Below are 55903 nucleotides of genomic sequence, written 5' to 3' on the forward strand. Positions count from 1 at the left end.
GATGGCCAGCGGCGCGCCGAAGACGTTGCCGACGTACTTCGACAGGCCGCTCCAGTTCAGCCCGAACTGGAACTCCATCACCACCCCGGCGGCGATGCCGAGGACGTAGTTGATCACGTACAGGGTGCCCCAGAACCGGGTCAGTCGTTCGTAGACCGGTTTCTTCGTGATCATCCACGCCGTCTGGAGATAGACGAGTAACGTGATCAAGCCGAGTGTCACCAGGACGAACAGGAAGTGGATCGAGGTCGTGGTGGCGAACTGCAGACGGGCTAACAGCAGGGGGTCCATGGGCCGGCTCTCCAAGGTCGGGAGTCGCTTTTTGCCGGCAGCCTACAGGTAGCCACCCTACTCATCCAGTGAGCTACTACGTGTCGTAGTAAATTCTCGCGTTCGACCCCGACCGGTGACCATCGGATACCCGGCTCAGCTCAGGAACAGCGAGATCGGCAGCGCCGCCAGCGTGGTCGACAGGGCCAGCGCGGCGGCCCCGAGCAGCCGGGGCGGACGCTCCACGACCAGCAGCCGCTGCACCCGTACGTCCAGCTCACGGTCACCCAACCCGAGCGTGCCGGCCGGGGTCACCCGGTTTCCGGCGGCGGCGAACCGGCGCAGCGCGCCGGCCAGCGGACCCTCGGCGTGCACCGCGCGGGCCTTGTCGTCGGCGCGCATCTCCACCAGCAGCGCCACCCGCTCGTGCGCCGCCCGCACCCAGTCGAACCACGGCAGCGCCCGGCACAGCGCGGTGAACGGCAGCAGCACCAGATCGTGCCGCTCGGTCGCGTGCGCCCGCTCGTGGGTCAGCACCGCCGCCAGTTCCGCCCGGTCCAGCAGGTCGAGCGTGCCGGCGCTGACCACCACCCGGGGACGCATCCCCGGCAGGCAGTACGCCGCCGCGCACGGATGGTCCAACACCAGCGCGCCGGGCACCGCCGGGTCGTCCCGGGCGACCAGAGCGAGCAGGTCCCGGTGCCGACGCTGGGCGCGTACCGCGCCGAGCAGGCTGCGCGCCGTGGTGGTCAACAGCACCGCGCCGATCCCGAACCCGACCCCCACCGACGCCAGGTGCGCCACCCCCAGGCCCGGCGGAAGTGCGTCGTGGGCCAGATCGTCGGCCAGCGCCAGCAGCGCGCTGCCCGTCGGCCGGTCGTACGGGGCCAGGCCGAGCGCGATCGGCACCCCCATCGCGGAGAGGCCGAGCGCCAGCCCGACGCCCTGCCAGCAGAGGATCGCCACCCGGGGGCTGCGCCCCGGCCAGGCGGCGACGGTGAGGACCTGCGCGGTCAGCCAGCAGGCCAGCACCGCTGCGGCGAAGTGCACGGCGTACGCCATGACCCGGGCCCTACCGCTCCGCGCCCTCGTCCACCGGCCCGGCCTGTGGCCCTGGCGTCGCCGGCCGCCCCGGCTCGGTGGCCCGTCCCGGGGCTGACGACCTGCCGGCCGACGGACCCGCCGGCTGCTGGCCGGCCTCCGCGTTCGCCCTCCGGCCGGTCTCCGCCGGCCCCCGGCCGGCCTCCGCGCTCAGCGCGGCGCGGAGCACGTCGGCCTCCGTCCCGGTCACCGAGCGGGCGAACCGGACCAGCGCCGCGTCCCGGCTGCCGCCCAGGTCGAGCGCGTCGAGCATGAGCTGGGCGATGTGCGCCTCCCGGCTGGCCGCGGCACGGTACCGCCAGGCCCGGCCCTCCCGCTCGCGCTCCACCATGCCCTTGCCGGCGAGCCGGTCCAGCACGGTCATCACCGTGGTGTACGCCAGCTCGCGTCCGGCCAGCGCGTCGGCCACCTCACGTACGGTCACTCCGCCGGGGCCGGACGTCCCGTCCCACAGCACGTCCATCACCGCACGCTCAAGGTCCCCCAGCCGAGTCACGCCACCAATCCTACCCTCGGTAGTAGATCCGTCCCGTACCCCGGTGCCGGTGCCGGCCCGAGGCCAAAGGTCAAGTGAACCTTCTGAACATCCTTGCGGATGTTGCACATGGGCCCCAGGATGGTGGGGTCAAGTAAGACCTACTTGACGGGGCGGACTGGGCAGGAGACGCGATGGGGCACACCGATGTGACGGTCACCTCGGTCATGCCGGCCGAAGGTGTCGAACGGCGGCAGGTGGTCGCGGTCGACAAGTTCCTGGACCGGTTCTCCGGCGAAGGTTCGAGCGGCAGCGCACGCCTCGTCTCCGCCGACGGCACGGAAGTGGTCGTTCCGGGCCAGATCTTCGACGTCCTGCGGCAGGTGGCGGCAATGCTGAGCCGTGGGGACGGCGTTGCGGTCAGCGCGATCGCCAGCGAGCTGTCCACCACGGAAGCGGCGCGACTTCTCGGCATGTCCCGCCCGACCTTGATTCGCCTGGTCGACGCTGGTGAGCTGCCGTCGCATCGGGTAGGCACCCATCGCCGGCTGGTGCTGAGGGACGTTCTCGACTTCCGCCGCAGGCAGTTACGCGAACGGCGGGAAGCGTACGAGGCGTTGATGCTGGAATCCGATGCACTCGGCTTGAACGACGACGAGTGAGTCGAGGCTCCAAAATGGACCAGGATCAGTAGGGTGTGCCGGTGGTTCCGGCCCCTCTGCTCGTTTTTCTCGACGCCAACGTGCTCTTTTCCCGGACTCTCCGGGACTGGATCAGTCTGTCGGCCATCGCGAGCGGATGCCTCGCCTACGACCTTCGGTGCAGCGAGGACGTGCTTGCGGAATGGATGTACCGCATGCGCCGCAAACGTCCGGAGCTTTCCGAGCAGGCCGTGGGAGGGCAGCGCCGAAGGTTTGTGGAGGCGTTCCCGCACGGCCTGGTGACGGGCTATTCGCCCGAGGCGGTGCCCTGTCCGCCGGATCCCGACGATCGCCACGTGCTCGCCGCTGCGGTGCACGGCCAGGTGGACGTGCTGGTCACCAACGACGGACGGGGAACCGGCGCGTTCCCGGCGCACTGCCTCCCCGACGGGCTGGAGGTCTGGACCGCCGACGAACTGTTGAACTGGGTGGCCGACGGGTCGATGGAACTCGTACGGCGGGTGCTGGGCATTCAGCTCGCCTACTACCGCCGAACGATCGTGGCAGCGGATCGCGACGAGGCTGGGATGATCGCCCACCTGCGGAAGGCGGGTGCGTCTCGCTTCGCGAGCCGCCTCGAAAAGGCTGTCGATCAGGAAGGTGACGGCGGAATCGGTGCTCCTCCGCCACCACCTCCCTGATCAGATCCAAGCGCTTTCAGACGCCCTTGGGGTGCCAGACGGTCTTGGTTTCCAGCAGGGTGGTCATCCGGGTGACGCCGGGGTCGACGGTCCAGTCGTGGTCGGCGGGGGCCGGGCGGAGCACCCGCTTGAGGTTCTCCGCCGCCTTCACCTCCAGCTCGACGGCCAGCTCGGGGTCGGTCACGCCGGTCAGGTCGAGGGCGTTGACGTCCATGTGGGCGGCCAGCGTCGGGGCGGTCTCGGTGATCCGACCGGTGAGCAGGTTGACCACACCGCCGGGGAGGTCGCTGGTGGCGAGCACCTCGGCCAGGGTGACCGCGGCCAGCGGCGCGGTCGGCGAGGCGAGCGTGACCACCGTGTTGCCGGTGACGATCGCCGGGGCGATCACGCTGACCAGCCCGAGCAGGGCCGGCTGCTCCGGGGCCACCACGCCGACCACGCCGGTCGGCTCGGGCGCGGAGAGGTTGAAGTACGGCCCGGCCACCGGGTTCGCGCCCCCGTACACCTGGGGGAGCTTGTCGGCCCAGCCGGCGTACCAGACCCAGCGGTCGGTGGCCGCGTCCACCTCGTCGCCGGGTACGCCGAGCGCGACGAACTGCTCGCGCCGGCCCTCCAGCATCTCGGCGACCCGGTAGAGGATCTGCCCCCGGTTGTAGGCGGTCGCCCCGGACCAGCCCTTCACGGCGGCGCGGGCGGCGACCACGGCGTCCCGGACGTCCTTCCGGGAGGCAAGAGACACGTTCGCGGATTGCACCAGATACGACCGTCCCGACTCGCTGCGGGGGAACTTCCCGCCGATGAAGAGCTTGTACGTCTTGCGTACCGCGACCCGCTCAGACATTGAGGTACGCCTCCAGCCCGTGCCGACCACCCTCGCGGCCGTAGCCCGACTCCTTGTACCCGCCGAACGGCGAGGTCGGGTCGAACTTGTTGAACGTGTTGGCCCACACCACCCCGGCGCGCAGCCGGTCGGCCATCCACAGGATCCGGGAGCCCTTGTCGGTCCAGATGCCGGCGGACAGCCCGTACGGCGTGTTGTTGGCCTTCTCGACGGCCTCGGCCGGGGTGCGGAAGGTCAGTACGGACAGCACCGGGCCGAAGATCTCCTCGCGGGCGATCCGGTGCGCCTGGGTGACCCCGGTGAAGACGGTCGGGGCGAACCAGAAGCCGCGTTCGGGCAGTTCGCACGGCGGCGACCAGCGTTCCGCGCCCTCGGCCGCGCCGACCTCGGACAGCTCGCGGATCTTGGCGAGCTGGGCGGCCGAGTTGATCGCGCCGATGTCGGTGTTCTTGTCCAGCGGGTCACCGACCCGGAGCCGGGCCATCCGGCGCTTGAGCGAGTCGAGCACCACGTCCGCGACCGATTCCTGGACCAGCAGGCGGGAGCCGGCGCAGCAGACGTGTCCCTGGTTGAAGAAGATGCCGTTGACGATCCCCTCGACCGCCTGGTCGACCGGGGCGTCGTCGAAGACGATGTTGGCGGCCTTGCCGCCCAGCTCCAGGGTGAGCTTCTTGCGGGTGCCGGCGACCGCGCGGGCGATGGCCTTGCCGACCTCGGTGGAGCCGGTGAAGGCGACCTTGTCGACGCCGGGGTGCTCGACCAGGGCACGGCCGGTGTCGCCGGCCCCGGTGACGATGTTGACCACGCCCGGCGGCAGGTCGGCCTGCTGGCAGATCTCGGCGAACAGCAGCGCGGTCAGCGGGGTGGTCTCGGCCGGCTTCAGCACCACCGTGTTGCCGGCCGCGAGGGCCGGGGCGATCTTCCAGGCCAGCATCAGCAGCGGGAAGTTCCACGGGATGACCTGCGCGGCCACGCCCAGAGGCTGCGGAGCGGCCCCGCTGTGCTGGCTGGTCGGCCTCCGGCCGAACCCGGCGTGCTCCAGCTTGTCGGCCCAGCCGGCGTAGTAGAAGAAGTGCGCGGCGACCAGCGGCAGGTCGACGTCCCGGGACTCCTTGATCGGCTTGCCGTTGTCCAGCGACTCCAGCACCGCCAGCTCACGGGAGCGTTCCTGGATGATCCGGGCGATCCGGAACAGGTACTTGGCCCGGTCCCGGCCCGGCATCGGACCCCACACCCGCTCGTACGCCGTCCGGGCGGCCCGGACCGCGCGGTCCACGTCGGCGCTGCCGGCCTCGGCGACCTCGGCCAGCACCTCCTCCGAGGCCGGGTTGATCGACTTGAAGCTGCCGCCGTCGGACGGGTCGACGAAGTCCCCGTCGACGAACAGCCCGTACGACGGTTTGAGGTCCACCACCGAGCGGGACTCGGGGGCGGGTGCGTATTCGAACATCGCGTTCAGTCCAGGGTGAAGTAGTCGGGGCCGGCGTAGACGCCGGTCGTCAGCTTGGTGCGCTGCATGAGCAGGTCGTTGAGGAGGCTGGACGCGCCGAAGCGGAACCAGTCCGGGTCGAGCCAGTCCGGGCCGACCGTCTCGTTCACCATCACCAGGTACTTGATCGCGTCCTTGGTGGTCTTGATGCCGCCGGCCGGCTTCACGCCGACCTGCCGCCCGGTGGCGGCCCGGAAGTCGCGGACCGCCTCCAGCATCACCAGCGTCACCGGCAGCGTGGCCGCCACCGGGACCTTGCCGGTGGACGTCTTGATGAAGTCCCCGCCGGCCAGCATCGCCAGCCAGGAGGCCCGGCGCACGTTGTCGTACGTGGCCAGCTCGCCGGTCTCCAGGATGACCTTCAGGTGGGCGTCCCCGCAGGCCTCCTTGACCGCCACGATCTCGTCGTAGACCGCCTGGTAGCGGCCGGAGAGGAAGTCACCCCGGCTGATCACCATGTCGATCTCGTCCGCGCCGGCCGCCACCGCGGCCCGGGTGTCGGCCAGCTTGACCTCCAGGGGGGCCTGCCCGGACGGGAAGGCGGTCGCCACGCTGGCCAGGTGCACGCCGGAACCGCGCAGCACCTCGGCCACGTACGGGACCATCGCCGGGTAGACGCAGACCGCGCCGACGTGCGGGCAGGACGGATCGGCCGGGTCCGGGCGCAGCGCCTTGGCGGCCAGCGCCCGCACCTTGCCGGGGGTGTCCGCCCCCTCCAGGGTGGTCAGGTCGACCATCCGGATGGCCAGGTCGATGGCCTGCGCCTTGGCGGTGGTCTTGATGCTGCGGGTGCCGAGTTGGGCCGCCCGCTGCTCCGCGCCGACCTGGTCCACGCCCGGTAGGCCGTGCAGGAAGGTCCGCAGAGCGGTCTCGGATCGTCCCAGCTCGGAGAGGTCCGACCGGGCCGACGTCGCTGTCGCCGTCATGCCGGGAAGTCTACGCACCGGCCCACCCGGTGATCCTGATCACGCGAACAGGGTCGGCCGGGCCACATCCGCCGTCCGGGACCGGCCCCGACCCGGCCACCGTTCGGTAGGTTGACGACCGTGGACGTACACGTGATCGACCATCCGCTCGCCCAGTCGCGGCTCACCGCCATGCGGGACGCCCGCACCGACTCCTCCACCTTCCGGGCGGCGCTGCACGAACTCACCACCATGCTGGTGTACGAGGCCGCCCGCTCCTTCCCGGTGGAGAAGTACCCGGTGAGCACCCCGGTCACCGACACCGAGGGCACCCGGCTGGCGAACCCGCCGCTGCTGGTGCCGGTGCTGCGGGCCGGTCTCGGGATGGCCGACGCCGCCCTCGGCCTGCTGCCGGAGTCCTCGATGGGGTTCGTCGGCCTGGCCCGCGACGAGGAGACGTACGAGCCGCGCGCGTACATGGAGTCACTGCCCCGTGACCTGAGCGGCCTGCCGGTGCTGGTGCTCGACCCGATGCTCGCCACCGGCGGTTCGCTGGAGCACTGCTGCCGGCTGCTCGCCGACCGGGGCTGCACCGACATCACCGTGCTCTGCGTGCTGGCCGCGCCGGTCGGCATCGAGCGGCTGGAGCGGTCCGGCCTGCCGCTGCGGCTGGTCACCGCCTCGATCGACGAGGGCCTCAACGACCGGAAGTTCATCGTGCCCGGCCTCGGCGACGCCGGCGACCGGCAGTTCGGTGGAATGCCCCGCTTCTGACCAGCGGTTTTTCCGCGCCTGTCGACAATGGCCGGGAGACGGGTGCGCGGGGCTGCGCGCACCCGCTACCGTCTCCGGCCATGACTGGTGTTGCGCTTGCCGAAGAGCTGCTGCTCCTCGCGTACGACGACGAAACCGGCAAGGCGACGATGCCGCGGATCAGCCTGGACCTCGGCATGGCCGCCGCGGTCCTGGTGGAGCTCGCCCTCGCCGGCCGGGTCGCCTACTCCGACGGCTCGCTGGTGGTGGCCGACCCCACCCCGACCGGTGAGCCGATCGTCGACGAGGTGCTGGCCCGGATCGCCGCCACCGAGACCCCCGGTACCCCGTCCTCCTGGGTGCAGCGGCTGCGGCACGGCCTGCGCGACAAGATCCTCGGCGACCTGTGCCGGCGGGGCGTGGTACGCGACGTGGAGGAGACCGAGCTGGGCTTCATCCACGTGCACCGGTACCCGACCGTGGACGCCACGGTCGAGGAGGACACCCGGCGGCGGCTCGCCGAGGCGCTCACCGGCGGACCGGTGCCCGACGAGCGGACCGCCGCGCTGGCGACCCTGGTCTCGGCGGTCCGGATGGAGCCGGCGCTCGGCCTGACCGGTGCCGGCGTCGCCGAAGCCCACCAGCGGCTGGAGGAGATCGCCGGCGGCGCCGGGTTCAGCGGGACCGTCAACCTGGAGGACTCGGTGGTGCGTCCCTCCGTGGCGCTGGTGGTGGCCGCGCTCGGCCGGGCCGTCGACCAGGCCCTCGGTAAGCGCGCCTGACCCCCGCCCCCGCCGGCCCTCCTCCCGGACGCCGACGGCGGCGAGCCACCGGGGGAGGGCGGCGGTGACCTACCGGGTGTGGCCGGCGGCGATCGGGCCGCGCAGGGCGGTCACCTACAGGGCGAGGGCGGTGGCGACCTCGGCGCGCAGGGCGGCGACCGAGGTGACGGCCCGCCCCCGGGCCGCGGCGACGTCGCCGTCCACCACCGGCTCCACCACCTCCAGGTACGCCTTGAGCTTCGGTTCGGTGCCGGACGGGCGGATCACCACCCGGGCGGTGGCGGTACGCAGGATCACCACGTCCGCCCCGGGGAGCAGGTCCTGTGCCGAGGTGACCGGCGCACCGAGCAGCGCGGTCGGGGTGGCGGCCCGGATCCGGGCCATCGCGTCGGCGATCAGGCCCAGGTCGGTGACCCGGACGGCGTACTGGTCGGTGTGGTGCACGCCGAACTCGGCGGCCAGCTCGTCCAGCCGGTCGGTGAGGGTACGGCCCTCGGCCTTCAGCCCGGCGGCCAGCTCGGCGACGGTCAGCGCGGCGGTGATGCCGTCCTTGTCCCGGACGTGGTCCGGCGCGACGCAGTAGCCGAGCGCCTCCTCGTACCCGAACACCAGCGGATCGGTGCCGTCGCCGGCCCGGACGATCCACTTGAACCCGGTCAGCGTCTCGTCGTACGGCAGGTCCCGGGCCGCGCACATGGCCCGCAGCAGCGACGACGACACGATGGTGGTGGCGTACAGGCCCCGGACGCCCCGGCGCATCAGGTGGTCGGCGAGCAGGGCGCCCACCTCGTCCCCGCGCAGCATCCGCCACGCCCCGGTGCCGGGGTCACGGACGGCCACCGCACAGCGGTCGGCGTCCGGGTCGTTGGCGATCGCCAGGTCCGCCCCGGTCGACTCGGCGAGCGCGACCAGCCGGTCCACCGCGCCCGGCTCCTCCGGGTTGGGGAAGGACACGGTCGGGAAGGTGCCGTCCGGTTCGGCCTGGTCGGGCACCACGCCGGGGACCCCGAAGCCGGCCCGGGTGAACGCGGCGGTGAGCACGGCCGCGCCCACCCCGTGCAGTGGCGTGTACGCCACCTTCAGCCGCCGGGGACCGTCCGGCCCGATCACCTCGGCCGCCTGCCGGACGTACGCCACCGTCAGGTCGTCGCCGAGCACCTGCCCGGCCGGGCCGAGCGGCACCTCGGCCAGCGGGCCGACCGCCCGGATGGCCGCCTCGATGCCCCGGTCGGCGGGCGGCACGATCTGTGCCCCGGCTCCGGTCGCCCCGCCGAGTTGCGCGCCCAGGTAGACCTTGTAGCCGTTGTCCTCGGGCGGGTTGTGGCTGGCGGTGACCATGACGCCGGCCGCCGCGTCGAGGTGACGGACCGCGTACGCGAGCACCGGGGTGGGCAGCGGGCGGGGCAGCAGCAGCGCGGGGCGGCCCGCCCCGGTGGCGACCTCGGCGGTCCGTTCGGCGAACTCCTTCGAGCCGCGCCGCGCGTCGTACCCGATGACCAGCGGGCCGGTCGCGCCCTCGGCGGCGAGCCAGCCGACCAGCCCGGCCGCGGCCTGGGTGACCACCGCCAGGTTCATCCCGTTCGGCCCGGCCCGCAGCGGCCCACGTAGCCCGGCGGTGCCGAAGGTCAGCGGCCCGGCGAACCGGTCGGCCAGGTCGGGCGCGCTGTCCGGCAGCCGGTCGAGGACGGCCCGGAGTTCGTCCCGGCTGGCCGGGTCGGGGTCGTCGTCGAGCCACCGCTGGGCGCGGGCGCGAAGGTCGTCGAGGTCAGTGGGTTCCGCCGCCATGCCCCTTGATAGCACGGCGGCGGATCACCACGTTCCGCCGGCTCGGCGTGAGTCGACGCCGGCCGACCCGGTCGATGCCGGCCGACCTCGGTCTCAGCCGGCGTCGGTCAGCCGGAAGGACTCGACCATCTGGTCGAAGATCGGCTTGCTCTCGGCGAACCGGGAGTCGTTGGCGGTCAGGTAGAAGGAGTACGCCTTGCCGTCGTGCACGACGCCCCGCCACACCCCGTGCCGCTTGGTGTCGCCCTCGCCGCAGGTGTACTCGATCTGGGCCGCCGCCTTCCCGGCCAACTGCTGCTCGTCCAGGGCCAGCTGCTCGTACGGCTTGGCGCAGGAGGTGCGGGTACGCAGACCGTCCGCCGCCACCTCCGCCCAGCGCATCGAGGTGGTGCTGAAGGGCTCGGTGATGATGCGGACCCGGCGACCGCTGTCCTCCGGGTCGGTGTAGTCGGTGTAGCTGCCGCCGCTGGCCCGCTTCCAGCCCTTCGGCACCAGCACGGCGACCCCGCGCGCCGAGTGCTCCTCCATCTCCAGCGCGGCGGGCGCCGGCTCCGGACTGGCGGTGGGCTGGGCCTGCGGCGGCGCGGACGGCTCCTCGTCGCCACCGCCGCCGAGCACGGCGAACAGGCCGATCAGCAGCACCACGGCCAGGCCACCGGCGGCGGCGAGCTGGATCTTGCGCGGCCAGCGCCGGACCTGCCCGAGCAGCCCGCCGCCCGGCTTGCCGGCGTTCGGCCCACCGGTGGCGGGCGGCACCGCCCACGGCTGGCCGGTGCCCGGCACCGACCACTGTCCGCCGGCGGGTGCGCCGTAGGTGCCGCCGAGCCGCTGGGTGGCCTCCGGCGCGCCACCGGGCGGCACCGGCTGGGTGGCGTCGGGAGTGCGGCCGAACGCCACCGGCTGGGTGGCGTCCGGGGCGCGACCGAACGGTACCGGCTGGGTGGCGTCCGGCGTCCGGCCGTAGGTGACGGGTTGGGTCGCGTCCGGGGTCCGGCCGTAGGTGACCGGGCGGGTGGTCTCCGCCGGACGGCCGAAGCCGGCCGTCGGCAGGCCGCCCTTGACCGTGGCGTCGGCGTCGTCCTTCGCCCCGGACGCCCGGCCGAGGTTGACCGTGGGCGCGGTGTCCTGCTTGACCGGCCCGGCGGCGTCGGCCGCGGGCTTGGCGCCGTACGTGGTGCCCGCCCGCTCGGCGCGGGCGCTGGGTGCCGGCATCGCGCCGGTCGGGGTGTGCAGCGGGCCGGCGAGCGCGTCCGCGCTGGTGTCCTCCAGCGCGGAGGTGGAGGCCACCGGAGTGGCGGTCTTCGGCTGCTCGCCGCGCCGCAGCGCGGCCAGCCGGTCGGTCAGCGACTCGCCGGGGGCGAGCATCGCCGGCCCACCGATCTGACCGGTCGGTTTGGGCTCCGGGGTCGTCGCCTTCGCCGGGGTCGTCGGCGCGGGCCGGGGCACCGGCACCACCGCGTACGGGTCGGTGACCGAGTTGACCGCCGCCGCGTTGCTGGCCAGCGGGCCGGCGAGCAGCTCGCGGAGCATGGCCCGGGAGGTGTGCACGTCGAACCGGCGGGCCGGGTCCTTCTCCAGCAGACCCATCAGCACCCGGGTCAGCGGGCCGCTGCGCACCGGAGTGGCGGGCTCGTCCTCGACCACGGAGTGCATCGTCTCGATCGGGTCGCCCTTGTCGAAGGGGGGTCGCCCCTCGACCGCGGTGTAGAGGGTCACGCCCAGCGAGAACAGGTCGCTCGGCGGGCCGAAGTCCTGCCCCATCGCCCGCTCGGGGGAGATGAAGTGTGGTGAGCCGAGCACCATGCCCGGCGTGGTGAGCTGCACGTCGGTGGGCATCCGGGCGACGCCGAAGTCGGTCAGCACGCAGCGACCGTCGGTGCAGATCAGCACGTTCGCCGGTTTCACGTCCCGGTGCAGCACGCTGATCGCGTGCGCCACCTCCAGCGCCCCGAGCAGCGCAATGCCGATCTTGGCGACCGCGCGGGGCGGGAGCGGGCCGTCCTCGATGACCATGTCGGCGAGGCTGCGCGCGTCCAGCAGCTCCATCACGATCCACGGCCGGCCACCCTCGGTGACCACGTCGTAGACCTGCACCACGGCCGGGTGCTGGATGGCCGCGGCGGCGCGGGCCTCGCGGAGGGTGCGTTCGTACATCGCGTCGCGGTCGCTGGGCGCCAGGCCCGGCGGGAGGACGACCTCCTTCACCGCGACGTCACGTCGGAGAAGTGTGTCTGTGGCCCGCCAGACCGTGCCCATGCCGCCGTTGCCCACCGGGGTGCGCAGCTCGTAGCGACCACCGATGGTGGTGCCGGGGGCTGCACGCCCGTTGGGGGGACTGGCCGGTCCACCGCTCCACGTCGGGATCTGAGTCACAGAAAAGCCACCGGAGAGAATCGAGGGGGCTGGGACACAACCCCCCTATCTTGCGGGTTCCGACACCCGATGCGAAAGCCGACGCGGCGGGCGTTCTTTCATGCACGACCATACGTGCTGCTCCTGGAGCTGGCCGTCCGGCCTCGTCCAGCGAGGTGTGCGCTATCCCTCACCTGCCGTTCGAGCTGGGCGTCCTACCATCCGAGGATGAGCGAACGGCGGTCAAGCGAGTCCGGTTTCCCGATCAAGGACGTGTACACGGCGACCGACCTGCCGGAGGATCTCGACGCCCGGCTCGGCGGTCCCGGCGAGTACCCGTACACCCGGGGGGTCTACCCCACCATGTACACCTCCCGGCCGTGGACCATGCGGCAGTACGCCGGGTTCGGCACCGCCGCGGAGTCCAACGCCCGCTACCACCAGCTCCTGCGGGCCGGCACGATGGGTCTCTCCGTCGCCTTCGACCTGCCCACCCAGATGGGGTACGACTCGGACGACCCGATCGCGCACGGCGAGGTCGGCAAGGTCGGGGTGGCGATCGACTCGATCGAGGACATGCGGACGCTGTTCGACGGCATCCCGCTGGACAAGGTCTCCACCTCGATGACCATCAACGCGCCCGGCTCGGTGCTGCTGCTGCTCTACCAGCTGGTGGCCGAGGAGAACGGGGTGGCCGGGTCGGCGCTCAACGGCACCATCCAGAACGACATCCTGAAGGAGTACATCGCCCGCGGCACGTACATCTTCCCGCCGAAGCCGTCGCTGCGGCTGGTCGCCGACACCTTCGCGTACTGCCGCAAGGAGGTGCCGAAGTGGAACACCATCTCCATCTCCGGCTACCACATGGCCGAGGCCGGCGCGACGCCCGTGCAGGAGATCGCTTTCACGCTGGCCAACGGGGTGGAGTACGTGCGCGCGGCGATCGCCGCCGGGCTGGCCGTGGACGACTTCGCGCCCCGGCTGTCGTTCTTCTTCGTGGCCCGGACGACCCTGCTGGAGGAGGTCGCCAAGTTCCGGGCGGCCCGGCGGATCTGGGCCCGGCTGATGCGCGACGAGTTCGGGGCGAAGAACCCGAAGTCGCTGATGCTGCGGTTCCACACCCAGACCGCCGGGGTGCAGCTGACCGCCCAGCAGCCCGAGGTGAACCTGGTCCGGGTGGCGATCCAGGGGCTCGGCGCGGTGCTCGGCGGCACCCAGTCGCTGCACACCAACAGCTTCGACGAGGCGATCGCGCTGCCCACCGAGAAGGCGGCCCGGTTGGCGCTGCGGACCCAGCAGGTGCTCGCGTACGAGACGGACCTGACCGCCACCGTCGACCCGTTCGCCGGCTCGTACGTGGTGGAGGCGATGACCGCCGAGATCGAGGCGGCGGTGGACGCGCTGATGACCCGGGTCGCCGACCACGGTTCGGTGGTGGACGCGATCGAGGCCGGCTTCCAGAAGCGGGAGATCGAGCAGTCCGCGTACGTGATGGCGCAGGAGATCGACTCGGGTGAGCGGGTGGTGGTCGGCCTGAACCGGTTCCAGGTCGACGAGGAGGAGCCGTACGAGCCGCTGCGGGTGGACCCGACGATCGAGGCGGCCCAGGGGCAGCGGTTGGCCCGGCTGCGCGCCGAGCGGGACGGCGGGGCCGTCGAGCGGACGCTGGCCGAGCTGCGTGCCGCCGCCTCCGGTACGGAGAACGTGCTCTTCCCGATGCGGGAGGCGCTGCGGGCGCGGGCCACCGTGGGCGAGGTGTGCGGGACGCTGCGTGCGGTGTGGGGCACCTACCGGCCCAGCGACCGCTTCTGAGCGGGACCGGCCGTCGGCGCGGGGCGTGCGCCGGGTGGTCGACGGGTACTTCCTCCCGGGCGTCGGGGCCCGCGCCCGGTGCTCCTCCGCGTCGGCCGGGCCCGGCCAACGCGGAGGTCCGACCGGGACGGACAGGGTGTGCGGGGCGGGTTCGCCGGGGCGTGGCACCGTCGGGATCCCTCGGCGGTTGGAGTGATCCGGAACTGTCGGGTCCTTGTCGAAGCCGATCCGTAACCGGATCGACTAATGCGACAATTCGCCATGAAAGTCTCAGGTTCCGTCGGCAGTGCGAGTCGCCGGAGGGTGATTACACGGTGTAGGAGGTGTGCGGCAGATGACCGGGTCCGATCGCGATCTACCTGCTGTCTCGCCCGTCGTGGAGCGCTCCAACCAGGGCTTTCGTGACGCTGCGCGGTCTGATGATCACCGTAACGAAGTTGCGCAGCGTCACCGTCGAAGGTCTAGGCTGTCCGAGTCCCATCCCATCCACAGTGATCGAGAAATCGACGTGACGAGTGCGTTGACGCTGCCCAACGGCAGCCATCCGGTGTCGTCCTGGCCCGAGGCGACGCCCGGTTCCCAGCCCCTGCCGTTCGAGCTCGACCATCTGCTCGCGCTCCGGACACCCGGCCTCATCGCCACCCGTCGGCACCTCCACTCGCATCCGGAGCTCTCCGGCGAGGAGTTCGAGACGGCCGCGCTGATCGCCCGGGAACTCTCCCTGGCCGGGCTGCACCCCCGGATGCTGCCCAAGGGCAACGGCGTGATCTGCGACATCGACGGCCGTTCCGACGGGCCGGTGATCGCGCTGCGCGCCGACATCGACGCGCTGCCGCTGACCGACGCCAAGGACGTGCCGTACCGCTCCACGGTCGACGGGGTCTGCCACGCCTGCGGGCACGACGTGCACACCACCGTGCTGCTCGGCGTCGGCATGCTGCTGGCCCAACTCGCCGACCTCGGCGAGCTGCCCGGCCGGGTCCGGCTGATCTTCCAGCCGGCCGAGGAGATCCTGCCCTGCGGCTCGCTGGAGGTCATCGAGGCCGGCGGGCTGGACGACGTCGCCCAGATCTTCGCCCTGCACTGCGACCCCAACCAGCCGGTCGGCAAGATCGGCCTGCGGGTCGGCCCGATCACCGCCGCCGCCGACAACGTGACGGTCCGGTTGACCGGGCCGGGCGGCCACACCGCCCGGCCGCACCTCACCGTCGACCTGGTCGACGCGCTGGGCCGGCTGGTCACCGAGGTCCCCGCCCTGGTCAGCCGCCGGGTGCCGGCCAACAGCGGACTGCTGCTGGTGTTCGGCCAGGCGTCGGCCGGCACCCGGTACAACGTCATCCCCTCCGAGGCGGTCGCCTCCGGCACCCTGCGGGCGATGGACCGGGACGCCTGGGAGGAAGCCCCCAAGATCGTGGCTCAGGTGGTGCGGGACGTCCTCGCGCCCACCGGGGCCACCGTCGACCTGGAGTACCTGCGCGGCCGACCGCCGGTCAGCAACGACGCCCGGGCCATCCAGGTGCTCACCGCCGCCACCGTGGACACGCTCGGCGCGGACGGGGTCGCCGAGACCCCGCAGAGCATGGGCGGCGAGGACTTCTCCTGGTACCTGGAGTACGTCCCCGGCGCGCTGGCCCGGCTCGGCGTCGGCCGTTCCGGGCCCAGCCTCGACCTGCACCGCCCGTCCTTCGACGTGGACGAGCGGTGCATCGCGGTCGGCGTCCGACTCATGGTGCAGACCGCGCTCCGGGCACTGGCGGCGGTCCGCTGACCCCCGGCGCTCCCGCCGCGCCCCCCGGCGTCGTCGGCGCGCCCCCCGGCACTCCGGTCGAGCCACCCGGCGCTCCCGCCGGCTCGCCCGGCCGCGCCGCCGGGACGCGCGGGCCCGCCGGTGGGCCGCCCGGCGGGCCGCCCACCCCGGTCATCGCCGGAGCGGGCACGAACGGCCCGGGGCGACCCGGTGCCGGTCGCCGCTGACGGCGACGGCGCAGCAGCCGCCAGAGCAGCCACCCCGGTACGCCCAGCACGACCAGCCACGGCAGCAGCGCGCCGAGCAGCGTGACCAGCACGGTCACCGAGTCCAGGAAGACCCGCCAGCTGTCGGTCAGCCCGGCCAGGAAACCGGACCCGTCGTCGTCCTCGTCGACCGGCCGGGCACCCGCCCCGACCAGCGACACGTCGAGGGTGGACAGTGCGGTCAGGTCGGCCAGCCGGCGCTTCTTCGCCTCCAGCGAGGCCAGGTCGGCCTCCCGGCGACCCAGCTCGTTCTCCAGCGACACCAGGTCACCGATCGAGGAGGCCCGGGCCAGCAGCCGGCGGGCGTTCTCCACCCGGGCCCGCTGGGTGACGATCCGGGCGTCCAGGTCGATGGTCTCCTCGGTGACGTCCTCGGTCTGGATCTCGCGGCGCTGCTGCTCGCCCAGCTTCGCGATCTCGTCGACGGTGCCGGTGAACTTCGCCGCCGGTACCCGCAGCCGCAGGTCGGCGCGGGCGGCGTCGTGGACGGTGCGCCGCTGGTCCCCACCGACGAACCCGCCCGCCGTGGTGACCAGCGTGATCGCGTCCCGGGCCGCCTGGTCGACGTCCTTGACCTGCACCGTGATGGATCCGTTGTAGATGATCGACCGCTGGTCCACCCGCAGGTCCGCGCCACCGGCCCCACCGGGGGCCGCGGCGTCCCCACCGCCCGACTCCCCGGCGTCCGCCGGGGCCTCGCCCTTGCCCGGCGCGGCCGGTGCCGGCGCCCCGGCGGCCGGCGCCCGGTCCGCGTTCTCCGCGGTCGAGTCGCTGCCGCTACGGGAATCCGCGCTGCACCCCCCGACGGCCAGTACCGCGACCAGCCCCCCGGCCAGCAGCGCCGCACCCCACCGGCGTCGTCCGATTTCGACCATTCCCCCTCCGATCTCCTGGCCCCGTCGGCGTCGGGCCCCCGGCCCGCCCCACGGGGCGATCGATCAGACGAGGCGCGGTGCCGCGTCCGTTCCGGCAGACTGCGACGAGGACATCACGATTCGGTTGTCGAGGAGTCACGAATGCGCCTGACCAAGTACGGCCACTCCTGCGTACGCGTCGAGCACGACGGCGGGGTGCTGGTCGTCGACCCGGGTACGTTCAGCGAGACGGCGGAGGCGCTCGACGGCGCGGACGCCGTACTGATCACCCACCAGCACCCGGACCACGTGGACGCCGGTGCCCTGGCCCGGCAGCTCGACCGTCGCCCGTTCACCCTGTACGGGCCGGCCTCGCTGGCCGGCTCGGTGGAGGGACTGCCCGAGGTGCTCCAGCCGGTCGAGGTGGGACGGTCGTTCACCGCCGCCGGCATCCCGGTGCGCGCGTACGGCGGCCGGCACGCGCTGATCCACCCCGACATCCCGGTGGTCGACAACCTCGGGTACCTGATCGCCGACCGGATCTACCACCCGGGTGACGCGTTCGTCGCCCCGGAGGACGTCGAGATCGACACCCTGTTCCTGCCGATCCACGCCCCGTGGGCCAAGTTCGCCGAGTCCCTGGACTTCCTCCGGGCGGTCGCCCCCCGGCGCGCGTACGCCCTGCACGACGGGCTGCTCAACGCCAACGGACTCGGGGTGCTGGACGGCAACTTCCGTCGCCTGAGCACCGTCGACTACCGGCGGCTGGAGCCGGGCACCCGGATCGACGTCTGAGGCGATGGCCGCTCCCTCCCGAGACCTGATCCACCGGCTGTACGGCGCGCCACCGGACGGGTTCGTCGCCGTCCGGGACGCGGCGGCGGCCCAGGCCCGCCAGGACGGCGACCCGGCGACCGCCCGGGAGATCGCCAAGCTGCGCCGGCCGACGGTGGCGGCCTGGCTGGTCAACCTGCTCGCCATCCGTCGTCCCGAACTGGTCGCCGACCTGGCCCAGCTCGCCGAGGCGCTCCGCGCGGCCCAACGTGACCTGCGCGGACCGAAGCTGCGGGAACTCTCCGCGCAGCGGCGCGCGGTGGTCGCCGCCCTGGTCGCCGAGGCCCGTACGCTGGCCGCCGAGACCGAGGGCGCGCCGCCGGCCGGCCGGCTGCCGCTGGCCGAGGTCGAGGCGACCCTCAACGCCGCGCTCTCCGACACCGAGGTGGCCGCCCAGGTCCGCTCCGGGCGGCTGCTGCGGGCCGCCAGCTACGCCGGGTTCGGTGAGGTGCCCCGGCCGCAGCTCCGCCTCCTCACCGGCGGTGCCGAGGAGCCGCCGGAGGAACCGTCCGAGGAGCCGTCCGCGCCGGACGACCGGGGGAGGGGCGGGACCCGGCGGGCGGCCGACACGGCGGCCCGGAGGGCCGAGCAGGCCGAGCGGGCCCGCCGGCGACGCGTACTCGAACGGGAACTGGCGAAGGCCCGTACCGACCAGGACCGGGCGGAGGCGGAGCTGGCCGGCGCGACGGCGGCCGAGCGGGACGCGGCCGACGAACTGGCCGCCATCGAGGCCGAGCTGGCCGAGATCGAACGCCGCCGGGCCGCCGCCGAGCAGGAGATCAGCCGACGCAAGCTGGCCCGCCGGGGGGCCGAGCGGGCGGTCGCGGCGGCCCGGCGGCACACCGGCGAGGTCGAGGGGGCCCTGGAGGCGTTGACCGACGAAGAGGGGACTGCCGGGACGGCGGGCGACACGGCACACTAAACCGGATGGACGTACGGCTGGCGACCCGACGCGGACAGGCCGGGGACACCCGGACGGTCCGACGGCCACGAGCGACCTGCGGGCGGCCCGGGGACACCTGGGCGGTCCGGCGGCCACGGGCGGCCCGGACGGCCTGCGGGCGGGTCGGGCACACCCGGGCGATCGGGCGGTTCCGGGCGGGCCGGGGCCGGGGCGGGCGGGCCGGATGACGCCGGAGCAGGCCGCCGCTGCCGGCCGGCCGATCGCCGTCGAACTGGGGGAGGCGTTCAGCCTGTCCCCGGCCGCCCGGCGGCAGGCCCGGCTGCTCGGCATCTCCGGCTGGGCCTTCTACGTGACCGCCCGCGCCGGGGCGCTCGGTGCCGTCCCGGCCGAGACCGCCGCCGCCTGCCTCGGCTTCGTCGCCCCGGACGCGGTCGCCGAGGGCTGGGACGCCGCCACCGGTGTGATCGACCCCCGGGCGGTGGCCGCGGTGAACCTCGCCGAATGCTGCCGCTGGGGGGACGAACGCCTCGGCGGGCTGCCCGGGGTGGCCCGGCTCGCCGACCTGCTGCACCGGACGGTGACCGCCGCCGAAGCCGGGGCGCTGCCGCTCTTCGCCGCCTGGCGGGGCATGCCGGTGCCGGCGGACACCCCCGGCGCACGGGCCGCCGCCGGGCTGCACCTGCTGCGGGAGCTGTACCTGGGTGCGTACCTGCTGGCGGTGCGGGCGAGCGGGATGACCCCGTTGGAGGCGACGGTCGCCGGCACGGAGGGCGAGGCCGGGGCGATGGCCGCCGGCTGGCCCCCGCCGTACCCGCCGGTCGGCCCGCTGGTGCGGCGTCGGCTGTGGGCCGAGGCGGCGACCGACCGGATGGTCTCCTCCGCGTACCGGGCGCTGCGCCCGGCGGAACGCGTCGAACTGGTCGACCTGCTCACCGCCGCCCAACGGCACCTGCGTGATCCGCTACCCGACCCGGGGTGACCGGCCGACGACTCTCCGGCACGGCCCCGGACCCGGTCGGTCGGGCCGACAGCGGCGGGCGCAGACTAAAGGGATGTCAGACGTGCTACGCGGACGCGGTGCCGGTGGGACGGGACCGCAGCTCCATGACGTAGTCGTCGGGCGCACCCGCCTTCTCGGCCGCGTTGGCGATCTCGGAGAGGTACCACGCGGTGGGCAGCCCGCCCTCGTACCCGGCGAACACGTACACCCAGGCGGTCACGTCGCCGTCCAGGGTCGAGACCCGTACGTGCAGCTTGCGGTACGTGCCGGCGGTCACCCCCTCGATCTCGTCGAGCTGGGCGGCGTCGAACGGGTGGATGTCGTAGAGCGCCACGAACACCCGGTCGCCGGGGGACTCGACGATGGTGCTGACCGCGCCCTCCCAGCCGATGACGCCCTCGCCGGCGAAGGTGAGCCGCCAGCCTTCCAGCCAGCCGACGCCGACCATCGGCGAGTGCGGGCAGTAGGCGCGCATCCGGGCGGGGTCCAGGTTTGAGCCGTAGGCGGCGTAGTGACGCACGGCGATGACGATAGCCCGGCGGACGGGCGAGGGAGAATACGAACGGTGCGTGTCGGGCACGTTGGGGGAAAGAAAGTCAGCATGGGATGCGACGGAGGGCGGGCGCGGTGAGCCGGATCGTGATCATCGGTGGGGGGCCGGCCGGATACGAGGCGGCGCTGGTCGCCGCCCAGCTCGACGCCGACGTGACCGTGGTGGAGGCCGAGGGGGCCGGCGGCGCGTGCGTGCTCTGGGACTGCGTCCCGTCGAAGACGTTCATCGCCAGCTCCGAGGTGGTCACCGGCTACCGGGACACCGAGGAGTTCGGGGTGGACTCCGACGGCCTGGAGGCGGTCACCGTCGACGCGCGGGCCGTCCACGAGCGGGTCAAACGGCTGGCCCTGGCCCAGTCCGCCGACATCCACGCCAAGCTGGTCAAGGCCGGGGTGAACGTGGTCACCGGCCGGGCCCGGATGGGCGAGGACATGCTCGGCCACACCCACCGGGTGGTGGTGACCCCGACCGACGGTGACCCGGAGCACTCGATCGACGCGGACACCGTGCTGGTCGCCACCGGGGCCACCCCGCGCCAACTGCCCACCGCCGTGCCCGACGGCGAGCGCATCCTCACCTGGCGTCAGGTCTACGACCTGCCCGAGCTGCCCGAACACCTGATCGTGGTCGGTTCCGGCGTGACCGGTGCCGAGTTCGCCAGCGCGTACCTGGCGATGGGGGTGCAGGTCACCCTGGTCTCCAGCCGGGACCGGGTGATGCCGCACGAGGACGCCGACGCGGCCATGGCCATCGAGCGGGTGTTCCGGTCCCGGGGCATGAGCATCCTCAACAACTCGCGGGCCAACGCGGTCCGCCGGACCGGCGACGGCGTCGAGGTCGAGCTCTCCGACGGGCGGGTGGTGGCCGGCTCGCACGCGCTGATCGCGGTCGGTTCGGTGCCGAACACCGCCGGCCTGGGCCTGTCCGAGTACGGTGTCCAGCTCGCCCAGGGCGGCTACGTCGCCGTCGACCGGGTGTCCCGGACCAGCGTGCCCGGCATCTACGCCGCCGGGGACTGCACCGGCCTGCTCCCGCTGGCCAGCGTGGCCGCCATGCAGGGGCGGATCGCCATGTGGCATGCGCTCGGCGAGGCGGTCCGGCCGCTGCGGCTGCGGACCGTCTCGGCGAACGTGTTCACCGACCCGGAACTCGCCACCGTCGGCGTCTCGCAGAACGAGGTGGACGCCGGGAAGGTGCCGGCCCGGTCGGTGATGCTGCCGCTGTCGGGCAACCCCCGGGCCAAGATGGCCGGGCTCAACGACGGGTTCGTCAAGCTGTTCTGCCGGCCGGCCAGCGGCCAGGTGGTCGGCGGGGTGGTGGTCGCGCCGAAGGCCAGCGAGCTGATCCTGCCGATCACCATGGCGGTGGAGAACAACCTCACCGTCAACGACCTGGCGCAGACCTTCACCATCTACCCGTCGCTGTCCGGCTCGATCGCCGAGGCCGCCCGCCAGCTGATGCTGCACGAACTGGAGTAGCCGGCCCGCCCGGTGACCGGGCCGGCCCGACCGCCCGGGCCGGCCCGACCGCCCGGGCCGGCCCGGGCCGGCGGCTGGCTGGCCTTACCGTCCGGCCGGGCCGTACTGCGGTGGCCCCGCCCGGGTCAGCGGAACCGGTCGACCCGTTCGGCGGCCCACTCGGCGTACGGGCGGGCCGGCCGGCCGGTGATCCGCTCGACGGTGTCGGTGACCGGCTCGGGCCGGGCCACGAACCGCGCCCAGCCGTCCAGCACGATCCCGGCGAACGAGGCGTCGCCGAGCGCCCCGGTGAGCAGCTCGACCGCCTCCGGGCGGGGCATCTCCGTCCAGCGCAGCTCCCGCCCGAGCGCCCTGCCGATGGCCCGTACCTGTTCCCGCTGGGTCAGCGCCACCGGGCCGGTCAGCTCGTACCGGGCTCCGGTGTGCCCGTCCCGGGTCAGCGCGTGCGCCGCCACCTCGGCCAGGTCCCGCTCGTGCACCAGCGACCGGGCGGCCTCGCCGTACGGCCAGCGGACCTCGTCACCGGCACGGATCTGGTCGGCCCACATCAGCGTGTTGGCGGCGAACCCGGTCGGCCGCAGGATCGTCCACTCCACCCCGGCGGACGTCACGGCCCGCTCGACGACGCCCCAGTGTGAGGCCGGGTCGTCCCCGGCGCCGGACGCCGACAGGTGGACGATCCGGGGCACCCGCAGGGCGAGCGCCTTCACCAGCTCGGGCGCGGTGCTGGCGGTGGCCGTCGGGTCGGTGGACGGCCAGACCAGGAACACCGCGTCCACCCCGTCGAGGTGCGGGGTCACCGAGGCCGGGTCGGTCAGGTCGGCGGCGACCACCTCCACACCCGCCGGCAGGTCGGCCCGGGCCGGATCCCGGCTCACCGCGCGTACCGCGACCCCCTGCCCGACCAGTTCGGTCACCAACGCTCGGCCGACCGTTCCGGTCGCCCCGGTCACCAGGATCATCCGTCCACCCCCGTGGCTCGTCGTCTCGTCCCGTCGAGGCTAGGGGCTCAACCGGACTTCAGGTCAACCCGCCGCCGGGCCGGGGGGCGGTGCCCACCGCCGGCTGGTCCCCGTCGGACCGGGCCTGGCGGGCGGCGACCACGGACAACGCCCAGCCGGCCGCCGCGAACCCGGCCGCCGCGCCGGCGGCGATCAGCACCAGCAGCCACGCCGACCGGGTCAGCGCCTCGCCACCCAGCCGGCCGACCAGGCCGCCGTACCCGGCCCAGCCCAGCGCGGCCAGCGTCTCGTAGGTGAGGAACAGCCGGTACGGGTAGCGGCTGCGCCCGGCGGAGAAACAGGCCGCCATCCGTCCGCCGGGCACGAACCGGCACAGCAGGATCACCAACGGCCCCGGCCGGCGTAGCCCCCGGGTGACCCGCCCGGCGGCCCGGCGCGCCCGCCCCGGCTGCCGCTGCCGGGGCACCGCCGTCCGGCGCGGGGCGCGCCGGCCGAGCAGGTAACAGGCCAGGTCGCCGGCGAAGACCCCGAGCGCGCCGACGGCGATGGTCAGCGGCAGGCTCAGCTCGCCGTACACGGTCAGCGCCCCGCCGGTGATCATGACAGCCTGGGTGGGGACCACCGGGACGAAGGCGTCCACCGCCAACAGGCCGAGCAGGAGGAGGTACGCCCACAGGGGCGACGCCACGTCGCTGAGAAGGTCGGGCGTCACTGCCACCTCGCGGGTCGGCCGATCGGGTGCACCGAGCCTGCCGGCATGTCGCAGGTCACCCCGGACAGCCCCGGCCGGTGGTGACCCCCACCACCGCAGAGGCCACCTGGGTACAACGAAGAGCTACCCCCAAAGGTTACGGAAAGCAGCCGTCCGGCGGGCACCCGCGAGCGTGCTCAACCGATCCCCCGACACGGTACGTGGTCGGCGGATCCCGGTTCACCCGCGTACCGTGGTCGGAGCGGCCTGATCGCGTCGGGTCCCCCGTTCCCGATGACCGGGCCGCTCGTGGGCCGCCGGCAGGTCCCGTGCCGGCGGCCCACCTTTCTCCACCGCGCCGCGGCCCGGCTGTCCCCACCCGCGCGGCGGCCCGGCTGTCCCCACCCGCGCGGCGGCCCGGCTGTCCCCACCCGCGCGGCGGCCCGGCTGTCCCCACCCGCGCGGCGGCCCGGCTGTCCCCACCCGCGCGGCGGCCCGTAGGCGTGCGGTTCCGTCGGTCGTGCGGGTGGCGGCAGCCGGACGGTGCGAGCGGCCTCCGGTACCAGGGCCTCCGGTACCAGGGGCACACCCTCACCCCCCGCCGGACGCCGACGACGTGAACTGGGCGTGGTGCAGGCGGTGGTACGCACCACCGGCGGCCAGGAGCTGCTCGTGGGTGCCCTGCTCCACGATCCGGCCGTCCTCCATCATCAGGATCAGGTCGGCGTCCCGGATGGTGGAGAGCCGGTGGGCGATGACGAAGCTGGTCCGGTCCGACCGCAGGGCCGCCATCGCCTGCTGCACCAGCACCTCGGTACGGGTGTCCACCGAACTGGTCGCCTCGTCCAGGATGAGCAGGGACGGCTCGGCGAGGAAGGCCCGCGCGATGGTGATCAGCTGCTTCTCGCCGGCGCTGACGTTGCCGCCTTCCGAGTCGACGACCGTGTCGTACCCGTCGGGCAGGCTGCGGACGAACCGGTCCACGAAGGTCGCCCGCGCCGCCGCGACGATCTCCTCCGCGCTGGCGTCCGGCCGGCCGTAGGCGATGTTGTCGCGGATGGTCCCACCGAACAGCCAGGTGTCCTGGAGCACCATGCCGATCCGGCCGCGCAGGTCGTCACGGCGCAACGTAGTGATGTCCACCCCGTCCAGGGTGATCCGGCCGGCATCCAGTTCATAGAAGCGCAGGATCAGGTTGACCAGGGTGGTCTTGCCCGCGCCGGTCGGCCCGACGATCGCCACGGTGTGCCCGGGTTCGGCGACCAGGGACAGGTCCTCGATCAGCGGGCGGTCCGGGTCGTACCGGAAACTGACCCGGTCGAACTCGACCCGGCCGGCGGCGGCCGACCGCCGCGGGCGGCCGTCCCGCTGCGCCACCACGCCGGCCGGCTGCCCGCCCGGGGCCGCCGGCAGCGGCACCAGGCCCGCGCCGTCCCGCTGCCCGCCCGGTGCCAGGCCCGCGCCGGCCGGCTGCCCGCCCGGTGCCAGGCCCGCGCCGTCCCGCTGCCCGCCCGGGGCTGCCGGCAGCGGTAGCGGGTCCGGGGTCTGCTCCTGCGCGTCGAGGACGGCGAACACCCGTTCCGCCGACGCGACCCCCGACTGGAGCAGGTTGATCATCGAGGCGAACTGGGTCAGCGGCTGGGTGAACTGCCGCGAGTACTGGACGAACGCCTGCACCTCGCCGAGGCTCATCGTCCCCGAGGCGACCCGCAGCCCGCCGACGACCGCGATCAGCACGTAGCCCAGGTTCCCGATGAAGGTCAGCGACGGCATGATGATGCCGGAGACGAACTGCGCACCGAAACCGGCCCGGTACAGTTCCTCGTTCTTCGCGGCGAAGGCCGCCTCGACCTCCCGCTGCCGGCCGAAGACCTTGACCAGTTCGTGGCCGGTGTAGGTCTCCTCGATCAACGCGTTGAGCTGCCCGGTGTGCGCCCACTGGGCGACGAACTGCCGCTGCGACCGCCGCGCGACCGCCCGGGTGAGCAGCACCGACGCCGGTACCGCCAGCAGGGTGAGCGCGGCCAGCAGCGGCGACACCACCAACATCATCACGGTCACCCCGAGCACCGTCAGCGCCGAGGTGAGCAGCTGACTCAGGGTCTGTTGCAGGCTCTGCGCGATGTTGTCGATGTCGTTGGTGACCCGACTGAGCAGCTCACCCCGGGGTTGCCGGTCGAAGTAGGGCAGCGGCAGCCGGTTCAGTTTCGCCGCGGTGTCGGCCCGGAGCTGCCGTACCGTCCGCTGCACCACCCCGTTGAGCAGGTAGCCCTGTACCCAGGTGAGCAGGCTCGCGGCCACGAAGAGCACCAGCGCGAGCAGCAGCACCTGCGCCAGCCGTCCGACATCGACGCCCGCCCCGGGCACCACGTCCATCCGGGCGACCAGGTCGGCGAGGGTGTCGTCGCCGGCCGCGCGGGCCCGCTCGACCGCCTCGGCGGTGGTCAGCCCCGCCGGCACCTGCCCGCTGAGCACCCCGGCGAAGATCAGGTCGGTGGCGTACCCCAGGATCAGCGGCCCGACCACACTGAGCCCGATGCTGGCCACCGCGAGCGCGACCACCCCGACCAGGTGCCGGCGGTGCGGCCGGAGCAGCCCGACCAGCCGGCGGGCCGACGGCCCGAAGTTCAGCGGCTTCTCCGCCGGCACCCCCACCCCGGTCAGCGGCCCACCACGCCGGGGACCGCCCGGCAGCCGGGCCGGCGTCCGCACGTCCGGCGCGCCGGACGTCCCCGGCGTCCGCCCGTCCGTGGCGCCGGCCGTCCCGGTCCCCGCCGTCCGTGCGTCCGTCGCGGTCGTCTCCACCTGCTGCCTCCGCCCGGGTACGGGTTGCGCGCTCACGCCGTCGCCGCCTCGGTGCGCTGGGAGGCGACGATCTCCGCGTACGTGGGACACGTGTCCAGGAGTTCGGCGTGCCGACCGACCCCGACCACCAGCCCGCCCTCCAGGACGACGATCTGGTCGGCGTCCACGATGGTGGACACCCGCTGGGCCACCACCAGTACGGCGGCGTCCCGGGTCACCGGCTTCAGCGCGGCCCGCAGCCGGGCGTCGGTGCCCAGGTCGAGCGCGGAGAACGAGTCGTCGAAGAGGTAGACGGCCGGTCGGCGGACCAGCGCGCGGGCGATGGCGAGCCGCTGGCGCTGGCCGCCGGAGAGGTTCGTCCCGCCCTGCGCGATCTCGGCCGCCAGCCCGTCCGGCATGGCCGCGACGAAGTCCCGGGCCTGGGCGGTCTCCAGGGCCGACCAGAGGTCCTCGTCGGTGGCGTCCGGCCGGCCGTGGCGCAGGTTGCTCGCCACCGTGCCGGTGAACAGGTACGGCCGCTGCGGCACCAGCCCGATCCGGCTCCACAGCGTGTCCGGGTCGAGGTCACGGACGTCCACCCCGTCCACCAGCACCGTCCCGGCGGTCACGTCGATCAGTCGGGGGACCAGCGACAGCAGGGTGGTCTTGCCGGCACCGGTACTACCGACGACGGCGGTGGTGGTGCCGGCGGTGGCCCGGAACGTCACGTCGTGCAGCACCGGGGCCGCCGCGCCCGGGTACCGGAACTCCACCCCGCGCAGTTCCACCTCGCCGCGCAGCGGCGGCCGGGTGACCGGCTCCCGTGGCGGTACGGCCTCGGCGGGGGGTACCACCGAGGACCGGGTGTCGAGGACCTCGGTGATCCGTTCGGCGCAGGCCGCCGCGCGCGGCACCATCATCAGGGTGAGGGTGGCCATCATGACCGCCGCCAGCGCCTGCGTCAGGTAGGCCAGGAAGGCGGTGAGCGCGCCGACCTGGAGGTGACCCGCCTCGACCCGCTGCGCCCCGAACCACAGCACCGCGACGCTGGAGGCGTTGAGCACCAGCATCACCAGCGGAAAGATCGACGCGAGTAGTCGTCCGGCGCGCAGCGCCGTCCCGGTCAGCTCGGCGTTCGCGGTGCCGAACCGGGCCGTCTCGTACGGTTCCCGGACGAACGCCCGGACCACCCGGATGCCGGCGATCTGCTCGCGCAGCACCCGGTTGACCGTGTCGATGCGGGTCTGCTGGAGCCGGAACAGCGGCACCAGCCGCCGGGTGATCAGGCTGATCGCCACGGCCACCACCGGCAGGCTGACCACCATCAGCCAGGACAGCCCGACGTCCTCGCGCAGCGCCATCACCAGCCCGCCGATGCTCATGATCGGCGCGGTGACCAGCATCGTGCCCGCCACCAGGACCAGCATCTGCACCTGCTGCACGTCGTTGGTGTTCCGGGTGATCAGCGACGGCGCGCCGAAGCGGGCCACCTCGCGGGCGGAGAACCGGGTGACGTGCCCGAAGACCGCCGCCCGCAGGTCCCGGCCGAATCCGGTCGCGGTCCGGGCGGCGTACCGGACGGCGGCGATCGAGCAGCCGAGCTGGATGGCGCTGACCAGCAGCATCCACCCGCCCAGTCGGACGATGAGGCCGGTGTCGCCCCGGGCGATGCCCCGGTCGATGATGTCGGCGTTGAGGCGCGGCAGGTACAGCGTGGCCATGGTGGCGACGAACTGGAACAGCGTCACCGCCAGCAGTGGCCGGGCGTACGGCCGCAGGTACCGCCGGAGCAGCCGGATCAGCACGGCCCGCCGCTCCCGTCCGGGGTGGCCGGCGTGTCCGGGGCCGCCGGGGTGGCCGGCGTGTCCGGGCAGTCCTCCCGGGTGCCGCTGCCGATCACCTCCAGCAGGAACTCCCGGATCACCGCCGCCCGGCCCGGGTCGGCGTCCACCGAGGTCAGCGGGGCGCCGGAGTGGATCAGCGCGGCGACGGGCGCGATCCGGTCCCGGCCGGCGGCGGTGATGGCGAGGCGGACCGCCCGGCGGTCGGTCCCGTCGCGGTGCCGGGTGACCAACCCGTCGCGCTCCAGGGTGTCGACGATCCCGGTGAGGGTGGCCGGCCGGACGAAACACCGGTCGGCCACCGCGCGATGGGTCAGCGCGCCGTACCGGTCGAGGGTCATCAGGGTGGCCAGCCCGGCCTGGGTGAGGCCGTACTCCTCGGCGAGCCTGCGGTTCCACCGCTGGGCGACGAGGTGCCCGGCCACCACCAGCAGCCGGCCCAGCGGGGCGTCCCGCAGTCCGTCGGACTCCATGACGTCAGATTAGCGACCTGATCGTCAGGCCCCAAACGATTATCGGCGTCACCAGCTCGTCGGGAGCGGCATCCCCTCGGTGTAGCCGGCCGTGCTCTGCACCCCGACCACCGCCCGCGCGTGGAACTCGCCCAGGTTGCGGGCCCCCGCGTACGTGCACGCGCTGCGCACCCCGGCCACGATCTCGTCGATCAGGTCCTCCACCCCCGGGCGGACCGGGTCCAGGTACATCCGGGCCGACGAGATGCCCTCCTCGAAGACCGCCTTGCGGGCCCGGTCGAACGGGCTGTCGTCGGCCGTCCGCGCGCTCACCGCCCGCGCCGACGCCATCCCGAAGCTCTCCTTGTACCGCCGGCCGTCCGCGTCCGTGTACAGGTCACCCGGGGACTCGTAGGTGCCGGCGAACCAGGAGCCGACCATCACGTTCGACGCCCCGGCGGCCAGCGCCAGCGCCACGTCCCGGGGGTGCCGCACCCCGCCGTCGGCCCAGACGTGCCGACCCAGCTCCCGGGCCGCCTTCGCGCAGTCCAGCACCGCGGAGAACTGCGGACGTCCCACCCCGGTCATCATCCGGGTGGTGCACATCGCGCCCGGCCCGACGCCGACCTTCACGATGTCCGCGCCCGCCTCCACCAGGTCGCGTACCCCCTCGGCGGTGACCACGTTGCCGGCCGCCACCGGCACCGCCGGGTCCAGCCCGCGCACCGCCCGCAACGCGCTGATCATCCGTTCCTGGTGCCCGTGCGCGGTGTCCACGACCAGCGTGTCCACCCCCGCCTCCAGCAGGGCGGCGGCCTTGCCGCGTACATCGCCGTTGATGCCGATCGCGGCGGCGATCCGCAGCCGACCCCGCTCGTCCACGGCGGGCCGGTAGAGCGTGGCCCGCAGCGCACCCTGCCGGGTCAGCACCCCGACCAGGCGGCCGTCGTCGTCCACCACCGGGGCGAGCCGGCGGCGGCCCGCCGAGAGCCGGTCGAAGCCGGTACGCGGATCCGCGTCCGCCGGAACCGTGTGCAGCTCGGTCGACATCACGTGCCGGAGCTGGGCGAACCGGTCCACGCTGACGGTGTCCGCCTCGGTCACCACGCCGAGCGGCCGGCAGGTGTCGTCCACCACGATCACCGCACCGTGCGACCGCTTGTGCAGCAGGTGGATGGCGTCGCCCACGGTGTCGGTCGGCCCGAGCGTGATCGCCGTGTCGTGCACCAGGTGGCGCTGCTTCACCCAGCCGACGACCTCGGCCACCACCTCGATCGGGATGTCCTGCGGGATCACCGCGATGGCACCCCGGCGGGCGACCGTCTCGGCCATCCGCCGGCCCGCCACCGCCGTCATGTTCGCCACCACCAGCGGGATGGTGGTGCCGGTGCCGTCGGCGGAGGAGAGGTCGACGTCGAGGCGGGAGGCCAGGTCCGACCGGGCCGGGGCCATGAAGACGTCGTTGTAGGTCAGGTCGTGCGCGGGGACCGCGCCATGAAGGAACCGCACCCGAACATCATTCCTGCTCACCGCCGTCCGTGCCGGCGGTGGTAGCGCAGAACACGGCATCCGGTCGTCGAGGGTGCCGCCGGTACCACGTCCGGGCCGGCGGCGCCGCACCGCACCGCCCGCCGGGGTCAGCCCAGCAGCAGTGCCGCCGCCACGACCGTCATCACCACCGCGATCACCCCGTCCAGGACCCGCCAGGCGACGGTACGGGCCAGCAGCGGCGCGAGCCGGTGCGCCCCGGCCCCGAGCGCGCTGAACCAGACCAGGCTGGCGCACGCCGCCCCGGCCCCGAACGCCCAGCGGTACGCGTGCTGCTGGGCGACCCCACCGAGGAGCAGCACGGTGTCCAGGTACACGTGCGGGTTCAGGTACGTGAAGGCCAGGCAGGCCAGCAGGGTGGCCCGGAGGGTGGCGGGCGGCTGTGCGGTGGGCACCAGCCGACCCGGGCGTACCGCCCGCCGGGCGGCCAGCACGGCGTACCCGAGCAGGAACGCCGCCCCACCCCAGCGGACGGCGGCCAGCAGGGTCGGCCGGTCCGCCACCACCGTGCCCAGCCCGGCGATGCCGGCGGTGATCAGCAGCGCGTCGGAAAGCGCGCAGGTCAGCACCACCGGTACGACGTGTTCCCGGCGCAGGCCCTGCCGCAGCACGAACGCGTTCTGCGCGCCGATGGCCACGATCAGCGCGAGGGAGACGGTGAAGCCGGCGACGACGGAGGTGAGCAGCTCAGGCACCCCGCGAGGCTAGGACCGGCCCTCGAATCAAGTCCAGTTCAGTTTTCTTACCGAAGATAAGCTGTGCTTATGGCCGGTCTCGACTCGACCCAGCTCCGGACCTACGCCGCCGTGATCGGCGAAGGCAGCTTCGAGGCCGCCGCCCGCCTGCTGCACGTCACCCCGTCGGCGGTCAGCCAACGGATCAGGGCGCTCGAGCAGAACGTCGGGCAGGTGCTGGTCCGGCGGGCCAAGCCCTGCCGGGCCACCGCCGCCGGGCAGCCGCTGCTGCGCCTCGCCGGGCAGCTCGCCCTGCTCGAACAGGAGGCACTGGCCGAGGCCCGCGCCCCACTGACCGGCGGACGGCCCCGGTACCGGATCTCGGTGGTCGTCAACGCCGACTCCCTCGCCACCTGGTTCCCGACGGCGCTGGCCCGGCTCCCCGACGACCTCGCCTGCTGTTTCGACCTGCGGCAGGACGACCAGGAACACACCGCCGACCTGCTCCGCGACGGCACGGTGACGGCGGCGGTCACCGCCGAACGCGAACCGGTGCAGGGCTGCCGGTCGGAACGGCTCGGCGCGATGCGCTACCTCGCCCTCGCCGCCCCCGACCTGGTCCGGCGGCACCTCGCCGACGGGCCCACCCCGGACGCCCTCGCCGACACCCCGGTCGTGGTGTTCGACCGGAAGGACCGCATCCAGCACCGGTTCCTCGAAACGGTCACCGGCCGGCGGCTCGACCCGCCGGTGCACTACATACCCTCGGTGCCCGGGTTCGGGGCGGCCATCCGGCTCGGCCTCGGCTGGGGCCTGGTCCCCGAGGAACTCGCCCACCCCGAACTGGCCGCCGGACGGTGCGTCGACATCGCCCCCGGCCGGCACCTGGACGTACCGCTGCACTGGCAGCACTGGCGGCTGGAGTCCACGCTGCTCGGCGCGCTCACCACCGCGGTCCGCGCGGCAGCCGCCGAAGCCCTCCGCTGACCGCCGACCCTGCCCGCTGCCACCTGTCCCGCCCCGCTGGCCGCCGCGCCCGCGACCGGCCGCGCCTACTGAGCGCCGGCGGGCATCGCTCGGGTCAGGCGATCGTGCAGATGGCCGCGCCGGCGGTGATCACCGCGCCGACCTCGGCGGCGAGGCCGCTGACCGTACCGGCCCGGTGCGCGTACAGCGGCTGCTCCATCTTCATCGCCTCTAGGACGACGACCAGCTCGCCCTCGGCGACGGTGTCCCCGTCCGCGACCGCGATCTTCACGATGGTGCCCTGCATCGGGGAGGTGAGCGCGTCCCCGCTGACCGGCGCGCCGACCTTCGCCCCGCCGCCCCGACGGGCCGGCTTCCGCGCGGCGGGCGCGACGCCGGTCGTACCGGTGCCCAGGCCGGCGGGCAGGGTGACCTCCAGCCGCTTGCCACCCACCTCGACCACGACGGTCTCCCGCTCCGCCGCGGCGGCGGCCGGGCCGGCGGTGGCGGTGAACGGCGGCACGGTGTTGTCGAACTCGGTCTCGATCCAGCGGGTGTGCACGGTGAACGGCTCGGCGGTGAACGCCACGTCCCGGACCACCAGCCGGTGGAACGGCAACGCGGTCGCCATCCCCTCGACGACCATCTCGTCCAGGACCCGGCGGGCCCGCTCCAGCGCCTCGGTCCGGGTCTCGCCCGTGACGATCACCTTGGCCAGCAGCGAGTCGAAGTTCCCGCCGATCACGTCCCCGGCCGAGATGCCGGTGTCCACCCGCACGCCCGGCCCGGACGGCAACCGCAGCGCGGTCACCGTGCCCGGGGCGGGCAGGAAGTTGCGGCCCGGGTCCTCGCCGTTGATCCGGAACTCGATGGCGTGCCCGCGCGGCGTCGGGTCGGCGGTGAACCGCAGCCGCTCGCCGTCGGCGATCCGGAACTGCTCCCGGACCAGGTCGACGCCGGCGGTCTCCTCGGTGACCGGGTGCTCCACCTGGAGCCGGGTGTTGACCTCCAGGAAGGAGATCGTGCCGTCCGCGCCGACCAGGTACTCCACCGTGCCCGCGCCGTGGTAGCCGGCCTCCCGGCAGATCGCCTTCGCGCTGTCGTGGATCTGGGCGCGCTGCGCGTCGGTGAGGAACGGCGCGGGGGCCTCCTCGACCAGCTTCTGGTGCCGGCGCTGGAGCGAACAGTCCCGGGTGCCCACCACGATCACGTTGCCGTGCTGGTCGGCGAGGACCTGCGCCTCCACGTGCCGCGGCCGGTCCAGGTACCGCTCGACGAAGCACTCGCCCCGCCCGAACGCGGCGACCGCCTCCCGGGTGGCCGACTCGAAGAGCTGCGGGATCTCCGCCATGGTCCGGGCCACCTTCAGGCCCCGGCCGCCGCCGCCGAACGCGGCCTTGATCGCCACCGGCAGTCCGTACTCGGCCGCGAACGCCGTCACCTCGTCCGGGCCGCTGACCGGATCGGGCGTACCCGGCACCAGGGGCGCGCCGGCCCGCTGCGCGATGTGCCGGGCGGTGACCTTGTCACCCAGGTCGCGGATCGCCTGCGGGGTCGGACCGATCCAGGTCAGCCCGGCGTCGATCACCGCCTGGGCGAAGTCGGCGTTCTCCGACAGGAAGCCGTACCCGGGGTGCACCGCGTCCGCGCCGGCCCGCGCGGCCACGTCGAGCAGCTTGTCGATCCGCAGGTACGAGTCGGCGGCGGTGTCACCGCCCAGCGCGTACGCCTCGTCGGCGAGCGTGGCGTGCAGGGCGTCCCGGTCGGAGTCGGCGTAGACGGCGACGCTGCCCAGCCCGGCGTCCCGGCAGGCGCGGATCACCCGGACGGCGATCTCGCCACGGTTGGCGATGAGTACCTTACGCACCTGGTGCTCCTCCCGGACGGCTGCTGACCGGGAGTTTAACGGCCAGGTGAGCAGCCCTAACGATCGCTCAGTGTGGCATGCCGCACTGTTCCCGAGCGCGCCGCACGTATCCTGCTCACGTTTCCCGCCCCATTCTGCTGAACTGGTCTCGCGGACACCCGGTGGCGACGAGCAGGAGCGGGACCAACATGATCAGGACCAGAGGGCTGCGGAAGTCGTTCCGCTCCCGCGCCGGCCGTGGCGCCGGCACCGTCGACGCGGTCCGGGGCGTCGACCTCGACGTCTCCGCCGGGGAGATCTTCGGCTTCCTCGGCCCGAACGGCGCCGGCAAGACCACCACGCTGCGCATGCTCGCCACCCTCATCGAGCCGGACGGCGGCGAGGCCACCGTCGCCGGAGCCGACCTGCGCGCCGACCCCGCCGGGGTACGCCGCCGCATCGGGTACGTCCCGCAGGGCGGCAGCAGCTGGGACGAGTCCACCGCCCGGGAGGAACTCGTCCTGCAGGCCCGGATGTACGGCATCGGCAAGGCCGAGGCGGAGCGCCGGGCGGTACGCGCGCTGGACGCCTTCCAGCTCACCGAGTACGCCGACCGCCGCTGCAAGACCTACTCCGGCGGGCAACGGCGACGGGTCGAGATCGCCCTCGGCATCATCCACGAACCGAAGCTGGTCTTCCTGGACGAGCCCACCACCGGCCTCGACCCGCAGAGCCGCGCGCACATGTGGGACGAGATCCGGCGGCTGCGCGGCGAGGGCATGACCGTCTTCATCACCACCCACTACCTGGACGAGGCCGACGCGCTCTGCGACCGCATCGCGATCATGGACCACGGGGAGATCGTCGCCGAGGGGACACCCACCGACCTGAAACGGGAGATCTCCGGGGACGTCGTGGTGGTCGGCCTCGACCCGGCGAACACCGCCGCCGCGTACCGCCTCTTCGACGGCGAGGTGTACGTCAACCGGCTAGAGACCCTCGACGACGGCGGCCTGCGGCTCTGGGTGGACGAGGGCGCCACCACCGTCCCGCAGATCCTGCGCCGGGTCGACGGCGCCGGGCTGGACCTGCGCTCCATCCAACTGCACCGGCCCAGCCTCGACGACGTGTTCCTCACCAAGACCGGCCGCTCGCTGCGCGAGTCCTGACCCGCCGATCCCGACGCCGATCCTGACCGCCCGACGGAGAACGATCATGAAACTCGCCCGCGACACCTGGCTGATCTTCCAACGTCAACTCCGCCTGCTGCTGCGCAACCCGGTCTGGGTCTTCGTCGGCGTCTTCCAGCCGGTGATGTACCTGCTGCTGTTCGCCCCGCTGCTCAAGCCGGCCCTGAACGCCCCCACCCAGGCCGCCGCGTACAAGATCTTCGTACCCGGTCTGCTGGTGCTGCTCGCCATCTTCGGCGGCCTGTTCCAGGGCTTCGGCCTGCTCGCCGAACTCCGCGCCGGGGTGATCGAACGCTCCCGGGTCACCCCGGTCAGCCGACTCGCCCTGCTGCTCGGCCGGTCTTTGCGGGACGTGGTGTCCCTGCTCGTCCAGGCCGTCATCATCACCCTGCTGGCGCTCGCCTTCGGGCTGCGCGTCATCCTCGGCGACCTGCTGCTGGCGTACCTGATGCTCGCCCTGATCGCGCTGATGACCTCGGCCGTCTCCTACGGCGTGGCGCTCAAGGTACGCAGCGAGGAAGCCCTCGCGCCGCTGATGAACACGGTCGCCCAGCCGGTGCTGCTGCTCTCCGGCATCCTGCTGCCGCTCACCTTCGCCCCCGGCTGGTTGCAGGGCCTGGCCCGGTGGAACCCGTTCGCCTGGGCGGTCGACGGCACCCGCGCCCTGTTCGCCGGCGACCTCGGCAACGACCGGGTCTGGCAGGGCCTCGGCATCATCACCGTGCTCACCCTGCTCGCCGTCACCTGGGCCGCCCGCGCCTTCGCCCGCAGCGTCCGCTGAGTCGCGTCTGCTCCCGTAGCGTCCGCTGACCCCGGGTGCCCGGGTGCCCGGGTGCCCGGGGTGTCCGGGGGTCCGGGGTGTCCGTGTGGCCTCAGCGCACCCGGGCCAGGGTGAGACCGTCGGCGACCGGGAGCATCACCACGTCCACCCGGACGTCCGCCAGCACCTCGTCGTTGAACGCGGCGATCGCCCGGTCGTCGGCGTTCTGCGGGGCGATCACCCGGCCACCGCGCAGCACGTTGTCCACCACGATCAGCCCACCGGGCCGCATCCGGGGCACCAGCTCCGACCAGTAGACCGGGTAGCCGACCTTGTCCGCGTCGATGAACGCGAAGTCCAGGTACCGCTCGCGCGGCAACTCGTGCAACCCGTCGGCGGCCGGCCCGATCCGCAGCTCGACCCGGTCGGCCACCCCGGCCCGCTCCCAGTACCGCCGGGCCACCGAGGTGTACTCCTCGGAGATGTCGAAGCAGGTCAACCGCCCGCCATCGGCCAGCCCCCGGGCGATGGCCAGCGAGGAGAGGCCGGTGAAGGTGCCCACCTCCACTGCCTGCCGTACGCCCAACAGCCGGGTCAGGAAGGTCAGGAAGGCGGCCTGCTCCGGAGCGACCTGCATGCCCGCCTCGTCCGGCAGCACCGCCCGGGTCTCCTCGGCCAGGTCACGGACGATCTCGTCGGGCGGGCTGCCGTGCGCCACCAGGTACGCGTGCAGCTCGTCGGTGAGTGACAGCGACTTCAAGCTCATGATCGGACGCTAGCCGACCCGCGCCGCCAAACCGGCCGGACCCGCGGACGACCCGCCCCCGGAACACCGGCCAGCCCGGCAGCAGTCCGCCGTCGTTGGCCGGCCAGCCCGGCAGCATTCCTCGTGCGGCCCGGTCAGGGCCCGGCAGCAGTCCCGCCGGACGGGCCGGTCAGGGCAGCGGTTCGACGGTCTGACCACCTGGCGCGGGCCTCGTCCACAGCTCGGTGATGTCCACGTCCAGCTCGCCGAGCAGGTTACGCAGCAGCGGCAGGGAGAGACCCACCACCGTTCCGTGGTCCCCCTCGATCCGCTCCAGGAACGGGCCGCCCAGCCCGTCGATGGTGAAGGCACCCGCCACCGCCAGCGGCTCACCCGTTGCCACGTACGCCGCGATCTCCTCGTCGGTGATCTCGGCGAAGTGCACGGTGGTGGCGGCGACCGCCTCGACCCGGCTCTCCATCGCCAGGTCGATCAGGCAGTGCCCGGTGTAGAGCACGCCACTGCGACCGCGCATCCGCTCCCACCGCCGGGTGGCGTCCGCCGCGTCGGCCGGCTTGCCGAAGATCTCACCGTCGAAGGCGAGCACCGAATCGCAGCCCAGCACCAACGGCCGCTCGCCGACCGCCGGGCGCAGCCGCTCGCACACGGCCAGCGCCTTGAGTCGGGCCAGCGTGACACTCAGCTCGTCCGGCTGGTCACTCTTGACCTGGGACTCGTCGACCCCGCTGACCAGCACCTCGGGGTCGATCCCGGCGGCCCGGAGAAGCTTGCGGCGGGCAGGGCTCGCGGAGGCGAGTACGAGGCGGAAAATCGTCTTGCTCGGCACGCCCGGCAGGGTACCGACTCACATAGACCGTCATGTCGCCGGCACGCCGACATGACCCACCGCACCCGGCCGCTCGCGGGCGGTCAGCCGTCCGTCGAAGGAGATGCCGGGCCCGCCCGGCGTCGCTTCCGGGCCGCCAGCAGCCACGCCGCGCCGCCACCCAGGGCCGCCAGCCCGGCCGTCGCCAGCAACCACCGGCCGGCCCCACCACCGCCGCCGGTCTCCGGGCCGGCCACCGCCGTGGTCGGGGCCACGTCGACCGGGGCACTCGCGCTCGGCGACTCCGCAGCCAGTGGCGGTACGTCCGCCGTCAGCGCCGCCACCAGATCGATGACCCCGTACCCGTACTCGTCGTCACGGCCCGGAGCACCCTTGTCGACAGCGGTGGCGGTGAGCCGGTGGGTAACCTCCGCCACCGACAGGTCCGGGTACCTCGCCCGGATCAACGCCACCGCGCCCGCCACGATCGCGGTGGCATCGGAGGTGCCGGTGCCCTTGCGGTACTTCCCGTCGATGCTGGTGCTGTAGATGTCGGTAGCCGGCGCAACCACGTCGATCTCTCGCCCGACCACCGAAACCGCCGCGTGGTTGCCCTTCCGGTCGACCCCGCCGACCGCGATCACCCCAGGATGCCGAGCCGGATACCCCACCACAAAGTCCTCGGGCTGGTTACCGGCCGCAGCCACCACCACGATGTCCGCCTTCAACGCCGCATCAATCGCATCCTGAAGCCGAGCACTCGATCCCGCCGTTGATGGAATTGCGATAACGTCGGCGCTATTGGATGTGGAGTATTCGAGAGCAGCGGCAAGGCTGTCGCTATCTCCATGTTCATTCTCAATCCTACCGAGGATCGGCAGGATTCGTGCCTGAGGCGCTATACCGAGGGCTCCACGGTTCTCGCCTGAACCATGTGCCGCAATTAGGCCAGCCATGCCGGTGCCATGGCTGCTCCGGTCCTGGCGACCGTCGCCAGAGCCACCGTTGACGATGTCGGTTCCTGCTAGCAGGTTCTTACGCAGGTCAGGGTGAGGATCGACGCCGGTGTCAGGTACCGAGACGACTATGCCTTCACCCTTAGTGATGCGATGAGCTTCGGCAACCTTGAGGTAGCGGAGATGCCACTGGTCATTGCGAATTCGATCCGCGTGCGCGGGTGCGGCTGGCAGAACGACTGTTGCTACCAGAACCAGCGTCGCCAGGGCAGCGCGGAACCTCACCGGTTGAAGCCGATCGCCGGCCCGGGGTCGATCGGACCGTCCTCGTCTGGCGGGCGGACTACCGGCTCTACCCCTCGATCGATCTCCCAGGGGTTGTCTGGGTCCCAGCGTCGTGCCTCGGTGTCGTCATGGTTTCGCCGGCTTGGTCGAGCCGCCGGACCGTAGCCAGGCGCGCCGCCGGAGGGGACGCCATGCATTCCATTGATCGACGGTCCTCGTCCGACGCCGGGCCGGGAACCGGCGGCACCGGTAGGCGCAGTACCGGCAGCACCACCGCCGATCACGCCACCGACGGGGTTCACACGCCGGGGCTGGGCCGGTCCGGGAGCCGGTTGGCCGAGACCCATCCCGGGGGTACCACCGATCAGTCCGCCTGGCGGCATCGGTCGAGGGCCGTTCGACGGGATGCCGCCTGCGGAGGGCCGATTCGACGGGCCGACGTGGCCGTTGCCACGGTTCGGGGCGGCGTCGAGCGGACCGCGTGGAAGAGGCCCTGAGGCTGATGGCACAGGTGGAACGAGACCAGGGCCGATGCTTGGGTTAGGAGAAGCCGTCGGAGGCGTGACGGTCGGCATGGTGGGATTCGCCTGAGGCGGCAGTAGACCAGGGCCAGCCCCGCCGAGAACCGGGCCGAGGTTCGGCGCAGTCGGCGTGGACACAGGGCGCACAGTCGAGGGCGAGCCCCCCAAAGGACGCGAAGATGTGGAGGCAGAAAGTGGTGCCGGAACGATCGGGGGGATGATTGGCGGGGTTCCGCCGCTATAGGCGTCCGTGATTGAGGGATCTTTACCCGACCAACTCGGCTTGGGTGGCGGTGGTTTTAGCATGGCTTGGGCTTGTTGGAGTTCACCGCTGAGGCCGTACATCAGAGTCCGGGCCCGAATGTTCAACTGCTCCAGGTCGTCGTCGCTGACCGGTGGCTGGACGTTCGTCGGCCGTCCGACCCGGGGCAGGGGACGCTGCTGCTGGAGCGACTCCTCGTACGCCAGCTTGATCCGGTTCTTCTCCTCGAACTGGTCGAAGAGCTTCTTCAGCTCGGTACGGGTGCTGCTGATGGCCGAGGTGGCGGCGGAGAGCGCGTTGTAGTTGGCGACGGAGGCGTCGTACGTGCTCTGCACGCGGCCGATGAGTTCGTCCAGTTCGGCGAGGTACGCGCGGGAGGCGGCGCTCTTCTCCGGCGGCCACGCCTCGGCGAGCCCGCGACGGTACTCCTTGAGTCGGCTGAGGTGGGTCAGCGCCAGTTCGCTGGTCTTGCGCCATCCGGTGACTTGACGCCAGTGGTTGTCGGTCCGCTGGTCCTGGATGGTGGCCCACATCGTGACCACGTTCATGTTGTTCCAGTTGGTGAGGCTGGACGTCGGAGTGCCCGGTTCGTTCATGGTCGGACCTCCGCCGCCGTGCTGGTGCTGGGATCGGGCACCACCGGGGCGGGCGCGGGCGGGGGCTGGTTGGCCTGGGCGGTGCGCAGTGCCCGTTCGACGTCCGAGACCCGGGCCTGGGCGAACGCGTCCGCGCCTTCGTACTGCTTGCTGATGCTGCCGGCGGCGTTGGCGAGCCCACCGGTGTAGTTGGCCAGGTGGTACACCTCGTTGGTGGACCGCTGCTGGACGTCCTGGTGCGCGCGCAGGAAGTCGACCAGTTCGCCGAAGGCGGCGCACGGCGCGGGCAGCGGCACCGACATGTCGTCGGAGATGTACGCCAGGTGGGGCGCGTAGTTCTTGCGTACCTCTGCCTCGAGCTTGTTGGCGAACTCCCGCATCTGCCGGATGTCGGCTTCGATGTCGCCGTAGCCCCGCAGCCACCTGGGCCCGAGGTCTTCCTCAGGGATCATCGTCCCCTCCCCCCTGTCACAACCCGGTACCCCAGAGTGAGGTTAATGGGTGGTTGTGACAGTCGGCAGCCCCACACCCGGGCGCACGCCACGGGTGCCGGTCAGCGGGGCAGGCCGGAGGCGCGCCAGGCGCCCGGGGCCGCGACGGGCGGCATACTGCCTGGTCGGCCGCTGCGTGCCCAGGTGGAGGGCGCTGCGGGGGCGGGCGCGGCGGTCGGCCGGGGCCGGACGACGAGCGCGCCCACCAGGGCGGCCAACTCCTCGGCGGTGGGAACTCCCCGGACCACCCGGAAGCGAGGCTGTTCGACGGACATGTGTCAAGCGTACGCGTCGGCAAGTTGACCTATCCCGCATAGTGGCGTGCCGGCGGTGTGACAGTGCGCTGCGCCGGGTACCGTCTCGGCAATGTCGAACGCGCTTCCCCAACTCGTCGCCAACCGATACCGGCTCATCTCGCCGCTCGGTCAGGGCGGCATGGGTCGGGTCTGGAAGGCGCGCGACGAGGTGCTGCACCGTGACGTGGCGATCAAGGAGCTGGTGCCGCCGCCCAGTCTCACCGACGAGGAACGTCGGGAGATGCGCGAGCGCTCCCTCCGCGAGGCGCGGGCCATCGCCCGGCTGAACCACATCAACGTCGTCCGCATCTTCGACGTGCTGCGTACCGACGGCGACCCGTGGATCGTCATGGAGTACGTGGCGTCCAAGTCCCTCCAGGACACTCTCGCCGAGGACGGGCCGGTGTCGCCGGCCCAGGCGGTCGAGATCGGACTCGGCGTGCTCGGCGCGCTGAAGGCCGCGCACAAGGCGGGCGTGATGCACCGGGACGTCAAGCCGGGCAACGTGCTGCTCGGCAACGACGGCCGGGTGGTGCTGACCGACTTCGGCCTGGCCACCATCCCCGGCGACCCGAACGTCACCCGTACCGGCATGGTGCTGGGCTCGCCGGCGTACATCGCGCCGGAGCGGGCCCGCGACGGCACCGCCGGTCCGGAGGCGGACCTGTGGTCGCTGGGCGCGACGCTCTACGCCGCCGTGGAGGGCAAGTCGCCGTACGCCCGGCCGTCCGCGATCGCCACCCTGGCCGCGCTGGCGACCGAGCCGATGCCGCCACCGAAGAACGCCGGGCCGCTCAAGCCGGTCCTCAACGGACTGCTCCGCAAGGACCCGACCGAGCGGATCGACGCCGAGGTGGCCGAGCGGCTGCTGCGCCGCGCGGGCGGCAAGCGGGCGCGCACCATCTCACTGCTGGACGGGGTACGCCGGCCGGGGCCGAACGGGCCGCGTGAGCCGCGTCCCCCGGTGGTGCCCGCGCCGCGTCCGGCGGAGGGTTCGGGTAGCTCGTCGGTGCCGCCGGTGGTCGCCGGGGCGGCGGCTGCGGCTGCCGCCACCTCCGGGGCCACCGGTACGGACAGCAGCGTCGAGGACGCCGCCGCGACGGGTAAGCCTCCGACCGCGACCGGTTCCGCCCCGGTCAGCGCCGCCTCCGGCCCGACCACCTCCGGCACGACGTCTACGGCTTCTGGTACGACGGACTCCGGCGCGACCGCTGGTACGGCCGGTGCCGGCGCGGACGTGACGGCGAAGGTGCCCGCCCCGGACGCCGCCGGCCCGTCCGGTTCGGACGCCGAGCCGACCGCCGTGGTCCCCGCCGACCGGGGTACCGGCACGAAGCCACCGATCGCGCCGAAGCCGCAGAACCCGACCGCGGTGATGCCGGCCGCCCCGCTGAGTCCGCCGCCACCCACGGCACCCGGGCGGGCGGCCGTGCCCCCACCGGGTACGCCGCCGCAGCCGGACAACCGGCGGCGCAACCTGCTGATCGGCGTACTGGTGGCGGTGCTGCTGCTCGGTCTGGTGCTGGTCGTGCCGCAGTTGATCGGCGGCTCCGACGATCCCGACCCGGGGCCGCAGACCGGGTCGTCGACTGACGCCTCCACCGGGCCGTCCGCCGCCCCGCCGACGAGTGCGCCGGCCGCGTCGCCGACCTCGGCCCCGGCGAGCCCAACACCCAGCCCGAGCCCGAGCACCTCGGCGGGGGTCACCCTGCCGGCCGGCTGGAAGATGCACAAGGACCAGCGTGGCTTCGAGATGCCGCTGCCGGAGGGCTGGACCCGGAGTCAGGGCGACACCTATGTGACGTTCCAGGAGCCGAACGGGGTCCGGGAGGTCGTCATCGACCAGACCAACACCCCGGGCAAGGACGCTGCGGCGGCCTGGCGGGAGATCGAGTCGGCCCGGAAGGACCGCGTCCAGAACTACAAGTTCCTGAGCATCAAGGAGTGCCCCGGGTTCTGGAAGACCTGCGCGGACTGGGAGTGGTTGGAAACCCGGGACAACACCCGGATCCACGTCCGCAACCGTGGGTTCGTGACGGCCAGCAACCGGGGGTACGCGATCCGCTGGGAGGTGGCCGCCAGCGAGTGGGAGGCCAACCTGGACGAGTTCGAGCTGATCGCGAAGGGGTTCAAGCCCGACCGGCAGGACTGAACGTACCGCCGCTGAGCATGGGATTCGTACCGGTGCGACGTTCGTTCGCATGACTTCCCGCCGAACGGGGTATCTCTACCCCTGACGACGGAAGGGAGGTACGACCGATGAGTTACCGACGGAAGGCTGCGAAGCCCTCGGTGGCACTGTGGATGCTGGTCGCGCTCGGCGACGCCGTACTGCTGCTCGCCAGCATCGGTATGTCGGTGCTGTTCGCCCTGCTCAGCGTCGTGACCATCACCGCCGCCCTGGTGGGCGGCCGGATGATGCTGCGGCGCGGCGCGACCATCCGGGAGGGTGTGTCCACGCCGGTCGCGGTGCCGGTCACCCGGCGACGCGACGCCTGACAACTCAGTTCGCGTATCCGACGAAGACCACGTCCGTCTGGTCGTCGTGCACGACGACCAGACGGAACATCTCCGCGACCAGCGCGGCGGCCTCCCGGCGGTCGGTGGGAATCGCCAGGGCCGGGATCGCCGCGAGCGCCGTCCGCACCGCCATCGCCTCCAGGGTGAGGGCATCGACCCAGGTACGACCGCAGCGCGGCCCGCACGCGTAGGCTCGCGGGCCGCCGGGGGCCTGCTCGGGCAGCAGCGTACGCCCGCAGTAGCCGCACCGGACCAGCCCGAGCAGCGTCCAGTGCGGGTGGTTGACGGGTACCCGCCTCATGACGGCCACCGGTTGTTGCGGCGGATGATCGCGGCCACGTCGAGCCGGTCGTTGCCGAGCAGGACGGCGCGGGCGTCCAGGTAGCGGGGGCAGGGCCAGCGGCAGTGGCAGGCCGGGCAGCGCCGGATGCGCAGCAGCCGCCACAGCGGTGGGGGTTGGTGTCGGTCGGCGAGCAGCAGGGCACGGTCCCGTTCCACGGTGGCACCTCCGGTGGGCGGACGGGGTTGCGCGGCGGCCCGCCGACAACGGGGGAGACGCGAGCCGCCGCGCTGGGGAACGCCAACCCCACCGGCTGCGGACCAGGGAGGTTAGCCATGTGCAACCTTATGCATACGGTCAGCTGTTGGCAAGCATGTGCACCCTGATGCATCTCGTTGCTTGTGGCTCCGCGTGTCGCGTGATCGAATGGCGGCGCGGACCAGGGAGTAGCAGATGCCTACCTCAAAGACACAGAAGATCATCAATGATTTGACGGAGCGGATCGAATCCGGTGAGCTGGAGCCGGGTGCCCAGCTGCCGAGCACGGCTGAACTCCGTGCGCAGTACGGCGTGTCGATCACGGTCGTTCGCGGTGCCATCAACTGGCTGAAGGCCAAGGGGATGGTCGAGGGAATGTCCGGGGTCGGGGTGTTCGTGGCGGAGAGGCCGGGGAGCTGAGGTCGTTTCGGCGGGCTGCGTGCCGTACCGGATCGGGACGTGGCGCGGCCGGGCGGGCCGTGAGGTGCGGCGTGCCCGGCCGGTTGCCGTCCGGTTGAGGGATCAGGGCGTGTTGTTCGCCAGGGCGATCAGGCGGGTGCGGTCACCGTTCCAGTGGTTGCGGTCGACGCCGCCGCTGATGCCGGAGACGCTGCCCGAGTCGGTGTACTGCCAGAAGCTCCACACCGGCGCGCCGGCCGGCAGCGTGCCCACGGTGCTCGACCAGCGGGCGACCCAGAGCGGGTGGTTGGCCCACGGGCCGGTCCAGTTGCCGGTGCACTGGTTCCACCAGCTCGTGGTGGTGTAGATGACCGCGTACCGGCCGGTGCGCGAGCGGTAGGTGTTCAGGAAGTCCTGGATCCAGTTGCGCATGCCCGTGGTGCTCAGGCCGTAGCAGTAGCCGCCGCTGTACGGGTTGCCCTCGACGTCCAGGGCGGCCGGCAGGGTGCGGCTGTCCGCCGACCACGCGCCGCCGTTGCTGGCCAGGTAGTTCGCCTGGATCGCGCCGGAGGAGATGTTCGGCCGGGCGAAGTGGTACGCGCCCCGGATCACCCCGGCGTAGTACGAGTTGGTGTAGTTCGCGTTGAAGCTCGGGTCCTTGTAGCTCGTACCCTCGGTGGCCTTGATGTAGGCGAACTGGATGCCCGAGTTGCGGACGCTGGTCCAGTTGATGCTGCCCTGCCAGTTCGAGACGTCGATGCCGGGCGTGGTGGCGGCGGCGGCCGGGCCGGCGGTGGCGACCAGGCCGACCACGGCGGTGGCGAGCGTGGCCAGACCGGTGGCGAGCAGCCGGCGCAGGGCCGGGCGGGTACGCGTCATGGGGCCTCCTCCGAGGATGTTCGTCATTGACGAACATCATTGAAGGATTTCGCCCGCCACCGCAAGGCTTACTAAAAGAATCGCCGCCTGGTGCTTTCTGTCTGGACCTGGCCTTGAGTAATCCGCGATCAGCGCAGCGACGCGGGGTCGAGTGAGAGCGGGAAGGGGGTGCCGAGGGTCAGCGTCTCGCCGGCCTTGGCCACGGCGTCCTCGACGTAGTGCTGACCCTCCAGCCGGAACAGCCGCAGCGTGTGGCTGTGATCGTCCGGCTCGACCAGCAGGTACCAGGGAATCCGGGCGATCGCGTAGAGCTGCGTCTTGAGCACCCGGTCGGCGGCGGCGTTGCCCGGCGGCACGATCTCCCCGACCAGCACCACCTCACCGGCGTCGAGCACTGTGCCCTCGTCGTCGGTGTCCGCCACCACCAGGTCGGGAATGACGATCCGGTCCGGGCCGAGCCGTACGTTCACCGCCTCGAACACCAGTAGGCCCTTCGCTCCGGCCGCCAGTCTGAACCGGTGGGCCAGAGACCAGGACACCAACTGGTGCCGCTTACTCGGGACGGGGCTCACGATCAGGCTGCCGTCGAGGAGTTCGACCCGGTCGGGGCGCTCGCCCAGGGCGAGGTAATCCACCTCGGTCCACGGACCGATGTGCGACTGAAGCGGCGTCCGGCCACTTCCGATGCGGGCCGTCACCCGGCCAGTTTGCCATGGTCACCGACGGCCACCGGGGAATCGGCCGGGGTGCGCCGGGGCGGTAGGCTGCCGGCCCATGACGCCGATCGACAGCCTGGGCGACCTGTGGGACCGGCTCCTCGGCGCGCAGCCCGACCCGCCGCCGCTGCTCGTCCTCGCCACCGCCCTGGTCGCCCTGGCGGTGGTGTCGACCCGGGTGCCGTGGCGGATCGGCCGCAACGCCATCACCATCGCCCACGAGGGCGGGCACGCGCTCGCCGCCCTGCTCACCGGACGTCGGCTGCACGGCATCCGGTTGCACTCGGACACCTCCGGCCTGACCCTCTCCGCCGGCCGCCCGACCGGCCCCGGCATGATCCTCACCCTGCTCGCCGGGTACGTGGCCCCACCGCTGATCGGGCTGGCCGGGGCGTGGATCCTCGGCGGCAACCGGATCACCCTGCTGCTCTGGGTGGCGGTGGCGCTGCTGCTCGCCATGCTGCTGATGATCCGCAACGCCTTCGGCGTGGTGTCGCTGGTGATCACCGGCGGGCTGGTCCTCGGCGTCTCCTGGTACGCGCCGCCGCAGGTGCAGGCCGCGTTCGCGTACACCGGGGTGTGGTTCCTGCTGCTCGGCGGGGTACGGCCGGTGCTGGAACTCCAGCGGCTGCGCGCCCGGGGCCGGCTGCCGGAGTCCGACGCCGACCAACTGGCCGGGCTGACCCCGTTCCCGGCGTTCTTCTGGGTGCTGGTGTTCGCCCTGGTCAACCTGCTCACCCTGCTGGTCGGGGCGGCCCTGCTCGCCGGCCCGCTGCTCACCGACGCCGGCCTGACGGCCTGACCAACCTGCCGGGCCGCTACCGCAGCGGGCCGGCACAATGGCCTGGTGCGATACGTGATCATCGGGGCGGGCGCGGTCGGCGGCACCATCGGCGTACGGCTGGCGCAGGCCGGCCACGACGTGACGCTGGTGGCGCGCGGCCCGCACCTGGCCGCGATCCGCGAGCGCGGGCTGACCCTGCACGCCCCGGCCGGGGACGTCACCGTACGGCTGCCGGCACTCGACGGGCCGGACGAGCGGCCGCTGCCGGCGGACACCGTGCTGATGTTGACCGTGAAGTCCCAGGACACCGAGGCGGCCCTGCGGAGCTGGGCGGACGCCCCGGTGGCCGGCGGCGGTACGGCGGGGGAGCGGCTGCCGCTGTGCACCGCCCAGAACGGCGTCGGCAACGAACGGGCGGCGCTACGGTGGTTCGCCCGGGTGTACCCGGTCTGCGTCTGGCTTCCCGCCACCCACCTGGAACCGGGCGTGGTGGTGGCGAACGGGCACCCGCACCCGGGCATGCTGCACCTGGGCCGCTACCCGGCCGGCGGTACCGACACCACGGCGGACGACAGCATCCGGGAGATCGCGGCCGACCTGGCCGGGGCCGGGTTCGTCGCCCCGGTCCGCGACGACGTGATGCGCTGGAAGTACGGCAAGCTACTGCGCAACCTCGGCAACGGGGTGGACGCGCTGTTCGGCCGGACCGCCCCGGAGCAGCTCCAGACCCGGGTCACCGAGGAGGGCGAGGCGGTGCTCGCCGCCGCCGGCATCAGCCACACCACCCGGGCCGAGGAGCAGGCCGAACGCGGTGACCGGGTCCGGCACGTGCCGGTAGCTGGGCGGGAACGCTCCGGCAGTTCCACCTGGCAGAGCCTGGCCCGGGGCGTCGGTTCGACCGAGGCCGACCATCTCAACGGCGAGATCGTGCTGCTCGGCCGGCTGCACGGCGTACCGACGCCGGCCAACACCGCCGTGCAGATCGCGGTACGTCGGGCCGCCCGGGAGCGGATTCCGGCCGGCGGGTACCCGCTGGCGGAACTGGCCCGCACGCTCCCCGCCGAACTGGGTGGGCTGACCGGCGACGCGGGAGTGAATCCGGCCGGCTGACCGTTGACGCCGAATCCGTCGGCTGACCGGGCAACCGGTGACCTGTCCCGGCGCGTGTCCCCTTGCGACCGCCACGGGGAGGTAGCAGGTGCCGGACGTCGACGGGTTCGACGAGTTCTACCGGGGCAGCCGGCAACGGCTGCTCGGATTCGTCTACGTGCTCACCGGTGACCTCTCCGAGGCGCAGGACTCGGTACAGGAGGCGTACGTGCGCGCGTGGCAGCGCTGGTCCACCGTCAGCGGGTACGACGACCCGGAGGCGTGGGTACGGGTGGTCGCCTCGCGGATCGCGGTGAGCCGGTGGCGTAGCCTGCGCAGCCGGGCCCGGGCGTACCTGCGGCACGGGGCCACCGAGAGCGTGCCCGCCCCGAGCACCGACACCGTCGAGGTGGTGGCCGCGCTGCGTCGGCTCCCCGAGGAACAGCGCACCGCCCTCGCCCTGTACTACCTGCTCGGCCTGCCCGTCGCCGAGGTGGCCCGGGAGACCAACGCCCCGGTCGGCACGGTCAAGGCCCGACTCTCCCGGGGGCGTACCGCGCTCGCCGGGCTGCTCGCCGTCACGGAGTTGGAGGAGGCCGCCGATGCCTGACCGGAAGCCCACCCTCACCGACCGGATCGTCACCGACCTGGCCACCGTGCGGTGGCCGGAGCCGGCGGAGATCCGCGCCGAGGCCCGTCGCCGCACCCGACGGCAGGTGGCCGGGGCCGCGGCCGTCCTGCTGCTCGTGGTCGGGACGTCCGCGGTCGTGTTCGGCCCGGCGGCCCGGCCCGGCCCGCACCGGGTGGACGCCTCGGTGGCCGGCCCGTCGCCACACGTCGAGATCCCGATGGAGGCCCTGCTGCAACCGGCCGACCTGAACCAGCGGTCCGATCCGCCGCTGACCCAGGCGGGTCTCGGTGAACTGGTCCAGGTCGACACCGGCGCGCTCGCCGCGTGCCGCCAGGCACAGGGCCTGCCGGTCGGGTGGGAGACCTCGCTCTGGTCGCGGTCGCAGACGATGCCGCGGAACCGTCCGGACGGCTACGACGTGCTGGTCAGCCAGGACGTGTACCGGGTCGAGCCGCAGGTCGCCGTCCGCTTCTTCGCCACCCTGGACGGGCTGGTCGCTTCCTGTACCAACTGGCGTTCCGTCGGCCCGATCCGGTGGCAGGGCGAGATGGTCACCAGGTCGTTGGTGCACAGTTACGCGCTGATCGACCGCAACTTCACCGGCGACGAGTCGGCCCTGCTGCGGCACACCATCTCCGAGCGCCGGAACGAGGCCACCGGTGAACCGCTCGGGGAACCAAGTTCCATCGACCTGGCGGTCGTCCGGGTCGGTGACCTGGTGACGGTCATCAACCCCGATCCCGCCACCACCACCCAGGACGAGCTGCGCAGGCTCGGCCGGACCGCCGCCGCCCGGCTGTGCGTCGCGGCCAACCCGGTCCGGTACGTGATCCGGCCGGCCGGGCAGACGGCACCTCTCACGGCCTGCTGAGCTGAGCCGGCGGGCCGGCTACCGCACCGCGGACCGGGCGGTACTGGCGGTGCCGACGGACCCGGGGTGCCGGCCTCCGGCGGGGCGGACGTCAGAGCGGGATGTTGCCGTGCTTCTTCGGCGGCAGGGTCTCCCGCTTGGTGCGCAGCACCCGCAGCGCCCGGACGATCTGGGTACGGGTCTCGTGCGGCTGGATGACCGCGTCGACGTAGCCCCGCTCGGCGGCGACGTACGGGTTGGCCAGGGTGTCCTCGTACTCGGCGATCTTCTCGGCCCGGACGGCGGCCGGGTCGTCGGCGGCGGCCAGCTCGGCGCGGTACAGGATGTTCACCGCGCCCTGCGCGCCCATCACCGCGATCTGCGCGGTCGGCCAGGCGAAGTTCAGGTCCGCGCCCAGGTGCTTGGAGCCCATCACGTCGTACGCCCCGCCGTACGCCTTGCGGGTGATCACGGTGACCTTCGGGACGGTGGCCTCGGCGTACGCGTAGATGAGCTTCGCGCCGCGTCGGATGATGCCGTCCCACTCCTGGCCGGTGCCGGGCAGGAATCCGGGCACGTCCACGAAGGTCAGCACCGGGATGTTGAACGCGTCGCAGGTACGGACGAACCGGGCGGCCTTCTCCGAGGCGGCGATGTCCAGCGTGCCGGCGAAGTGCATCGGCTGGTTGGCGACCACCCCCACCGGGCGTCCCTCGACCCGGCCGAAGCCGACCACGATGTTCTGCGCGTAGAGCGGCTGGACCTCCAGGAACTCCGCGTCGTCCAGCACGTGCTCGACGACCTGGCGGATGTCGTACGGCTGGTTCGCCGAGTCGGGGATCAGCGTGTCGAGTTCCCGGTCGGCGTCGGTGACCGCCAGGTCGGCCGGGGCGTCGAACGCCGGCGGCTCGTCCAGGTTGTTCGCCGGCAGGTACGACAGCAGCGCCTTGACGTACTCGACGGCGTCGTCCTCGTCGCTGGCCAGGTAGTGGGCGTTGCCGCTGCGGGTGTTGTGGGTACGCGCCCCGCCCAACTCCTCCATCGCCACGTCCTCACCGGTCACCGTCTTGATCACGTCCGGCCCGGTGATGAACATGTGCGAGGTCTGGTCGACCATCACGGTGAAGTCGGTGACCGCCGGGGAGTACACCGCGCCGCCCGCGCACGGCCCCATCACCAGCGAGATCTGCGGGATCACCCCGGAGGCGCGCACGTTGCGGAAGAAGATCTCGCCGTACAGGCCGAGGCTGACCACGCCCTCCTGGATCCGCGCGCCGCCGGAGTCGTTGATGCCGACCACCGGGCAGCCGATCTTCATCGCCAGGTCCATCACCTTGACGATCTTCTGACCGAAGACCTCACCCAGCGAACCACCGAAGACCGTGAAGTCCTGGGCGAAGACGCAGACCTGACGACCGTCGACGGTGCCGTACCCGGTGATCACCCCGTCCCCGTACGGGCGGGTGCGGTCCAGCCCGAAGTTGGTCGAGCGGTGCCGGGCCAGCTCGTCCAGCTCGACGAAGGAGCCCTCGTCGAGGAGCAGCTCGATCCGCTCACGGGCGGTCTTCTTGCCCCGCGCGTGCTGCTTCTCGACCGCGCGGGCCGAACCGGCGTGCACCGCCTCGTCGACCCGTCGCTCCAGGTCCGCCAGCTTGCCGGCGGTGGTGTGGATGTTGGTCCCGGTCTCGATGGTCACCCTCGGAATATAACGATGGTTCAGGTGGGCGGGGCTGTGCAGTTCGCCTCAGTGACGGTCGACGGGGCGGTCGACGGGGTGGGGCTACGCTGGCCGGATGCCGGGTTCCCCGTACACCGATCTGGACCGACCACCGCTGGACGCGGCCCGGCTGCGGCGGGCCCTGGTCGCCCCGTCCGGCCCCTGGCAGCGGCTGGAGCTGAAGGTGGAGACCGAGTCCACCAACGCCGACGTGGCCGAGGCCGCGCGGGACGGCGAGCCGGAAGGGCTGGTCGTGGTCGCCGAACGGCAGACCGCCGGGCGTGGCCGGCGCGGTCGGGTCTGGCAGTCACCGCCACGGGCCGGCATCGCGACCAGCGTCCTGCTCCGGCCCGGCGAGGCCGACCGGGAGCGCGGCTGGTCGCCGGTGCCCACCACCGGGTACGGCTGGCTGCCGCTGCTGGCCGGGGTGGCGCTGGTGGAGGCGGTGGCCCGGCTCGCCGAGCTGGACGCCCGGCTGAAGTGGCCGAACGACCTGCTCGTGGACGACGCCAAGTGTGCCGGCATCCTCGCCGAGGCGGTGCCCGGCGGCGCGGTGCCCGGCGGCTCGGTGGCCGGTGGTGCGGTGCCCGCCGGCGCGGTGGCCGGTGGTGTGGTGGCCGGTGGTGCGGTGTCCGGCGGTGCCTCGTCCCGGCCGTCCGCGGTGGTCCTCGGCATCGGCCTCAACGTGACGTTGCGCGCCGACGAACTGCCGGACAACCCGACCGGCCTGCCGGCCACCTCGCTGCAACTGGCCGGGGCCGCCACCGACCGCGATCCGCTGCTGCGTGCCCTGCTCCGCGCGGTCGCCGACTGGTACGCCCGGTGGCGGGACGCCGGAGGCGACGCGGTCGGCAGCGGCCTGCGCGACGCCTACCTGGCCGCCTGTGCCACCGTCGGCCGTCCGGTACGGGTGTTCCTGCCCGCCGGTACGGAGCTGACCGGCACCGCCACCGGTGTGGACGCCGACGGTCAGCTCCTGGTCGACACCGCAGCCGGCGAACGCCGGCTGGCCGCCGGTGACGTCCTGCACCTGCGCTGAGCCTCCCCGCACCTGCGCCACACGTCTGCGTTGAGCGAGGTTCCGGCCTGCCTGCCGCGCGCGGACCGCGTCGACCGCTACCGTCAGCGCGTCCGTTCCGCGAGCAGGTTCGCGGGTCTGCGAGGAGGTTCCCGTGGCGTTCCCCGATGACGTGCTCACCGAGGACGAGCAGGTCGTGCTGCACCTGCACCCGCACTGGAAGGCCCTGATCCGGCCGGTGGCGGTGCTGGTGCTCGGCGTGGCGGCGGTGGCCGCCGCCTGGCTGCTCCTGCCGGCCGGCGACGCCGGACGGATCGGCAGTTACCTGGTGACCGGGATCGCTCTGGTGCTGCTGCTGGTGTTCGCGCTGGTGCCGTACCTGCGGTGGCGCAGCACCCACTACCTGTTCACCGACGAGCGGGTGCTGATCCAGCAGGGCATCCTCAACCGGGAACGGCGGGACATCCCGCTGGCCCGGATCAACGACCATGCGATGCACCAGCGGGTCGTCGAGCGGATCTTCGGCTGCGGCACGCTGACCATCGAGTCCGCCGGTGAGCGGGGCCAGTCGGTGCTGGTCGACGTGCCCCGGGTCGGCCAGGTGCAGACGAAACTGTACGAGCTGGCCGAGGCGCACCACGACCGCCACTCGCTGGGCGACGGCGAGATGCGGGAGATCCTGGCCGACATGCGTGACGGCCGGCCCCTCCGCGACCCTACCGCCTGAAACCACCTGCCCCCGGGCGGCGTACCACTGCTCGACGCCGGCACCGGCCGGCTCCGTGGGCGGTGATTCGGCGACCCTCCTTACGCGGCACCCTCGGTTGCACAGCGGGTTCCTGGCGGGCGGTACCGATGTGGGGAGTCGGCACCGACGGGCCCGGCGGGGTCAGTCGGTGGAGGTGGTCGGCGGTCCGTCGTCCCGTGCGGCCGGGATCACCGCCGTGGGCGCCTCGGTCGGGTGCGGGACGCGTGGTGCCGGGACGTGGCCTGCCGGTACCGGGCCCGGAGAGACGGGCACTGCCGGGACGGAGCCCGGGGGAAACGGGGCCGGAAGGATCGTGGTGGGCCCGTCCACGGATGCCCGGCCGGGTGTCGGTGCCTGCCTGGGGTCCGCCGGTGCCGGGTCGGCGGCCGGTGGCGGGGCGGTGAGCGGTGGCGGGGCGGTGAACGGTGGCGGGGCGGTAGCCGATGGCGCGGCGGTGGCTGGTGGTGCCGATGGCGCGGCTGCGGGTGGTGCAGGTGGTGCGGCGGCGGCCGGTGGGGTGGGGGCGGCAGGCGGTGGGGTGGCGTTCTGATCGGCCGGATCGGAGACGGTGCCGCCGGAGGCTCCCGGGTCCGACCCGGGCGGGCCGGAGGCGGGAGCCGGGTCGGAGAGGCCCGGGTCGGTGGAGCCCCCGTCGGTGGAGCCCGGGTCGGAGGGGGCCGGCTCGGGCTCGGTCGTCCGGAGGGTGAACCAGCCCCGGAACCGGGTGCGCAGCACCTCGCACTCCGGGCGGCCCTCGGCGTCGAGGCGGAGCATGGTGCCGGTCAGGGTGACCGTGCCCAGGCCGGGCCGGGCGGTGGACGGCTTGCTGCCCATCACGTCGAGGCGTACGGCCAGTCGGTCGCCGGCCCGTACCGGGGCGAGCCAGCGCAGCTCCTCCAGGCCGGGGGAGGCGTCGGCCGCCGCGCGGGAGAGCACGTGGTCCACGTACGCCCGCATGAAGAGGCTGACCGTGTAGAAGCCGCTGGCGATCAGCCCGCCGTGGTGGCTCTGTCGCGCCAGTTCCTCGTCGACGTGGTACCACTGCGGGTCGAACCGTCGGGCGAAGGCGACCATCTCGCCCCCGTCCACGGTGATCACGCCGAGGTCGAAGCTGCGGCCCGGGGTCAGGTCCTCGAAGAACAACTCGGCGGAGGTCCCGGTCCCCGACCGGGCGGTGTCCGTGCTCATCGGCGCGGGGCACGCCGGGCGGTGGCGTGCAGCTTGGCGGTGCCGTCGGCGTCCCGCTCGCGGTCGCCTGGGACGACCAGCCCCGGGTCGTCCAGCGGTACCGCGGCGGGGCGGGCGTCCGGGCCGGCCACCGCGGGCCGGGGCGAGACCGCCGGCCGGGGCCGGACCGGCCGGGTGGACCGGCCCGTCTTGCTCGGCTTGGTCTTGGCCCGGGGTTTGACCGTCGGGCGGGGCTTGACCGTGGGCGGCGACGTCGGGTGCGGCTGGACCTCCTCCAGCTCGGTGACCGACTCGGCGAGGTCGGCGACCGGGTCCATGCCGGCGACCGCGTCCCGTTCCGTCGTCGCGGGTGTCGGCGCGGGCTGGAACACGAAGGTCCGGTACGACCAGAACCGGAACAGGGTGGCGAGCACGACGCCGCCGGTCTTGGCCACGTTCAGGGCGAGCAGGCTGGTGACGCCGAGGCCGTACTTGGCGGCGGCGAGCACCCCCAGCTCGATGAGCAGCCCGGTCGCGTTGAACAGGAAGAAAAGGGCGTATTCCCGACGCATGGCTGATTTGGGTCGATCGCGGTACGTCCAGTGCCGGTTCATCAGATACGACGTGATCGTGGCGACCACCGTCGCCACCACGGCGGCCTTGAGCTGACCGTCCGAGAACACGGTCAGTGCCAGCGCGTTGAACACGGCGTAATTGATGACGGTGTTGATGCCACCGACGATGCCGAATTTGAGCGCCTCGCGGACGAACTTCTGCCAGCGCTCGGGCAGGAGGCGGACAAGACGCATGCGGAACACCTTAGGTCAGTCGTGGGTTCCCGGCCGGCTGGCCGGACGGGATGGGCGCGACGTCACGCCCTCGGGTCTCGGTCGTCGTTCGTCTCCGGAGCCTGTCGGGTTCCCGCTTCGACGAAGACGAACCGTCGGTAGGACCAGAACCGGAACAGCGTGCCGAGGCCCGTCCCGACGACGAAACTGGCGATGTTGTCCGCCAGGGTGGTCTGGAACACACCCGGCCAGATGCTGCCCAACCCGTAGCGGCTGACGGCGAGGCAGGCCACCGCGATGCCCAACCCCACGCCGTTGAAGAAGAAGAACAGTGCGTACTCGCGGACCGGGTTGGAGCGCTCCCGGTGCCGCCACGTCCAGAACCGGTTGCCCACGAAGGCGACGGTGGCCGCGATGACCGTGGAGATCATCTTGGCGGTGACGGGTTCCATGCCGCGGCCGGCGATCAGCACGTTGAAGATGGCCAGGTCGATGAGGAAGGCGACCCCGCCCACCGTGGCGAACTTGCTCATCTCCCGGATCAGGTGGCCGAACCGGTCACGCAACGCCCGGACCAGACCCGGGCGGGTCTGCGGGGTTCCACCTGGTTGGTCCCCGGTCACGGTCGCGGCCACGGGGTGAGCGTACCGGCTCGGGGCGCGCCGGACGGGTAGCAACCGCGACAGCGGGTAGACAGCGTCGTCGACGGCGGCCGTGAGGTGACGGCCGACGGTGTCGACGGTGACCGAGGGCGACGCTGACCGAGCGTAGCGGATCGTGACCGGTGGAGGTGCGGGTTGACGACGGTCGTCCGCCTTCCGGAGGAGCGGGTCCAGCACCCGGAACTCCACGAAGGCCAACTGCAGAATTTGCGTGAAACTGCGCGGGAAAGCGGGTATCAGCTCGTGAAGCCGCAGGTTAGCCGTACTTTGTGCAGTTCTTCACAACCAGTCCCACTGACGCCCGGGGCCGCCCGGTTTACGCTGAGCGGAATCCCAGATTTCCACGACGGCGACACGTTCGGTGTTCGCCACGACTCGTGCATCCCATAGAACGGTCAGCGTCGACCACAAGGAGATGTGTCATGGTTGCTCCGGCTGCTGTGCGGGGTATCGATCAGGCCCCGACGTCCCACGCCAAACTGCTCGCCTGGGTCCGGGAAGTGGCGGAACTGACCACTCCCGAACGGGTGGTCTGGGTGGACGGATCCGATGAGGAGTGGCGTCGGCTCACCGACGAGCTGGTCGAGTCCGGCACCCTGATCCGGCTCAACCCCGAGAAGAAACCGAACTCGTTCTACGCGCGTACCGACCCCAACGACGTCGCCCGGGTCGAGGAGCGCACCTTCATCTGCTCGGTCGACGAGGCGGACGCCGGTCCCACCAACAACTGGATGGCCCCGGCCGAGATGAAGCGGACGATGACCGACCTGTACCGCGGCTGCATGCGCGGCAGGACCATGTACGTCATCCCGTTCTGCATGGGCCCGGTCGAGGCCGAGCGCCCGATGTTCGGGGTGGAGATCACCGACAGCCCGTACGTGGTCGCCTCGATGCGGATCATGACCCGGATGGGCGCGAAGATCCTGGCGGCGATGGGTGACGACGCGGACTTCGTGCACGCGCTGCACTCGATCGGCGCGCCGCTGGCGCCCGGCCAGCAGGACGTGCCGTGGCCGTGCAACGAGACCAAGTACATCTCGCACTTCCCGGAGACCCGGGAGATCTGGTCGTACGGCTCCGGGTACGGCGGCAACTCGCTGCTCGGCAAGAAGTGCTACTCGCTGCGGATCGCCAGCGTGATGGGGCGGGACGAGGGCTGGCT

The 55903-nt window shown here is 72.8% G+C and carries 54 protein-coding genes and 1 pseudogene (2 of these 55 only partly in view); 23 read left to right on the forward strand and 32 right to left on the reverse strand.

Annotation, left to right across the window (positions count from 1 at the left end; genetic code table 11):
• The 3 genes from PVK37_RS10510 to PVK37_RS10520 all read right to left on the reverse strand — a co-directional run.
• Window positions 1-291 carry the start of a cytochrome ubiquinol oxidase subunit I gene (locus tag PVK37_RS10510; RefSeq protein ID WP_275033637.1) on the reverse strand. Its footprint begins 966 nt before the window's first position, so 291 of the gene's 1257 nt are visible here — the first part of the coding sequence; the start codon lies at window positions 289-291; its stop codon lies off the left edge, out of view.
• A 135-nt stretch (window positions 292-426) separates the two neighbouring features.
• A complete protein-coding gene (locus PVK37_RS10515; protein WP_275033638.1) occupies window positions 427-1332 on the reverse strand; it encodes a M56 family metallopeptidase in 906 nt (301 codons plus the stop codon).
• A 10-nt stretch (window positions 1333-1342) separates the two neighbouring features.
• Window positions 1343-1867, reverse strand: coding sequence for a BlaI/MecI/CopY family transcriptional regulator (locus PVK37_RS10520; RefSeq protein ID WP_341483428.1), 525 nt, complete (start codon window positions 1865-1867; stop codon window positions 1343-1345).
• A gap of 173 nt (window positions 1868-2040) precedes the next feature.
• Between PVK37_RS10520 and PVK37_RS10525 the strand changes: the two genes are divergently transcribed.
• Both PVK37_RS10525 and PVK37_RS10530 read left to right on the forward strand, forming a co-directional pair.
• Complete coding sequence (locus PVK37_RS10525) at window positions 2041-2508, forward strand: helix-turn-helix domain-containing protein (RefSeq protein ID WP_275033639.1); 468 nt, start codon at window positions 2041-2043, stop codon at window positions 2506-2508.
• Window positions 2509-2549: 41 nt separating this feature from the next.
• Window positions 2550-3188, forward strand: a complete 639-nt coding sequence (locus PVK37_RS10530; protein ID WP_275033641.1) for a PIN domain-containing protein — start codon at window positions 2550-2552, stop codon at window positions 3186-3188.
• A gap of 16 nt (window positions 3189-3204) precedes the next feature.
• On the opposite strand, the gene PVK37_RS10535 is transcribed toward PVK37_RS10530, so the two are convergent.
• The 3 genes from PVK37_RS10535 to deoC are packed head-to-tail and all read right to left on the reverse strand — an operon-like array spanning window position 3205 to window position 6444.
• Window positions 3205-4029, reverse strand: a complete 825-nt coding sequence (locus PVK37_RS10535) for an aldehyde dehydrogenase family protein (RefSeq protein ID WP_275033643.1) — start codon at window positions 4027-4029, stop codon at window positions 3205-3207.
• Entirely contained in the window at window positions 4022-5479 is a 1458-nt protein-coding gene (locus PVK37_RS10540) for an aldehyde dehydrogenase family protein (RefSeq protein ID WP_275033645.1), read from the reverse strand. The genes PVK37_RS10535 and PVK37_RS10540 overlap by 8 nt, the downstream gene beginning before the upstream one ends.
• 5 nt (window positions 5480-5484) lie before the next feature.
• A complete protein-coding gene (gene deoC / locus PVK37_RS10545; protein ID WP_275033647.1) occupies window positions 5485-6444 on the reverse strand; it encodes a deoxyribose-phosphate aldolase in 960 nt (319 codons plus the stop codon).
• A 120-nt stretch (window positions 6445-6564) separates the two neighbouring features.
• On the opposite strand from deoC, the gene upp reads away from it, so the two are divergent.
• Window positions 6565-7197: a uracil phosphoribosyltransferase gene (gene upp, locus PVK37_RS10550; protein ID WP_275033649.1), complete on the forward strand. Its 633-nt coding sequence runs from the start codon at window positions 6565-6567 to the stop codon at window positions 7195-7197.
• Window positions 7198-7277: 80 nt separating this feature from the next.
• On the forward strand, window positions 7278-7958 hold the full coding sequence (locus PVK37_RS10555; protein WP_275033651.1) for a GOLPH3/VPS74 family protein: 681 nt from the start codon (window positions 7278-7280) through the stop codon (window positions 7956-7958).
• 114 nt (window positions 7959-8072) lie between these two features.
• On the opposite strand, the gene PVK37_RS10560 is transcribed toward PVK37_RS10555, so the two are convergent.
• Window positions 8073-9743, reverse strand: coding sequence for a phospho-sugar mutase (locus PVK37_RS10560; protein WP_275033652.1), 1671 nt, complete (start codon window positions 9741-9743; stop codon window positions 8073-8075).
• A gap of 93 nt (window positions 9744-9836) precedes the next feature.
• The gene (locus PVK37_RS10565; RefSeq protein WP_275033653.1) at window positions 9837-12116 is read right to left on the reverse strand and encodes a serine/threonine-protein kinase; all 2280 of its coding nucleotides are present in this window, start codon (window positions 12114-12116) and stop codon (window positions 9837-9839) included.
• A 207-nt stretch (window positions 12117-12323) separates the two neighbouring features.
• Here PVK37_RS10565 and PVK37_RS10570 point away from each other — a divergent pair, with 207 nt between their 5' ends.
• Both PVK37_RS10570 and PVK37_RS10575 read left to right on the forward strand, forming a co-directional pair.
• Window positions 12324-13907 (forward strand): acyl-CoA mutase large subunit family protein, encoded by a 1584-nt coding sequence (locus PVK37_RS10570; RefSeq protein WP_275033654.1) that lies wholly within the window; start codon window positions 12324-12326, stop codon window positions 13905-13907.
• 508 nt (window positions 13908-14415) lie between these two features.
• Window positions 14416-15675, forward strand: a complete 1260-nt coding sequence (locus PVK37_RS10575) for an amidohydrolase (RefSeq protein WP_275033655.1) — start codon at window positions 14416-14418, stop codon at window positions 15673-15675.
• On the opposite strand, the gene PVK37_RS10580 is transcribed toward PVK37_RS10575, so the two are convergent.
• A complete protein-coding gene (locus PVK37_RS10580) occupies window positions 15632-16795 on the reverse strand; it encodes a DUF4349 domain-containing protein (RefSeq protein ID WP_275033657.1) in 1164 nt (387 codons plus the stop codon). The genes PVK37_RS10575 and PVK37_RS10580 overlap by 44 nt on opposite strands.
• A gap of 141 nt (window positions 16796-16936) precedes the next feature.
• Between PVK37_RS10580 and PVK37_RS10585 the strand changes: the two genes are divergently transcribed.
• The 3 genes from PVK37_RS10585 (at window position 16937) to PVK37_RS10595 (ending at window position 19491) form a co-directional block, all read left to right on the forward strand.
• Window positions 16937-17569 carry an MBL fold metallo-hydrolase gene (locus PVK37_RS10585; protein ID WP_275033659.1) on the forward strand — a complete coding sequence of 211 codons (633 nt, stop codon included), beginning with the start codon at window positions 16937-16939 and terminating at the stop codon, window positions 17567-17569.
• Between the two features lie 4 nt (window positions 17570-17573).
• Window positions 17574-18530 carry a hypothetical protein gene (locus PVK37_RS10590; RefSeq protein ID WP_275033661.1) on the forward strand — a complete coding sequence of 319 codons (957 nt, stop codon included), beginning with the start codon at window positions 17574-17576 and terminating at the stop codon, window positions 18528-18530.
• 205 nt (window positions 18531-18735) lie between these two features.
• Entirely contained in the window at window positions 18736-19491 is a 756-nt protein-coding gene (locus tag PVK37_RS10595; RefSeq protein ID WP_275033662.1) for an SCO6745 family protein, read from the forward strand.
• Between the two features lie 85 nt (window positions 19492-19576).
• On the opposite strand, the gene PVK37_RS10600 is transcribed toward PVK37_RS10595, so the two are convergent.
• The gene (locus tag PVK37_RS10600) at window positions 19577-20032 is read right to left on the reverse strand and encodes a gamma-glutamylcyclotransferase (protein ID WP_275033663.1); all 456 of its coding nucleotides are present in this window, start codon (window positions 20030-20032) and stop codon (window positions 19577-19579) included.
• 107 nt (window positions 20033-20139) lie between these two features.
• On the opposite strand from PVK37_RS10600, the gene PVK37_RS10605 reads away from it, so the two are divergent.
• Window positions 20140-21543, forward strand: a complete 1404-nt coding sequence (locus PVK37_RS10605; RefSeq protein ID WP_275033664.1) for an NAD(P)H-quinone dehydrogenase — start codon at window positions 20140-20142, stop codon at window positions 21541-21543.
• A gap of 125 nt (window positions 21544-21668) precedes the next feature.
• Here the strand turns inward: PVK37_RS10605 and PVK37_RS10610 are convergent, their stop codons facing one another.
• The 7 genes and pseudogenes from PVK37_RS10610 to PVK37_RS10640 form a co-directional block, all read right to left on the reverse strand.
• Complete coding sequence (locus PVK37_RS10610) at window positions 21669-22505, reverse strand: SDR family oxidoreductase (protein ID WP_275033665.1); 837 nt, start codon at window positions 22503-22505, stop codon at window positions 21669-21671.
• Window positions 22506-22563: 58 nt separating this feature from the next.
• Complete coding sequence (locus PVK37_RS10615; protein ID WP_275033666.1) at window positions 22564-23223, reverse strand: DedA family protein; 660 nt, start codon at window positions 23221-23223, stop codon at window positions 22564-22566.
• A gap of 588 nt (window positions 23224-23811) precedes the next feature.
• Window positions 23812-25908, reverse strand: a pseudogene (locus PVK37_RS10620) (ABC transporter ATP-binding protein); the annotation flags it as partial.
• A 125-nt stretch (window positions 25909-26033) separates the two neighbouring features.
• Window positions 26034-27785: an ABC transporter ATP-binding protein gene (locus PVK37_RS10625; RefSeq protein ID WP_275033667.1), complete on the reverse strand. Its 1752-nt coding sequence runs from the start codon at window positions 27783-27785 to the stop codon at window positions 26034-26036.
• Window positions 27779-28294 (reverse strand): MarR family winged helix-turn-helix transcriptional regulator, encoded by a 516-nt coding sequence (locus tag PVK37_RS10630; RefSeq protein WP_275033668.1) that lies wholly within the window; start codon window positions 28292-28294, stop codon window positions 27779-27781. Before PVK37_RS10630 ends, PVK37_RS10625 begins: the two co-directional genes overlap by 7 nt.
• Window positions 28295-28342: 48 nt before the next feature.
• Entirely contained in the window at window positions 28343-29782 is a 1440-nt protein-coding gene (locus tag PVK37_RS10635; protein WP_275033669.1) for a GuaB1 family IMP dehydrogenase-related protein, read from the reverse strand.
• Window positions 29783-29910: 128 nt separating this feature from the next.
• Window positions 29911-30507, reverse strand: coding sequence for a LysE/ArgO family amino acid transporter (locus PVK37_RS10640; RefSeq protein WP_275035075.1), 597 nt, complete (start codon window positions 30505-30507; stop codon window positions 29911-29913).
• 78 nt (window positions 30508-30585) lie between these two features.
• Between PVK37_RS10640 and PVK37_RS10645 the strand changes: the two genes are divergently transcribed.
• Entirely contained in the window at window positions 30586-31482 is an 897-nt protein-coding gene (locus tag PVK37_RS10645) for a LysR family transcriptional regulator ArgP (protein WP_275033670.1), read from the forward strand.
• Window positions 31483-31576: 94 nt separating this feature from the next.
• Here the strand turns inward: PVK37_RS10645 and PVK37_RS10650 are convergent, their stop codons facing one another.
• Window positions 31577-33328: an acetyl/propionyl/methylcrotonyl-CoA carboxylase subunit alpha gene (locus PVK37_RS10650; RefSeq protein WP_275033671.1), complete on the reverse strand. Its 1752-nt coding sequence runs from the start codon at window positions 33326-33328 to the stop codon at window positions 31577-31579.
• 188 nt (window positions 33329-33516) lie between these two features.
• On the opposite strand from PVK37_RS10650, the gene PVK37_RS10655 reads away from it, so the two are divergent.
• Both PVK37_RS10655 and PVK37_RS10660 read left to right on the forward strand, forming a co-directional pair.
• Entirely contained in the window at window positions 33517-34476 is a 960-nt protein-coding gene (locus PVK37_RS10655) for an ATP-binding cassette domain-containing protein (protein ID WP_275033672.1), read from the forward strand.
• Between the two features lie 46 nt (window positions 34477-34522).
• Complete coding sequence (locus tag PVK37_RS10660; RefSeq protein WP_275033674.1) at window positions 34523-35278, forward strand: ABC transporter permease; 756 nt, start codon at window positions 34523-34525, stop codon at window positions 35276-35278.
• 91 nt (window positions 35279-35369) lie between these two features.
• Here the strand turns inward: PVK37_RS10660 and PVK37_RS10665 are convergent, their stop codons facing one another.
• The 6 genes from PVK37_RS10665 to PVK37_RS10690 form a co-directional block, all read right to left on the reverse strand.
• Window positions 35370-36023 (reverse strand): O-methyltransferase, encoded by a 654-nt coding sequence (locus PVK37_RS10665; RefSeq protein WP_275033675.1) that lies wholly within the window; start codon window positions 36021-36023, stop codon window positions 35370-35372.
• A 169-nt stretch (window positions 36024-36192) separates the two neighbouring features.
• Window positions 36193-36849 carry a Maf family protein gene (locus tag PVK37_RS10670; protein WP_275033676.1) on the reverse strand — a complete coding sequence of 219 codons (657 nt, stop codon included), beginning with the start codon at window positions 36847-36849 and terminating at the stop codon, window positions 36193-36195.
• Window positions 36850-36932: 83 nt separating this feature from the next.
• The gene (locus PVK37_RS10675; RefSeq protein ID WP_423791026.1) at window positions 36933-38069 is read right to left on the reverse strand and encodes a S8 family serine peptidase; all 1137 of its coding nucleotides are present in this window, start codon (window positions 38067-38069) and stop codon (window positions 36933-36935) included.
• Complete coding sequence (locus PVK37_RS10680) at window positions 38066-39448, reverse strand: hypothetical protein (RefSeq protein ID WP_275033677.1); 1383 nt, start codon at window positions 39446-39448, stop codon at window positions 38066-38068. The genes PVK37_RS10675 and PVK37_RS10680 overlap by 4 nt, the downstream gene beginning before the upstream one ends.
• Window positions 39445-39900 (reverse strand): hypothetical protein, encoded by a 456-nt coding sequence (locus tag PVK37_RS10685; RefSeq protein WP_275033678.1) that lies wholly within the window; start codon window positions 39898-39900, stop codon window positions 39445-39447. The genes PVK37_RS10680 and PVK37_RS10685 overlap by 4 nt, the downstream gene beginning before the upstream one ends.
• Window positions 39901-40001: 101 nt before the next feature.
• The gene (locus PVK37_RS10690) at window positions 40002-40214 is read right to left on the reverse strand and encodes an acyl-CoA carboxylase subunit epsilon (protein WP_275033679.1); all 213 of its coding nucleotides are present in this window, start codon (window positions 40212-40214) and stop codon (window positions 40002-40004) included.
• 91 nt (window positions 40215-40305) lie between these two features.
• On the opposite strand from PVK37_RS10690, the gene PVK37_RS10695 reads away from it, so the two are divergent.
• Together PVK37_RS10695 and PVK37_RS10700 are read left to right on the forward strand one after the other, a co-directional pair.
• Window positions 40306-42387 carry a serine/threonine-protein kinase gene (locus PVK37_RS10695; RefSeq protein WP_275033680.1) on the forward strand — a complete coding sequence of 694 codons (2082 nt, stop codon included), beginning with the start codon at window positions 40306-40308 and terminating at the stop codon, window positions 42385-42387.
• A gap of 107 nt (window positions 42388-42494) precedes the next feature.
• Complete coding sequence (locus PVK37_RS10700) at window positions 42495-42734, forward strand: hypothetical protein (RefSeq protein ID WP_275033682.1); 240 nt, start codon at window positions 42495-42497, stop codon at window positions 42732-42734.
• A 4-nt stretch (window positions 42735-42738) separates the two neighbouring features.
• Here PVK37_RS10700 and PVK37_RS10705 read toward each other — a convergent pair whose 3' ends face one another.
• Window positions 42739-43056 (reverse strand): recombinase zinc ribbon domain-containing protein, encoded by a 318-nt coding sequence (locus PVK37_RS10705; protein ID WP_275033683.1) that lies wholly within the window; start codon window positions 43054-43056, stop codon window positions 42739-42741.
• Window positions 43053-43253, reverse strand: coding sequence for a hypothetical protein (locus PVK37_RS10710; protein ID WP_275033685.1), 201 nt, complete (start codon window positions 43251-43253; stop codon window positions 43053-43055). Before PVK37_RS10710 ends, PVK37_RS10705 begins: the two co-directional genes overlap by 4 nt.
• A 235-nt stretch (window positions 43254-43488) precedes the next feature.
• On the opposite strand from PVK37_RS10710, the gene PVK37_RS10715 reads away from it, so the two are divergent.
• Complete coding sequence (locus tag PVK37_RS10715; protein ID WP_275033686.1) at window positions 43489-43713, forward strand: winged helix-turn-helix domain-containing protein; 225 nt, start codon at window positions 43489-43491, stop codon at window positions 43711-43713.
• 102 nt (window positions 43714-43815) lie between these two features.
• On the opposite strand, the gene PVK37_RS10720 is transcribed toward PVK37_RS10715, so the two are convergent.
• Window positions 43816-44571: a GH25 family lysozyme gene (locus tag PVK37_RS10720; protein ID WP_275033687.1), complete on the reverse strand. Its 756-nt coding sequence runs from the start codon at window positions 44569-44571 to the stop codon at window positions 43816-43818.
• 128 nt (window positions 44572-44699) lie between these two features.
• Window positions 44700-45269 (reverse strand): Uma2 family endonuclease, encoded by a 570-nt coding sequence (locus tag PVK37_RS10725; protein WP_275033689.1) that lies wholly within the window; start codon window positions 45267-45269, stop codon window positions 44700-44702.
• 76 nt (window positions 45270-45345) lie between these two features.
• Between PVK37_RS10725 and PVK37_RS10730 the strand changes: the two genes are divergently transcribed.
• The 4 genes from PVK37_RS10730 to PVK37_RS10745 all read left to right on the forward strand — a co-directional run bounded on the left by PVK37_RS10730 (window position 45346) and on the right by PVK37_RS10745 (window position 48662).
• Window positions 45346-46089, forward strand: a complete 744-nt coding sequence (locus tag PVK37_RS10730; protein WP_275033690.1) for a M50 family metallopeptidase — start codon at window positions 45346-45348, stop codon at window positions 46087-46089.
• 45 nt (window positions 46090-46134) lie between these two features.
• Window positions 46135-47181 carry a ketopantoate reductase family protein gene (locus tag PVK37_RS10735; protein ID WP_275033691.1) on the forward strand — a complete coding sequence of 349 codons (1047 nt, stop codon included), beginning with the start codon at window positions 46135-46137 and terminating at the stop codon, window positions 47179-47181.
• Between the two features lie 88 nt (window positions 47182-47269).
• Window positions 47270-47770 (forward strand): sigma-70 family RNA polymerase sigma factor, encoded by a 501-nt coding sequence (locus PVK37_RS10740; protein WP_275033692.1) that lies wholly within the window; start codon window positions 47270-47272, stop codon window positions 47768-47770.
• The gene (locus PVK37_RS10745) at window positions 47763-48662 is read left to right on the forward strand and encodes a hypothetical protein (protein ID WP_275033693.1); all 900 of its coding nucleotides are present in this window, start codon (window positions 47763-47765) and stop codon (window positions 48660-48662) included. The genes PVK37_RS10740 and PVK37_RS10745 overlap by 8 nt, the downstream gene beginning before the upstream one ends.
• Before the next feature lie 91 nt (window positions 48663-48753).
• Here the strand turns inward: PVK37_RS10745 and PVK37_RS10750 are convergent, their stop codons facing one another.
• On the reverse strand, window positions 48754-50337 hold the full coding sequence (locus PVK37_RS10750) for an acyl-CoA carboxylase subunit beta (RefSeq protein ID WP_275033694.1): 1584 nt from the start codon (window positions 50335-50337) through the stop codon (window positions 48754-48756).
• Window positions 50338-50434: 97 nt separating this feature from the next.
• Here PVK37_RS10750 and PVK37_RS10755 point away from each other — a divergent pair, with 97 nt between their 5' ends.
• Entirely contained in the window at window positions 50435-51397 is a 963-nt protein-coding gene (locus tag PVK37_RS10755) for a biotin--[acetyl-CoA-carboxylase] ligase (protein ID WP_275033695.1), read from the forward strand.
• A 133-nt stretch (window positions 51398-51530) separates the two neighbouring features.
• On the forward strand, window positions 51531-52103 hold the full coding sequence (locus PVK37_RS10760; RefSeq protein ID WP_275033696.1) for a PH domain-containing protein: 573 nt from the start codon (window positions 51531-51533) through the stop codon (window positions 52101-52103).
• Window positions 52104-52265: 162 nt separating this feature from the next.
• On the opposite strand, the gene PVK37_RS10765 is transcribed toward PVK37_RS10760, so the two are convergent.
• The 3 genes from PVK37_RS10765 to PVK37_RS10775 form a co-directional block, all read right to left on the reverse strand.
• On the reverse strand, window positions 52266-53312 hold the full coding sequence (locus PVK37_RS10765) for a MaoC/PaaZ C-terminal domain-containing protein (protein WP_275033697.1): 1047 nt from the start codon (window positions 53310-53312) through the stop codon (window positions 52266-52268).
• The gene (locus PVK37_RS10770) at window positions 53309-54100 is read right to left on the reverse strand and encodes a GtrA family protein (protein ID WP_423791027.1); all 792 of its coding nucleotides are present in this window, start codon (window positions 54098-54100) and stop codon (window positions 53309-53311) included. The genes PVK37_RS10765 and PVK37_RS10770 overlap by 4 nt, the downstream gene beginning before the upstream one ends.
• 62 nt (window positions 54101-54162) lie before the next feature.
• Entirely contained in the window at window positions 54163-54756 is a 594-nt protein-coding gene (locus PVK37_RS10775) for a GtrA family protein (protein WP_341483429.1), read from the reverse strand.
• Between the two features lie 407 nt (window positions 54757-55163).
• Between PVK37_RS10775 and PVK37_RS10780 the strand changes: the two genes are divergently transcribed.
• Window positions 55164-55903, forward strand: the start of a protein-coding gene (locus tag PVK37_RS10780; protein ID WP_275033699.1) for a phosphoenolpyruvate carboxykinase (GTP). It continues 1093 nt past the right edge of the window; only the first 740 of its 1833 coding nucleotides appear in the window; its start codon is at window positions 55164-55166; the stop codon falls past the right edge of the window.

This window comes from Micromonospora cathayae (assembly GCF_028993575.1).
Lineage (GTDB): Bacteria > Actinomycetota > Actinomycetes > Mycobacteriales > Micromonosporaceae > Micromonospora > Micromonospora cathayae.

Bases quoted from the DNA above. Each gene is read 5' to 3' on its own strand.
- PVK37_RS10515 (WP_275033638.1), bottom strand. From the start codon at position 1,332: ATGGCGTACGCCGTGCACTTCGCCGCAGCGGTGCTGGCCTGCTGGCTG.
- PVK37_RS10770 (WP_423791027.1), bottom strand. From the start codon at position 54,100: ATGCGTCTTGTCCGCCTCCTGCCCGAGCGCTGGCAGAAGTTCGTCCGC.
- PVK37_RS10705 (WP_275033683.1), bottom strand. From the start codon at position 43,056: ATGAGGCGGGTACCCGTCAACCACCCGCACTGGACGCTGCTCGGGCTG.
- PVK37_RS10700 (WP_275033682.1), top strand. From the start codon at position 42,495: ATGAGTTACCGACGGAAGGCTGCGAAGCCCTCGGTGGCACTGTGGATG.
- PVK37_RS10535 (WP_275033643.1), bottom strand. From the start codon at position 4,029: ATGTCTGAGCGGGTCGCGGTACGCAAGACGTACAAGCTCTTCATCGGC.
- deoC (WP_275033647.1), bottom strand. From the start codon at position 6,444: ATGACGGCGACAGCGACGTCGGCCCGGTCGGACCTCTCCGAGCTGGGA.
- PVK37_RS10680 (WP_275033677.1), bottom strand. From the start codon at position 39,448: ATGAACGAACCGGGCACTCCGACGTCCAGCCTCACCAACTGGAACAAC.
- PVK37_RS10610 (WP_275033665.1), bottom strand. From the start codon at position 22,505: ATGATCCTGGTGACCGGGGCGACCGGAACGGTCGGCCGAGCGTTGGTG.
- PVK37_RS10715 (WP_275033686.1), top strand. From the start codon at position 43,489: ATGCCTACCTCAAAGACACAGAAGATCATCAATGATTTGACGGAGCGG.
- PVK37_RS10560 (WP_275033652.1), bottom strand. From the start codon at position 9,743: ATGGCGGCGGAACCCACTGACCTCGACGACCTTCGCGCCCGCGCCCAG.
- PVK37_RS10685 (WP_275033678.1), bottom strand. From the start codon at position 39,900: ATGATCCCTGAGGAAGACCTCGGGCCCAGGTGGCTGCGGGGCTACGGC.
- PVK37_RS10720 (WP_275033687.1), bottom strand. From the start codon at position 44,571: ATGACGCGTACCCGCCCGGCCCTGCGCCGGCTGCTCGCCACCGGTCTG.
- PVK37_RS10580 (WP_275033657.1), bottom strand. From the start codon at position 16,795: ATGGTCGAAATCGGACGACGCCGGTGGGGTGCGGCGCTGCTGGCCGGG.
- PVK37_RS10655 (WP_275033672.1), top strand. From the start codon at position 33,517: ATGATCAGGACCAGAGGGCTGCGGAAGTCGTTCCGCTCCCGCGCCGGC.
- PVK37_RS10695 (WP_275033680.1), top strand. From the start codon at position 40,306: ATGTCGAACGCGCTTCCCCAACTCGTCGCCAACCGATACCGGCTCATC.
- PVK37_RS10570 (WP_275033654.1), top strand. From the start codon at position 12,324: ATGAGCGAACGGCGGTCAAGCGAGTCCGGTTTCCCGATCAAGGACGTG.
- PVK37_RS10745 (WP_275033693.1), top strand. From the start codon at position 47,763: ATGCCTGACCGGAAGCCCACCCTCACCGACCGGATCGTCACCGACCTG.
- PVK37_RS10690 (WP_275033679.1), bottom strand. From the start codon at position 40,214: ATGTCCGTCGAACAGCCTCGCTTCCGGGTGGTCCGGGGAGTTCCCACC.
- PVK37_RS10645 (WP_275033670.1), top strand. From the start codon at position 30,586: ATGGCCGGTCTCGACTCGACCCAGCTCCGGACCTACGCCGCCGTGATC.
- PVK37_RS10660 (WP_275033674.1), top strand. From the start codon at position 34,523: ATGAAACTCGCCCGCGACACCTGGCTGATCTTCCAACGTCAACTCCGC.
- PVK37_RS10630 (WP_275033668.1), bottom strand. From the start codon at position 28,294: ATGGAGTCCGACGGACTGCGGGACGCCCCGCTGGGCCGGCTGCTGGTG.
- PVK37_RS10590 (WP_275033661.1), top strand. From the start codon at position 17,574: ATGGCCGCTCCCTCCCGAGACCTGATCCACCGGCTGTACGGCGCGCCA.
- PVK37_RS10595 (WP_275033662.1), top strand. From the start codon at position 18,736: ATGACGCCGGAGCAGGCCGCCGCTGCCGGCCGGCCGATCGCCGTCGAA.
- PVK37_RS10665 (WP_275033675.1), bottom strand. From the start codon at position 36,023: ATGAGCTTGAAGTCGCTGTCACTCACCGACGAGCTGCACGCGTACCTG.
- PVK37_RS10585 (WP_275033659.1), top strand. From the start codon at position 16,937: ATGCGCCTGACCAAGTACGGCCACTCCTGCGTACGCGTCGAGCACGAC.
- PVK37_RS10555 (WP_275033651.1), top strand. From the start codon at position 7,278: ATGACTGGTGTTGCGCTTGCCGAAGAGCTGCTGCTCCTCGCGTACGAC.
- PVK37_RS10730 (WP_275033690.1), top strand. From the start codon at position 45,346: ATGACGCCGATCGACAGCCTGGGCGACCTGTGGGACCGGCTCCTCGGC.
- PVK37_RS10525 (WP_275033639.1), top strand. From the start codon at position 2,041: ATGGGGCACACCGATGTGACGGTCACCTCGGTCATGCCGGCCGAAGGT.
- PVK37_RS10540 (WP_275033645.1), bottom strand. From the start codon at position 5,479: ATGTTCGAATACGCACCCGCCCCCGAGTCCCGCTCGGTGGTGGACCTC.
- PVK37_RS10765 (WP_275033697.1), bottom strand. From the start codon at position 53,312: ATGAGCACGGACACCGCCCGGTCGGGGACCGGGACCTCCGCCGAGTTG.
- PVK37_RS10755 (WP_275033695.1), top strand. From the start codon at position 50,435: ATGCCGGGTTCCCCGTACACCGATCTGGACCGACCACCGCTGGACGCG.